Source organism: Streptomyces sp. NPDC002698, from assembly GCF_042888945.1.
Taxonomy (GTDB): domain Bacteria; phylum Actinomycetota; class Actinomycetes; order Streptomycetales; family Streptomycetaceae; genus Streptomyces.
In genome coordinates, this window is the sequence record NZ_JBIAQM010000016.1 from 110758 (window position 1) to 168428 (window position 57671).

General features: G+C 71.4%; 48 protein-coding genes and 1 pseudogene (2 of these 49 only partly in view). 29 read left to right on the forward strand and 20 right to left on the reverse strand.

The window, feature by feature from the left end:
* The 3 genes from ACFYW9_RS23085 to ACFYW9_RS23095 all read right to left on the reverse strand — a co-directional run.
* On the reverse strand, positions 1 to 17 hold the beginning of the coding sequence (locus ACFYW9_RS23085) for a PhzF family phenazine biosynthesis protein (protein WP_389153403.1). It extends 859 nt beyond the left edge of the window; the window shows 17 of its 876 coding nt (coding positions 1-17); its start codon is at positions 15 to 17; the stop codon falls past the left edge of the window.
* Positions 18 to 45: 28 nt separating this feature from the next.
* Positions 46 to 516 (reverse strand): GNAT family N-acetyltransferase, encoded by a 471-nt coding sequence (locus ACFYW9_RS23090; RefSeq protein WP_389153406.1) that lies wholly within the window; start codon positions 514 to 516, stop codon positions 46 to 48.
* A gap of 95 nt (positions 517 to 611) precedes the next feature.
* Positions 612 to 1202 (reverse strand): chloramphenicol phosphotransferase CPT family protein, encoded by a 591-nt coding sequence (locus ACFYW9_RS23095; RefSeq protein WP_389153409.1) that lies wholly within the window; start codon positions 1200 to 1202, stop codon positions 612 to 614.
* 240 nt (positions 1203 to 1442) lie between these two features.
* On the opposite strand from ACFYW9_RS23095, the gene ACFYW9_RS23100 reads away from it, so the two are divergent.
* The 5 genes from ACFYW9_RS23100 to ACFYW9_RS23120 all read left to right on the forward strand — a co-directional run bounded on the left by ACFYW9_RS23100 (position 1443) and on the right by ACFYW9_RS23120 (position 5166).
* A complete protein-coding gene (locus tag ACFYW9_RS23100; protein ID WP_389153412.1) occupies positions 1443 to 2093 on the forward strand; it encodes a TetR/AcrR family transcriptional regulator in 651 nt (216 codons plus the stop codon).
* 87 nt (positions 2094 to 2180) lie between these two features.
* Positions 2181 to 2789, forward strand: a complete 609-nt coding sequence (locus tag ACFYW9_RS23105) for a TIGR03086 family metal-binding protein (RefSeq protein ID WP_389153415.1) — start codon at positions 2181 to 2183, stop codon at positions 2787 to 2789.
* Positions 2790 to 3032: 243 nt separating this feature from the next.
* Positions 3033 to 3704, forward strand: a complete 672-nt coding sequence (locus ACFYW9_RS23110) for a HEAT repeat domain-containing protein (protein WP_389153418.1) — start codon at positions 3033 to 3035, stop codon at positions 3702 to 3704.
* 3 nt (positions 3705 to 3707) lie between these two features.
* Positions 3708 to 4712 carry a HEAT repeat domain-containing protein gene (locus tag ACFYW9_RS23115; RefSeq protein ID WP_389153421.1) on the forward strand — a complete coding sequence of 335 codons (1005 nt, stop codon included), beginning with the start codon at positions 3708 to 3710 and terminating at the stop codon, positions 4710 to 4712.
* 85 nt (positions 4713 to 4797) lie between these two features.
* A complete protein-coding gene (locus ACFYW9_RS23120; RefSeq protein WP_351874826.1) occupies positions 4798 to 5166 on the forward strand; it encodes a VOC family protein in 369 nt (122 codons plus the stop codon).
* Positions 5167 to 5415: 249 nt separating this feature from the next.
* Here ACFYW9_RS23120 and ACFYW9_RS23125 read toward each other — a convergent pair whose 3' ends face one another.
* Positions 5416 to 7872, reverse strand: a complete 2457-nt coding sequence (locus tag ACFYW9_RS23125; RefSeq protein WP_389153425.1) for a S8 family serine peptidase — start codon at positions 7870 to 7872, stop codon at positions 5416 to 5418.
* A 232-nt stretch (positions 7873 to 8104) separates the two neighbouring features.
* Positions 8105 to 9733 (reverse strand): phospholipase A2, encoded by a 1629-nt coding sequence (locus ACFYW9_RS23130; RefSeq protein WP_351874832.1) that lies wholly within the window; start codon positions 9731 to 9733, stop codon positions 8105 to 8107.
* Positions 9734 to 9971: 238 nt separating this feature from the next.
* Between ACFYW9_RS23130 and ACFYW9_RS23135 the strand changes: the two genes are divergently transcribed.
* The 6 genes from ACFYW9_RS23135 (at position 9972) to ACFYW9_RS23160 (ending at position 16427) form a co-directional block, all read left to right on the forward strand.
* Entirely contained in the window at positions 9972 to 10604 is a 633-nt protein-coding gene (locus ACFYW9_RS23135; RefSeq protein ID WP_389153429.1) for a hypothetical protein, read from the forward strand.
* Between the two features lie 135 nt (positions 10605 to 10739).
* Positions 10740 to 11657 carry an ADP-ribosylglycohydrolase family protein gene (locus ACFYW9_RS23140; protein WP_389153432.1) on the forward strand — a complete coding sequence of 306 codons (918 nt, stop codon included), beginning with the start codon at positions 10740 to 10742 and terminating at the stop codon, positions 11655 to 11657.
* A 149-nt stretch (positions 11658 to 11806) separates the two neighbouring features.
* On the forward strand, positions 11807 to 12514 hold the full coding sequence (locus ACFYW9_RS23145) for a DUF4232 domain-containing protein (RefSeq protein ID WP_389153435.1): 708 nt from the start codon (positions 11807 to 11809) through the stop codon (positions 12512 to 12514).
* Between the two features lie 147 nt (positions 12515 to 12661).
* The gene (locus ACFYW9_RS23150; protein WP_389153438.1) at positions 12662 to 13636 is read left to right on the forward strand and encodes an NAD(P)-dependent alcohol dehydrogenase; all 975 of its coding nucleotides are present in this window, start codon (positions 12662 to 12664) and stop codon (positions 13634 to 13636) included.
* A 233-nt stretch (positions 13637 to 13869) separates the two neighbouring features.
* Positions 13870 to 14625: a hypothetical protein gene (locus tag ACFYW9_RS23155; RefSeq protein WP_389153441.1), complete on the forward strand. Its 756-nt coding sequence runs from the start codon at positions 13870 to 13872 to the stop codon at positions 14623 to 14625.
* Positions 14626 to 14948: 323 nt separating this feature from the next.
* Positions 14949 to 16427, forward strand: a complete 1479-nt coding sequence (locus ACFYW9_RS23160; protein ID WP_389153444.1) for a glutamate--cysteine ligase — start codon at positions 14949 to 14951, stop codon at positions 16425 to 16427.
* Positions 16428 to 16501: 74 nt separating this feature from the next.
* Here the strand turns inward: ACFYW9_RS23160 and ltaE are convergent, their stop codons facing one another.
* Complete coding sequence (gene ltaE / locus ACFYW9_RS23165) at positions 16502 to 17629, reverse strand: low-specificity L-threonine aldolase (RefSeq protein ID WP_389153447.1); 1128 nt, start codon at positions 17627 to 17629, stop codon at positions 16502 to 16504.
* Positions 17630 to 18020: 391 nt separating this feature from the next.
* Here ltaE and ACFYW9_RS23170 point away from each other — a divergent pair, with 391 nt between their 5' ends.
* A complete protein-coding gene (locus ACFYW9_RS23170) occupies positions 18021 to 24632 on the forward strand; it encodes a glycoside hydrolase domain-containing protein (RefSeq protein WP_389153450.1) in 6612 nt (2203 codons plus the stop codon).
* 160 nt (positions 24633 to 24792) lie between these two features.
* On the opposite strand, the gene ACFYW9_RS23175 is transcribed toward ACFYW9_RS23170, so the two are convergent.
* Positions 24793 to 25449, reverse strand: a complete 657-nt coding sequence (locus ACFYW9_RS23175) for an LUD domain-containing protein (protein WP_389153453.1) — start codon at positions 25447 to 25449, stop codon at positions 24793 to 24795.
* A gap of 178 nt (positions 25450 to 25627) precedes the next feature.
* Between ACFYW9_RS23175 and sigJ the strand changes: the two genes are divergently transcribed.
* On the forward strand, positions 25628 to 26566 hold the full coding sequence (sigJ, locus tag ACFYW9_RS23180; RefSeq protein WP_389153456.1) for an RNA polymerase sigma factor SigJ: 939 nt from the start codon (positions 25628 to 25630) through the stop codon (positions 26564 to 26566).
* An 84-nt stretch (positions 26567 to 26650) separates the two neighbouring features.
* Here sigJ and ACFYW9_RS23185 read toward each other — a convergent pair whose 3' ends face one another.
* Complete coding sequence (locus ACFYW9_RS23185; protein ID WP_389153459.1) at positions 26651 to 29308, reverse strand: cellulase family glycosylhydrolase; 2658 nt, start codon at positions 29306 to 29308, stop codon at positions 26651 to 26653.
* A gap of 463 nt (positions 29309 to 29771) precedes the next feature.
* Positions 29772 to 30206 (reverse strand): VOC family protein, encoded by a 435-nt coding sequence (locus tag ACFYW9_RS23190; protein ID WP_351874859.1) that lies wholly within the window; start codon positions 30204 to 30206, stop codon positions 29772 to 29774.
* A 208-nt stretch (positions 30207 to 30414) separates the two neighbouring features.
* Here ACFYW9_RS23190 and ACFYW9_RS23195 point away from each other — a divergent pair, with 208 nt between their 5' ends.
* Positions 30415 to 31185, forward strand: a complete 771-nt coding sequence (locus tag ACFYW9_RS23195; protein ID WP_389153593.1) for a polysaccharide deacetylase family protein — start codon at positions 30415 to 30417, stop codon at positions 31183 to 31185.
* A 209-nt stretch (positions 31186 to 31394) separates the two neighbouring features.
* Here ACFYW9_RS23195 and ACFYW9_RS23200 read toward each other — a convergent pair whose 3' ends face one another.
* The 3 genes from ACFYW9_RS23200 to ACFYW9_RS23210 all read right to left on the reverse strand — a co-directional run bounded on the left by ACFYW9_RS23200 (position 31395) and on the right by ACFYW9_RS23210 (position 33414).
* Positions 31395 to 31634, reverse strand: coding sequence for a hypothetical protein (locus tag ACFYW9_RS23200; protein ID WP_389153464.1), 240 nt, complete (start codon positions 31632 to 31634; stop codon positions 31395 to 31397).
* A gap of 783 nt (positions 31635 to 32417) precedes the next feature.
* Entirely contained in the window at positions 32418 to 32654 is a 237-nt protein-coding gene (locus ACFYW9_RS23205) for a hypothetical protein (RefSeq protein WP_389153467.1), read from the reverse strand.
* Positions 32655 to 32901: 247 nt separating this feature from the next.
* Entirely contained in the window at positions 32902 to 33414 is a 513-nt protein-coding gene (locus tag ACFYW9_RS23210; RefSeq protein ID WP_389153470.1) for an SMI1/KNR4 family protein, read from the reverse strand.
* A gap of 171 nt (positions 33415 to 33585) precedes the next feature.
* Between ACFYW9_RS23210 and ACFYW9_RS23215 the strand changes: the two are divergent.
* Together ACFYW9_RS23215 and ACFYW9_RS23220 are read left to right on the forward strand one after the other, a co-directional pair.
* Positions 33586 to 33892: pseudogene (locus ACFYW9_RS23215) on the forward strand (hypothetical protein); the annotation flags it as partial.
* A 187-nt stretch (positions 33893 to 34079) separates the two neighbouring features.
* Positions 34080 to 35294: a glycoside hydrolase family 3 N-terminal domain-containing protein gene (locus ACFYW9_RS23220; protein ID WP_389153473.1), complete on the forward strand. Its 1215-nt coding sequence runs from the start codon at positions 34080 to 34082 to the stop codon at positions 35292 to 35294.
* Positions 35295 to 35481: 187 nt separating this feature from the next.
* On the opposite strand, the gene ACFYW9_RS23225 is transcribed toward ACFYW9_RS23220, so the two are convergent.
* Both ACFYW9_RS23225 and ACFYW9_RS23230 read right to left on the reverse strand, forming a co-directional pair.
* Positions 35482 to 37896 (reverse strand): ABC transporter permease, encoded by a 2415-nt coding sequence (locus ACFYW9_RS23225; RefSeq protein WP_389153476.1) that lies wholly within the window; start codon positions 37894 to 37896, stop codon positions 35482 to 35484.
* Positions 37893 to 38585: an ABC transporter ATP-binding protein gene (locus tag ACFYW9_RS23230; protein ID WP_389153479.1), complete on the reverse strand. Its 693-nt coding sequence runs from the start codon at positions 38583 to 38585 to the stop codon at positions 37893 to 37895. Before ACFYW9_RS23230 ends, ACFYW9_RS23225 begins: the two co-directional genes overlap by 4 nt.
* A 221-nt stretch (positions 38586 to 38806) precedes the next feature.
* On the opposite strand from ACFYW9_RS23230, the gene ACFYW9_RS23235 reads away from it, so the two are divergent.
* A complete protein-coding gene (locus ACFYW9_RS23235; protein ID WP_389153482.1) occupies positions 38807 to 40291 on the forward strand; it encodes a sensor histidine kinase in 1485 nt (494 codons plus the stop codon).
* Entirely contained in the window at positions 40288 to 40983 is a 696-nt protein-coding gene (locus ACFYW9_RS23240) for a response regulator transcription factor (RefSeq protein WP_326783388.1), read from the forward strand. The genes ACFYW9_RS23235 and ACFYW9_RS23240 overlap by 4 nt, the downstream gene beginning before the upstream one ends.
* A 428-nt stretch (positions 40984 to 41411) precedes the next feature.
* Here ACFYW9_RS23240 and ACFYW9_RS23245 read toward each other — a convergent pair whose 3' ends face one another.
* The 4 genes from ACFYW9_RS23245 to ACFYW9_RS23260 form a co-directional block, all read right to left on the reverse strand.
* Entirely contained in the window at positions 41412 to 42554 is a 1143-nt protein-coding gene (locus ACFYW9_RS23245; protein ID WP_389153486.1) for a winged helix DNA-binding domain-containing protein, read from the reverse strand.
* Positions 42555 to 42607: 53 nt separating this feature from the next.
* Complete coding sequence (locus tag ACFYW9_RS23250) at positions 42608 to 43042, reverse strand: hypothetical protein (protein ID WP_389153489.1); 435 nt, start codon at positions 43040 to 43042, stop codon at positions 42608 to 42610.
* A gap of 7 nt (positions 43043 to 43049) precedes the next feature.
* Entirely contained in the window at positions 43050 to 45278 is a 2229-nt protein-coding gene (locus ACFYW9_RS23255) for a hypothetical protein (protein WP_389153492.1), read from the reverse strand.
* Between the two features lie 72 nt (positions 45279 to 45350).
* Complete coding sequence (locus ACFYW9_RS23260) at positions 45351 to 46808, reverse strand: hypothetical protein (protein WP_389153495.1); 1458 nt, start codon at positions 46806 to 46808, stop codon at positions 45351 to 45353.
* Between the two features lie 182 nt (positions 46809 to 46990).
* Here ACFYW9_RS23260 and ACFYW9_RS23265 point away from each other — a divergent pair, with 182 nt between their 5' ends.
* The 5 genes from ACFYW9_RS23265 (at position 46991) to ACFYW9_RS23285 (ending at position 52263) form a co-directional block, all read left to right on the forward strand.
* Positions 46991 to 47749: a hypothetical protein gene (locus ACFYW9_RS23265; RefSeq protein WP_389153498.1), complete on the forward strand. Its 759-nt coding sequence runs from the start codon at positions 46991 to 46993 to the stop codon at positions 47747 to 47749.
* A 110-nt stretch (positions 47750 to 47859) separates the two neighbouring features.
* Positions 47860 to 48675 (forward strand): DUF4239 domain-containing protein, encoded by an 816-nt coding sequence (locus tag ACFYW9_RS23270; RefSeq protein WP_389153501.1) that lies wholly within the window; start codon positions 47860 to 47862, stop codon positions 48673 to 48675.
* Between the two features lie 249 nt (positions 48676 to 48924).
* Complete coding sequence (locus ACFYW9_RS23275; protein ID WP_389153504.1) at positions 48925 to 50127, forward strand: ATP-binding protein; 1203 nt, start codon at positions 48925 to 48927, stop codon at positions 50125 to 50127.
* A 142-nt stretch (positions 50128 to 50269) separates the two neighbouring features.
* A complete protein-coding gene (locus ACFYW9_RS23280; protein WP_389153507.1) occupies positions 50270 to 51187 on the forward strand; it encodes an aminoglycoside phosphotransferase family protein in 918 nt (305 codons plus the stop codon).
* Positions 51188 to 51540: 353 nt separating this feature from the next.
* Positions 51541 to 52263, forward strand: coding sequence for a VOC family protein (locus tag ACFYW9_RS23285; protein WP_389153510.1), 723 nt, complete (start codon positions 51541 to 51543; stop codon positions 52261 to 52263).
* Between the two features lie 42 nt (positions 52264 to 52305).
* On the opposite strand, the gene ACFYW9_RS23290 is transcribed toward ACFYW9_RS23285, so the two are convergent.
* Complete coding sequence (locus tag ACFYW9_RS23290) at positions 52306 to 53214, reverse strand: EamA family transporter (protein ID WP_389153513.1); 909 nt, start codon at positions 53212 to 53214, stop codon at positions 52306 to 52308.
* A 39-nt stretch (positions 53215 to 53253) separates the two neighbouring features.
* Between ACFYW9_RS23290 and ACFYW9_RS23295 the strand changes: the two genes are divergently transcribed.
* From ACFYW9_RS23295 to ACFYW9_RS23310, 4 genes are all read left to right on the forward strand, one after another.
* Positions 53254 to 53778, forward strand: a complete 525-nt coding sequence (locus tag ACFYW9_RS23295) for a MarR family winged helix-turn-helix transcriptional regulator (RefSeq protein WP_389153516.1) — start codon at positions 53254 to 53256, stop codon at positions 53776 to 53778.
* A gap of 198 nt (positions 53779 to 53976) precedes the next feature.
* Entirely contained in the window at positions 53977 to 54285 is a 309-nt protein-coding gene (locus ACFYW9_RS23300; protein ID WP_389153519.1) for a hypothetical protein, read from the forward strand.
* Between the two features lie 170 nt (positions 54286 to 54455).
* Complete coding sequence (locus tag ACFYW9_RS23305; RefSeq protein WP_351870217.1) at positions 54456 to 54707, forward strand: hypothetical protein; 252 nt, start codon at positions 54456 to 54458, stop codon at positions 54705 to 54707.
* Between the two features lie 5 nt (positions 54708 to 54712).
* Positions 54713 to 55090 (forward strand): toxin Doc, encoded by a 378-nt coding sequence (locus tag ACFYW9_RS23310; RefSeq protein ID WP_328673890.1) that lies wholly within the window; start codon positions 54713 to 54715, stop codon positions 55088 to 55090.
* A gap of 155 nt (positions 55091 to 55245) precedes the next feature.
* Here ACFYW9_RS23310 and ACFYW9_RS23315 read toward each other — a convergent pair whose 3' ends face one another.
* Entirely contained in the window at positions 55246 to 55683 is a 438-nt protein-coding gene (locus ACFYW9_RS23315) for a hypothetical protein (protein ID WP_389153524.1), read from the reverse strand.
* 187 nt (positions 55684 to 55870) lie between these two features.
* Between ACFYW9_RS23315 and ACFYW9_RS23320 the strand changes: the two genes are divergently transcribed.
* Together ACFYW9_RS23320 and rph are read left to right on the forward strand one after the other, a co-directional pair.
* Positions 55871 to 56998, forward strand: a complete 1128-nt coding sequence (locus ACFYW9_RS23320; RefSeq protein WP_389153527.1) for a MerR family transcriptional regulator — start codon at positions 55871 to 55873, stop codon at positions 56996 to 56998.
* Between the two features lie 303 nt (positions 56999 to 57301).
* Positions 57302 to 57671 carry the 5' end (the start) of a rifamycin-inactivating phosphotransferase gene (rph, locus tag ACFYW9_RS23325; RefSeq protein WP_389153530.1) on the forward strand. 2228 nt of this gene lie beyond the right edge of the window, so the window shows 370 of its 2598 coding nt (coding positions 1-370); its start codon is at positions 57302 to 57304; its stop codon lies off the right edge, out of view.

A 57671-nucleotide genomic window follows, 5' to 3' on the forward strand; every position in this document is an offset into this window, starting at 1 on the left:
GGCGCATTCGTCGTCATGATCGCCGGAACGCGGGACACCCGCCGGCTATTCCGGGTCCAGTTCCAGGGCGCCCACCGTCTGGTCGCCGCTGGTCTCCCCCGTGGGCCGGAATCCGAGCGTCAGATAGAACTGTCCGGGGCCGTCCTCACCGGGATGCCAGGTGGTGGTCAGGCGAGTGCCTCCCCGGCGCCGGATCTCGGCGGCCACGGACTGCACGGCGAAGCGCCCGTAGCCCCTGCCCTGCTTTCCGGCCGCGATGTTGAGGCGCCAGAGTCCGGAGCGGAGGTCGGTACCGTCGCCGGTCCAGTCGATGCCGAAGAAGGCCATGAGGAACCCGACGGCCTCGTCGCCGTCGCGGATGAGCCGGGGCCAGGCGATGCCGGGGTGAACGTACGCCTCGGCGAGCGACTTCACCACGGGTGCCACCGCGTGTTCCTGGTCGGGGCGGACCTTCAGACCGATGGCGGTCTCGAGGTTGTCAGGAGTGATCTCTTGCAGGTGCAGCGAAACGGGCATGCCCGAACTCTATGCAGGGACGGCAAGTCGCCCGTCCCCGAATGATCACTGCGTGATGGACTTCCTGGAGGGCTTCCTGGAAGACTTTCGGCGCCTCAGGTACAGGGCCACGGCGAGGCCGAGCGGCGGGACGACGACAAGTAGCGATCACGCAGGCGGGCGAAGGCGGTGGGGCTGGGACGAAGCGGAAGGAACTCTTTGATCCTTTCAGCGCATTCGCGCGGGCTCGACGTGCTGGTGTCGCACTCCAGGTCGTAGTCGCCATGCCGGTGGACGAGGTCGTACTGGTGCGCGGCCAGGCCCGACGGGCGGTCCCCGCGCGCCTGTTCCCGGCGCAGGAGTTCCTCCAACGGACAGTGGACGCCTACGAACAGCACGTCCTCGGCGCGAAGAACCGACAGGCAGTCGATCAACCGCCACGGCTCGCTGAGCACATGGTCCACGACGATGTCGTTGCCGACCTCGGCCATCGCCGCGATCGAGCGGTGAAAGCCCATCCTGGTCCGCCGCAACGCGCTTTCGAGTTCCTCCGCTCCGAGGGCTCGTTCGGTGCGCATCGCGCTGAAGCCGTCCACCGCCAGGTGGAAGAAGACACCGTCGTCGAGAACGTCGAGCAACTCGCGGGCGACACTCGACTTTCCCGAACTGGACGTACCGTTGAGGAAGATGATGCGGCCGGCTGCCATACGGTCATGATCACACAGGTGATCCTGGTGTGTTCATGGTGTCGGAGCCCTCCGCCAGAACCTTCTAGAGTGGTCTGCCGTGAGCCACGATTCGGCGTTCTCCGGTGGTAGCCCCGCGCCCCACGGACCCGGCACACTGCGCGACAGGTCCCGGTTCGCGCGGACCCCGGTCGCACGGATCATGCCCGGCGCCTGCACCGTGGCCGCCGGGTACTCGGCGCCAGGACAGGGAGGGCGTAGATGACCCGGCTCGACGGTCGGCTCGACGGACGGCTCGAACGGGGCAACCGCACACGGCAGTCGGTGCTTCACCGAACGGTCGCCATCGCCTCGGTCGAGGGGCTCGAGGCACTGTCCGCGGGACGGCTCGCGACCGAACTGGGCCTCAGCAAGAGCGGGGTGTTCGCGCTCTTCGGGTCCAAGCAGGAACTTCAACTCGCGACCGTGCGCGAAGCCGGGCGGATCTTCGGCGAGCGGGTGATCCGGCCCTCGGAACAAGTCCCTGCGGGCGTCGGACGGGTGGAGCGGCTGTGCGAGTTGTGGCTCGAGTACTCGCGCGGGCGCGTCTTCCCGGGCGGCTGCTTCTTCTACGGGGTCATCGCCGAGTTCGACGCCCGGTCGGGGCCCGTCCATGACGCGGTGGTGTCGGCCCACCGGGCCTGGACGGCGCTGGTGGAGCGCACGATCGACGAGGCCCGTACGGGCGGCGAGCTGCGACCGGACACCGATGTCCCCCAACTCGCCTTTGAAATCGTGGCGTTGATGGAAGCCGCCAACGCCGTCTCCGTACTGCACGCCGAGGAGACCGCCTATCACCGTGCCCGGTCGGGCATCGCGGACCGGTTGCGGAACGCCTCGGCGGAAGGGGCACCCGCGACCCGCGGGAGCTGATCCCACGGGTCGCCCCTCTCCGCCCGGGGAACTCCTTCGGCTGGAAAACAAATTGAACGATCGGTCGCACATTTTTACGGTCGGATCATGACTGTCACCGGAGCGGACATCGTGGAGCTCGACAGGATCGCCGTGGACGAGGCCCTGCGGGTGGTGGAACTGGCGGAGAACGCGGACTGGGACCGGGACACTCCCTGCGCGGGCTGGAACCTTCGACGGCTCGTGGCGCACATGACCGCGCAGCACCTCGGATTCGCGGCGGCGGCACGCGGAGCGGGCCTGGAGGCAACGCATTGGCAGGAGCAGCCGGACATGGGCGATCCGGCCCTCGTCCACCGGGTGGCCGCGACGGCCGTACTCGCGGCCTTCGCCGAACCCGGCGTGACAGAAAGGGAGTTCGCACTCCCGGAGCTGGGCGGGAGCTTTCCCGGACGGCAGGCCGTCCGCTTCCACTTCGTCGACTACGTGGTTCACGCCTGGGACGTCGCCGCAGCCCTGGGAGTGGGCCTAGAACTCTCCGACGCCGTCCTCGGCGCGGCACTCGCCACAGCCCGACGGGTACCGGCCGATCCGGCCCTCCGCGGCCCTGGAGCCGCCTTCGCGCCGGCACTGGACGTGCCCGGCGGGTCGGGACCCCTCGACGAGACGCTGCGCCTGTTGGGCCGGGAGCCGCACCGGTGGCCCGCAGCCGCCTGACACCACGGATCTCACCCACCACGGATCTCACCCACCCCGGCGTCGTCGCCGCCGGCCGCGGTGCCCGTCCGGTTCGTGGACCCCAGAGGCCGGTCGGATCTCGGTTCGGCCTGGAGACGAGCCGGAGACCGCGCGGTCCGGGCCGGTCCGCTCACGCAGGCGGTACGCGGCCCCCGCGCGCCGGTCCCGTTTGACCTTGACACGGTGGCAAGGCCTTCACTGCGTGCCAAGGAGGTGATCTCGATGACGATCACGAAACGGGACGCCGATGCGGTACGCGTGCTCCGGGCGCTGGAGGACGACAGCTCATCCGTGCGGCTGCGGGCCGCTCTGGCGGCCGGCACGACGCCCGAACCGCGCTTCGTCTCCGGCCTCGTCCGGCGATCCGCGGTCGAGGCGGAGTTCTTCGTCCGCGACATGCTGACCTGGGCGCTCACCCGTCACCCGGTGTCCATGACACTGCCCGCGCTGCTCCGCGAAGTCCGCTCGGACCACGCACAGGCACGAAGCCAGGCGCTGCACACGCTGTCCAAGATCGGGGACCGGCGGGCGTGGCCGGCGATCACACCGAGCCTGCTGTCCGACGCCGACGACGAGGTCGCGCGGAGTGCCTGGCGTGCCGCGGTCGTACTCGTGCCCGCGGGCGAGGAGGCTTCCCTGGCCGCGGAGTTGGCGACTCAGCTCGGGCGCGGCGAGCGGGAGACGCAGCTCAGTCTCAGCCAGGCCCTGACCGCGCTGGGAGAGGTGATCGTGCCGGTCCTGCTCGCCGCGACGACGGCGCCCGCCCCGCGCGTACGTACGCACGCGCTCGCCACCCAGCGACTGCTGCGCGATCCCGACGCCGGATTCGAGGGGGCGATCGAGGAGGCGAAGCGCGTCGCTGTTCTCGACGGGCCTGGTCAGGAGGGACGATAGAGCGTGTTGATCGGTGAGGTGGCGCGACGGTCCGGTGTCAGTGCCCGCATGCTGCGGCATTACGAGGCGCTCGGTCTGGTGCGTCCTTCGGGGCGTACCGGCTCCGGCTACCGGAAGTACTCCGGGGACGACATCAGGCGGATCTTCCATATCGAGAGCCTGCGGTCGCTGGGTCTGTCGCTGCGTGAGATCGGGCGCGCTCTCGACGATCCCGGTTTCGCACCCTCGTCGCTCGTCGAGGGCCTTGTCCGCCAGACGCGCGAACGCATCGCGGCCGAGACCGAGTTGCTCACGCGGCTGCGCAGGATCCACGCCGCGGAACCCGCCGACTGGGAAGACGTCCTCCAAGTGGTCGCGCTCCTCCAGGCGTTGGCCTCGAAGAGCGCCGACGCACGGCAGCGCGCCGCCCTGTCCTCGGCCGGCGAGGTTCCGGTGCCGGTGGAGGCCCTGGTCGAGGCAGTACTGAGCGAGACGGAGCCGAACGTCGCCGGGGCCCTTCGGTGGGCACTGGCGCGCTCCGGCGACCGCGGACCGGAGCTGCTCGCGGAAGGCCTGACCTCGCCGTCGGCCGCGGTACGGGAACGCGCCGTCCAGTCGCTCGCCGAGATGCCCGGCGACGAGGCCACCGCGTATCTGCGAGCCGCCCTCGCGCACCCCGACACCGTGGTCCGCGGCCATGCGGCTCTGGCGCTCGGGGCACGGGGCGTGACCGATGCGGTCCCGACGCTCGTCGACATGATCGTGGAGGGACGCAACGACACCGACGCGGCGGACGCGCTGAGCGTGCTGGCGAGCGACACCGCGACGACGGACGATCTCGCGAACCGGCTCCTCGACCGTCTCGCCCGCCCCACCACGGGAGCGCCCGCGCGCGGACGGCTGACCCAGGCGCTGGCCGGCATCCCGGGGACAAGAACGTACGACGCCCTCGTGGAACTGTCGAAGGACGCGGACCGTGCCGTCGCCCTGACCGCGGCGTATCTTCTGCACCTGCGCGACGCACGGTGACACAGGTCCCCGCGGCGTTGTCAGGGCGATGTCTCGGGTCTGTCCGCTCGGTCCGTCAGCTCGGTCCGTCCGTCAGAATCAGGGCATGCTGAAAGTAGGTTCCGTCGTCCTCGGTGTCTCGGATGTGCCGCGCGCGGCCGCGTTCTGGACGGAGGCCCTGGGCTACGTCCCCCGCGACGCGCCGGAGGACGACTGGGTGGTGCTGGTGCCGGCGGTCGGAACCGGAGTGCGGCTGTCACTCGGCCTCAGCGAGACGCCGGTGCAGGAGCATCCGCGGATTCACCTGGATCTGTACGCCGGGGACGCCGCCGACCAGGCTGCGGAGGTCGAGCGCCTGGTGTCTCTGGGCGCGCGGCGCGTCGACTGGGATCTCTATCCGGACGACGCCGACTTCGTCGTCCTCGCCGATCCCGACGGCAACCGCTTCTGCGTCATCGACACCGGTCACCATTGACGGGATTGCCCTCATGGGCGGATCGGCTACGTGCGGGACTCTCCAGGCCCAGGGGCGTTCCCCTCACCGCAACGGGCGCAAGATGAGCTGCTGTTGGGAGTCGCGGGGGGGCGGGGCGGTCTCGGAGGGGCCGATAGGCGCGCTGCTCGGCGTCACCACCGACTACGGGACGGAGCCCCGGGCGGCAGTGTGTTCCGCCACCCGGGGCTCCGTGTTCCGGTGTGCTCTGTCAGGTGATCGGGTCAGGGATCAGGTGGTTCTGGTCCGGTCCCAGGTCCAGGAGCCGGTGCCCGAGTCCCAGACCTTGACGGGGTTGTTGAAGCCGGCGCCGGTGGAGGTGAAGGTCCACAGGGCCGAATGGCCGCGCCCGTCGGAGGTGTTGGCGTACTTGTACAGAGCGCCGACGTCCGACTTGCCGTCGCCGTTGAAGTCACCCGCCACGAGCTTGCTGAAGTCCGCGGTCCAGGAACCGGTGCCCGAGTCCCACAGCTTGACGGGGCTTCTGAAGTCGGCGCCCGTGGAGGTGAAGGTCCACAGGGCCGAGTGACCCCGTCCGTCGGAGGTGTTGGCGTACTTGTACAGAGCGCCGACGTCCCACTTGCCGTCACCGTTGAAGTCACCGGACACCAGGTCGTTGTTCTCCCAGTGCCAGTCGCCGGTGCCCGAGTCCCACAGCTTGAGCGGCTTGTTGAAACCTGCGCCGGTGGAGGTGAAGGTCCACAGGGCCGAATGGCCGCGCCCGTCGGAGGTGTTGGCGTACTTGTACAGGACGCCGACGTCCCACTTGCCGTCACCGTTGAAGTCACCGGACACGAGCTTGCTGAAGTCCGCGGTCCAAGAACCGGTGTCGGAGTCCCACAGCTTGACAGGGCTCCTGAAGTCGGTGCCCGTCGAGGTGAAGGTCCACAGCGCCGAATGGCCGCGCCCGTCGGAGGTGTTGGCGTACTTGTACAGGACGCCGACGTCCCACTTGCCGTCACCGTTGAAGTCACCGGACACCAGGTCGCTGTTGTCCCAGTGCCAGTCACCGGTGCCCGAGTCCCACAGCTTGACGGGGGCGTTGAAGCCGCTGCCCGTCGAGGTGAAGGTCCACAGCGCCGAGTGACCGCGCCCGTCGGAGGTGTCGGCGTACTTGTACAGGACGCCGACGTCCCACTTGCCGTCACCGTTGAAGTCACCGGAGACGGTCTTGCTGAGGCTCCAGTTCCAGGACCCGGTTCCCGAGTCCCACTCCTTCACCGGGTTGTTGAAGCCGCTGCCGTTCGAGGTCTGCAGCCACAGGCCGGAGTGACTGGTGCCGTCGGAGTTGGCTCCGTAGTCGTACAGGTAGGCGGCGTCGGACTTGCCGTCACCGCTGAAGTCGCCGGGCTTGTCCGACTTGTAGGCGAGTGCCTTGCCGATGTCGATGCGGGTGGTGGTGGCGCCGGTGTAGGTGATGGGCTTTCCGGTGGACTTCAGCAGCTCTTCGAGGGCGGCGATGCTTTTGGTGGGGAACGCCTGGCGAAGGAGGGCGAGGGCGCCGGCCACGTGCGGGGCGGCCATGGAGGTGCCGGTCTTGGAGACGTATCCGCCGCCGGGGACGGAGGAGACGATGCTGGTGCCGGGAGCGAAGAAGTCGAGCAGCGGGCCGCGGTTGGTGAAGGCGGACACTTCGTCGTCGTCGGTCGTGGCACCGACCGTGAGGGCGGAGGAGACGCAGGCGGGCGCGCTGACCGCGTCGGTGTATCCGTTGTTCCCGGCCGCGACGACGGTGGCGACACCGGAGTCGAGCAGCTGGTCGATCACCGCCTGGCGGGGGTCGCTCTCGCAGGCACCGGCGTACCGGCCGCTGCCGAGGCTGAGGTTGGCCGCGACGATCGGTGTCCCGGACTGCTTGAGTTCCCACACCTTCTCGAGCCCCGCGAGCTGGGCGCTGGTGAAGCTCCCGACACAGGGTGCGGCGCCGGCGCCGCAGAAGTCCTCCGAGCTGAACTTGCTGAAGATCTGGATGGCGACGATGCCGGCCCCGGGAGCGACGCCGCGAGCGGGGGCTCCGGTGATGTCCTTGCCGTTGCCCGCGGCGATACCGGCCACGTGGGTTCCGTGGTCGCATTCGGCGACGGTCGCGCACGGCCCGGTCTCGGAGTCGGCCGAGCCGGTGCCCTCCTGCTCCTCGGCGCCGTTGGGGCACAGACTGGTGGCGGAGGAGTCGGCGTCGGCCGGCGAGAAGCACGCCTCGGCGACGACCCGTCCCTTCAGGAACGGGTGACTGGTGGCGACTCCCGTGTCCAGCACGGCGATCGCGGTGCCCGCACCGGTCTTGCCCGCTGCGGCGGGCGCGGTTCCGCCGATGAGGGGGATGCTCTGGTCCAGTGACGGCCGCGCCGGAATGTCCTCGGTGACGCTGACCACGTTGCTCTGGGCGGCCAGTTGCTCCAGGCCGGCCTGGTCCACCTTGACCGTGACCAGCGGCAGGGTCTGGAAGGTCTGCACCGTCCTGCCCGTGCCGGCCGCGGCGGGCAGGTCCGCGCGCTGCTTGGTGAGGACGTTGACGCGGACCTTCTTGCCGTTCGCGGTCTTGTCGTAGAGCGGCGGGTCGATGGGGTCGGAAGTGGCTTCAGCGGCTGTCGGGGGGCTCAGTGGCGCGGACGCCTGGGCCGGTATCGCAGCGGCGAGGGAGAGGGCCGTCATCGCGGTGACGACCGTCATCCAGCTCGTTCTCTTCATAGCGCCTCGGTGAACAGGGGGCTCGTCCTGGCCCGGCCGTGGGAGGCAGGCGTGACTCAGCCCGGAGCGACGTGTGGAGGACAGCGGTGTGGTGCCGGGAAGTGCTGCACGGGTCCGCCGGGGAGGGGAGCCGGGTGGCGAGAGGTCTGCGCCACCCGGCTCCGTCATGCCCGGCCGGCATGCTCGTGCGTGATGTTGCGCTACGCGCCGTCAGAAGACGCCGCGGTCTCGGTCAGGTCGCGTTGGCGCCGTTCCTCGGGTTGCCCGCCAGGCCCACGGCCCGGAAGTAGCTGTACGCGAGGGAGTAGCACTTCGGCCTCTTGGTGATGAAGTAGGCCTTGCAGCTGTACGTCTTCATCGTGGTGTAGAAGACGTTGTCGACGGCGCCCTTCTTGCTGCGGTCGAGGTAGTACCTGTAGCCCTTGTACGTGTTGCCGATCAGGCCGTAGCCGTAGTCGTGCGTGTCGCACGCGGTCCGGAAGTCGAAGCCGTAGGGCCTGCTGATGTTGGGGCCGGGAGTGCTGCAGCCGTCGTAGATGATGCCCGCGACGCGGAACCCGGTCGGCGTGTACCTCCAGTACGGCTTGTGCCAGCCGTAGTGCGCGGCCCATGCGGCGCAGCCGCTCTTGAGGTACCACATCCAGTCCATCGCGCGGTCGCAGTGACGGGGGTAGGCCTGCGGGTCGGTGATCTCTCCGTCGGAGAAGTCCGTCGCCGGCGGGGCGGTGGCGGCCTCGTCGGTGATGCCGGCCGCACCCTCGAGGGGCGCCTCCGAGCTCGGGCGTGCGGGGCCGACCGGCTCGACGTCCGGGGCGGCCGAACTGCCCGGGAAACTCAGGTCCCAGTCGCCGTTGGACGGCGAGGTGACGTCGGAGACACGTCCGATGGAGTCGTAGGCGTACGAGGAGACCGGCTCGGTGCCCTCGGCCGGGTTGGCCACCGAACGCAGCAGGCCCGAAGCGTCGTAGGAGTAGCGCGCGAGCGTCTGCGTCGTCGCGCCGGTGGTGACGCTGATCTCCTTGGCGCGCCCGGTGAACTCGCCGGGGGTCGTGCCACCGGCCGTCGTGGCGGTCGAGTAGCTGACCTTCAGCGACTGCGCCGGGGTGTCCCCGACGGGGGCCTCCGTGACGGTGGAGACCCGGCCCTTGGTGTCGTAGCCGACGGTGGAGAGACTGCCGTCGGCCACGGTGCCCACGCCGGTGACGCGCCAGGCGTCGGTACCCGGGGCGGCCTGCTTCCAGGTGTAGGTGGGGGTCAGCTTGTCGATATTGACGGGAGCGTCGGCATCGGTGTCGGCGGACTGGTCCGCGTCCGCGGCTGATCCGGCCACGCTGACGACCTCGGCGATGGTGGACACCAGGGTGCCTGACGTCTCGTCGAACCTGGCGGTCTCGGTGAGCTTGTCGCCCTCGGTGGTCGCGTACTTCTTGACGCCGCCGCCGCTCGGATAGTCGACGCTGCTCTTGAGAGCGTAGGTGATCGGGGTGTTCGTGGTGAGGTCGGTGACGACGACGGAGTCGGTCTTCCGCTCCAGCTTGCGGTCGAGCTGGCCCCCCACGAACTCGGCTTTCCAGCCCGGACCGAAGACGCCCATGTCCGCGCGGGACGCGGGTGCGGACTCCGGCTCGGCGACACCGCCCGCCTGGGCGCTGACGGTGTGGCTGCGGCTCATGAGGCCTTCTGCCACGTCCGTCTCGTAGATCTCGAAGGACTGCTCCGCGGTCGAGTACTGACCGGGGCCGACCTGCTGGATCTCGCCGTCCGCCAGCGGCTGATCGACGACTGCGGCCGCCGCGGCGGGCGGTGCGCCCGAAGGCGCCGCACCCGCCACCCCCTGCGGGAGCAGCAGGGATAAGGACATTGCGGCAAATACGGGCAGCGCAATTCTGCGCACGAGTTCCCCCCTCGTGTTGAAAATGTGAATGACTCTTCAAGGAACGGTGCGGACAGTAGATCAGGTCTGTTCGCTCGCACAACCCCCTTAAAAACAAAGGGAGTTGGCCGTTCTTCGGGCAGAAGAACAAACCTGCCCGGCTACTCATCCCGCCTGAGTACGCGTACTCAGGCGGGATATGGAGCGCAGGCCGGAGACTGTGCGGATGACACGTAGCCCCGTCTCCATCGGCGCTTCGGCTCGCACGGGGCGCATCCTCGTGACTGCCGCTCTGGGCGCTCTGGCGCTGTCCGGCTGCGGCGGTGACGAGCCGAGTGGCGATGGATCACGGAGCGGCCCGCCCGAGAACGCCGGCTCCGAGGTGAATGCCGCGTCGTCGGCCGAGCAGGCGGCGTTCGCGGCCATGCTCGACAAGGTTGCGCAGCCGTGTTCTTCGACCGACGGGGCCGCTTCGGGACCGACTGACAAGAAGCCGACCGGTCCGGACGGGCAACAGAGCCTCGCCCCTGGGGAGACTCCACCGCCCGGCCCGATCGAGCCGGGCGCCCCGACAGGGCCCGAGACGGAGTTGAGCGACCGCGATCGGTGCGCGAGCGTCCAGCACGAACAGCGCATCATCCAGGCATTGCAGGCGGTCCCGGAACCCACCCCCACCAAGGTCCGCAAGACCCTCAACAGCCTCGGGTACATCGACGAACGCATCCACGGCCTCAAGCAGGACGGCGAGGCCACGCGCTTCCGCCTCGACCTGCGCGAGAGCGGCGGCCGACTCTGCGAAGCGGGTCTGGCAGCGGGCGAGGAGACCGATGTGACCGTATGCGCGGCCCCTGCCACCTGAGGGTGTGCCGTTGCTCGAGGGGACAAGCCCCTGTCCTGGTGGTGACCGTGGTCGCCCGGCGGCATGCCCGAACCAGAAGCGTGCCCGCGCCGATAACGGAGTGCCGGAGTGCCGTCGCGCTGTGATACTGCTCCGATGATCAACGTGCCTGCCGCCGCTCTGGACTCGCTGAACGGGCTTGCCTTCGGTGACGCTTTCGGTGACCGTTGGTTCGGCATCCTGCGCCGGAACGGTCCCGCGGCCCTCGAGGCGCGGACGCTGCCCCCGGAGCCGCTGTGGCGGTGGAGCGACGACACGGCCCAGGCCCTCGTCCTCGTGCGCGAACTCGCCGAGGGCGGCGGCACCATCGACCAGGACCGCCTCGCCCTGCGCTTCGCGGCCGCCTACACCGAGGACACGCACCGCGGTTACGGAGCCTCGATGCATGACGTGCTCCGTCGGATCGGCACGGGCGAACCCTGGCGGGAGGTGGTCGCCGGACAGTTCGGCGGCCTGGGTTCCTGGGGCAACGGCGCGGCCATGCGCGCCGCCCCGCTCGGCGCCTGGCACGCCGCCGACCTCGACACGGTCGCCGAGGAGGCCGCCCGTCAGGGCGCGGTCTCGCACCACCACCCGGAGGCGGTGACCGGGGCGGTGGCGGTCGCCCTCGCCGCGGCGCTGGCAACGCGCAGCCGGGGCGGAAGCGCTCCGGCACGACCGGACTTCCTCCAGGCCGTCGCCGAACGACTCCCCGACAGCGACGTCCGGTCGGGGGTGCGGATCGCGGCCCGGATGCCGGAGCGCACCTCGGTGCGGCACGCCGCGGAGGTCCTCGGCTCCGGCTACAGGATGTCCGGGCCCGACACCGTGCCCTTCGCGCTGTGGTGCGCGGCGGGGTACCTCGACGACCTGCACGAGGGCCTGTGGTTCACGGTCGCCGGGCGCGGTGACATCGACACCACCTGCGCCGTCGCGGGCGGGGTGATCGCCGCTCGCACGGGAGTCGCCGCTCTTCCCCCGGCCTGGCACACGGCCCGGGAACCGCTGCCCCCGGTCGTGTCGGAGCCGGCGTAGGAAAGGGTGTCCGGTGCCTCGCGTGTAACAGGCCTGTATTACCCGGTGGTCGGGCGGAACGCGTGCCGGGTCGGACCGGCTCTTGGGGTTCGGAAACGCTCGCTCGTACCGAGCGGCCGGCACTACCGACCGATACCGAGGATGAAACGATGCGCGTTCACAGGCTCACCTTCGCCGCCCTGGCCGTCGCCGCGGGTCTCTCGCTCACGGCCTGCCAGAACGGGGACGACGGTACGGGGCAGAGCGCACCGTCCGCCACGTCCCATGGGTCCGCCCCGGGCGGCGGTTCGAGCTCGAACGGTGCGGATCAGGGAGGGGGTTCGGACTCGGGCGGTTCGGACTCGGGTGGTTCGGATCAGAGCGGCGGGGCGGGTACCGGGAAGGGCTCGACCGGGAAGGGCTCGACCGCCGGTACCGGCTCCGGCGCGAGCGGCAAGGTCGACCGGTGCCACACCGACGAGCTGGAGGTCACCGCGAAGGACAACACCATCGACGGCGACCCCGACGGCACCGTCGCGGTGGAATTCAAGAACGGCGGCGGCCGGGACTGCGCGATTTCCGGGTACGCGGGCGTCGACCTGAAGACGAGTTCGGGAACGGTGTCCGCGAAGCGCACCGGTGCGTCGGCCGGCCAGAGCATCCTCAAGAACGGGCAGTCGATCGCCTTCGGCATCACCTACCCGCTCAACAAGTCGGGCGGCTCCGGCGTCCGCGTCACCGGCCTGCTGGTGACCCCGCCGAACGAGACGAAGACGGTCACCCTCGCCTGGCCGGGCGGCCCCACGCTGCCCGTGACGGACGGCGCCGGCGCCCCGGTGAAGGTCGGCCCGGTCGGAAGCGCCGGTCAGGGCGGCTGACCCCCGCGCCCGGGAACCGCCTCCGCGCGTCACCTAGGGATTCGCCCCGATACCCATGCCGTCGTCGCTTGCCTACCATCGTGAGTGGTGCTGAACATCCGGTCAGCCGTTCCATCCCGCACCGAACTCGTGCGTCACGGAGGCCCGATGAAGGCGATCGCCCAGGACCGGTACGGCTCACCCGACGTCCTGGAACTCAGAGAGGTCGACACGCCGGCCGTCGCCGACGAAGAGGTACTGGTCCGCGTCCACGCGGCCTCGGTCAACGCCCGCGACTGGCACCTCATGCGGGGCGACCCGTACCTGGCGCGCCTGGGACTCGGGGTGAGCGGTCCGAAGACGAAGATCAGGGGCACGGACTTCGCGGGCCGGGTGGAGGCGGTGGGCAGAGCCGTGAAGCGGTTCCGTCCCGGCGACGAGGTGTTCGGCGAGACCGAGAGCGCGTTCGCCGAGTTCGTGTGCGCCTCGGACGACGTGGTGGAGCCGAAGCCGGCCGCGCTGTCCTTCGAGCAGGCGGCCGCGTTGCCGCTGGCGGGGAACACCGCGCTGATGGGCCTGCGGGACCTGGCCCAGGTACAGCCGGGGCAGGAGGTACTGATCAATGGCGCGTCAGGAGGTGTGGGCACCTTCGCGGTGCAGATCGCCAAGGCGTTCGGCGCGGAAGTGACGGGCGTGTGCAGTGCGCGAAACGGCGAACTGGTTCGGTCACTGGGCGCGGATCACCTCATCGACTACGCCCAGGAGGACTTCACCCGGAACGGACAGCGGTACGACGTCGTCTTCGACCTGGTGGGGAACCACTCGTTGACCGGGTTCCGCCGCGCCCTGAAACCCACGGGGACGATCGTTCTCTCCGGTGGGGGCGTATTCGAAGGCGGGAGTGTCATCGGGCCGATGGGGCTCCTCATCAGGGGGCAGGTGATGTCACGCTTCGCCCGCCACCGGCTGCTCGTCCTCGTGGCGACACCGAGCAAGGAGAACCTGGCGGCCCTGCGGGAACTCGCCGACTCCGGGAAACTCACTCCTGTCATCGACCGCACCTACCCCCTGAGCGAAGCTGCCGAGGCCGTCCGGTACCTCGAAGGGGAACACGCGCGCTCGAAGGTGGTCATCACCGTCTGACGACGAGCTCTGTCCGTCCGGTCCGGGTCCAGGACGCCGTCCCCCACCAGGAGCGCGGCCACCGGGTGCACCGCGGCGATCCTACTGCCTCGCGACCGGCCGGGCGGTAGAGTCCGTCCGTGCGTTGATCTTCCAGGTGGCCGCCCCGCGCGGCCGCGGACGGTACGGGGCGCCTCGTAACGCGGTAGCCCCCGGCAGGCACACCCGTCGTCACCTCACCGGAGATCCGTACCATGCGTGCTCAACAGCCTCTCGGCTACGACGCGTTCGTCGAACTCGCCACCGCCGACCCGGCCGTCGTCGGCCTCGTCCTCAAAGGGTCCCGAGCCCATGACGGCATGACCACCCCGTACTCCGACCACGATCTCTACGTCGTCGTCGCCGACGGCACCAGTGCCGATCCGACCCGGTTCGCGAGCCATCGCGGGACCGGACTCGACCTCGTCGTCGTCACGCTCACCGAGTTCCGTGGAGCCGGGATCCCGGGGTGGGAACGCTATGCCCTCGCCCGTGCCCGGATCGTGCTCGACCGGCTCGACGGAGGCATCGCCCGTGTCCTCGGCCGCTGGGCACGGCTGGATGCCGACGAGGCGTTCCGGAGCTCCGGCGAATGGCTCGACGCCTACGCCAACTCCCTCTACCGCTCCGTCAAGAACCACCGCGACGGCCTGGCTCTCGCCGCTCGTCTCGACGCCGCCGACAGCATGCGGCTCCTGCTCGAGCTGCTCTTCGCTCTGGACCGCCGCCCCCGCCCGTACAACAAGTACCTGGAGTGGGAGCTCGCCCGGTACCCGCTGCCGGGCTGGGACACCGACGCGCTGCTGCGTGCCGTGGACCGCGTCTCGGCCACGGGTGACACAGCCCTGCAACGGCACCTGTTCGCCCGTGTCGAGAAAGCTGCCAGGGCGGCCGGACACGGCGACGTGCTGGACGCCTGGGGCGACGACCTCGGCCTCATGCGCCCCTCTGTCGAAGGCGACGGCAGGTGACGGGAGCCCGAGTGAGGGCGCGGCCGTCCGTAGGGCCTGTCTGACAATTCCCGTCTGCCCGGCCCTAGGGGGATCCCTCCCTGGAAAGGGCTGGACCACCACGCGGGATCCATCGCCGGACGGGCCAAACCACTGCGGGGGATCCGCTCCCGGAAAGGGCCGGACCACCGCGGCCCCGGCCACCTTCCGAAACGGACCGGACACCACAGGTGACCGCCGTCCCCGGCTCCGGCCCGGGGTGCGGGAGCGTCCCGCATGGTCAGACCCGCCCCATGGTGCGACGCTGGAGGGGAGAGGTATCCGTGGGGCCACCGGGAGGACCGATGGGACGCGACGTTCCGGCGCTGGTCTTCACCCGCGAGGACCGTCGCCGGTACCGGATCAAGATGCAGGAATGTCTCGACGCCTTCTCGCAGATGCTGCGGGAGTCACGGTTCGACGTGGAGCGCCCCCGGGTGGGCCTGGAGATCGAGCTGAACCTGACCGACATCGAGGGCGAGCCGACGATGCGGAACGCCGACGTGCTCGACGCCATCGCGGACCCCGCCTGGGACACCGAGCTGGGCCGGTTCAACCTGGAGATCAACGTTCCGCCCCGGCGGCTGATCGCGGGCGGCCCCGACGCCTGGGAGGAAGAGATCCGCGCCGCCCTGAACCACGCGGACGAGCGCGCCAGGACGATCGGCGTCCATCTGATCATGATCGGCATCCTGCCCACCCTGCGGGAGACGGACGTCGGACCGGACGCCCTGTCGGAGAACGCCCGCTATCAACTGATCAACGAGCAGGTCTTCGCGGCGCGCGGCGAGGATCTGCTCATCGAGGTGGACGGCGTCGACCATCTGCGGACCTACGCGGACACCATCACGCCGGAGGCCGCGTGCACGAGCACGCAGTTCCATCTCCAGGTGTCGCCGGAGGAGTTCGCCGACTACTGGAACGCGGCGCAGGCGATCGCCGGGGTCCAGGTCGCGCTGGCGGCCAACTCGCCCTTCCTGTTCGGCAAGGAGCTGGCGCACGAGACCCGTATCCCGCTGTTCGAGCAGGCGACGGACACCCGCCCGCAGGAGATCAAGGCGCAGGGCGTACGGCCCCGGGTCTGGTTCGGGGAACGGTGGATCACCAGCGTCTTCGACCTCTTCGAGGAGAACCTGCGCTACTTTCCCGCGCTGCTGCCCCTGTGCGAGGACCAGGACCCCACGCAGACGCTGGACCACGGGGACACACCGGAGCTGCCCGAACTCACCCTGCACAACGGGACGATCTACCGGTGGAACCGTCCGGTCTACGCCGTCGCCGAGGGCAGGCCGCACCTGAGAGTCGAGAACCGCGTGCTGCCCGCGGGCCCGACGGTCGCCGACACCCTCGCCAACGGCGCGTTCTACTACGGTCTCACCCGCGCCCTGGTGGAGGAGGACCGGCCGGTGTGGTCGCGGATGTCCTTCTCGGCCGCCGAGGACAACCTGCACGCCGCGGCCCGGAACGGTATCGACGCCCGGCTCTACTGGCCGGGAACGGGTGAGGTGCCGGTGCCCGAACTCGTCCTGCGGCGGCTGCTGCCGCTGGCGCACCGGGGCCTGGAGCTCTCGGGCATGGACGAGGCCTGGCGGGAGCCGCTGCTCGGCATCATCGAGCAGCGGTGCGTCACCGTGCGCAACGGAGCGGTCTGGCAGAAGGAGATGCTGCACCGCTTCGAATCGTCGGACCACTGCGGCCGTCACGAGGCCCTGCGACGCATGACCCGGCAGTACATCGACTACATGCACCTCAACGCACCGGTCCACACCTGGCCGGTGGACTGACGCCCGCCGGGAGCACGTGTGCCGGGGACCGGCTTCGGCCCTCCCCCGACGCCCGGGCCGACGGCCCCGTGGGATCAGCCTGTCGCCGTCTCGGCCAGCACCTCGCGCACGATCCGCACCGCGCGTTCCGTGTCGGCGCGCGTCACGTCCAGGTGGAACACGAAGCGCAACTGGCCCGGGTATCCCGCGCACAGCAGCCCCCGACGCTCCAGCCGGTCGCGCACCTCGTCGGTCTCGAGGCCGGGGGCGGAACTCGCGAAGACCATGTTGGTCCCGCTGGGTTCCATGGTCAGACCCGGCACGTCCTTCAGGCTCTCCGCGAACAGCGCGGCGTGCGCATGGTCGTCGGCGAGCCGCGTCACGTGGTGGTCGAGCGCGTGGAGTGCCGCGGCCGCCAGCACGCCGGCCTGCCGCATCCCGCCGCCCAGGACCTTGCGCCAGCGCCGTGCCTCGGCCACGAACTCCCGCGATCCCACGAGCGCCGAGCCGACCGGCGCGCCCAGACCCTTGCTGAAGCAGACCGACACGCTGTCGAAGTGGCCGGCGATCAGCCGTGCCCGCTCGTACGGGTCGCCCCCGCCGGCCACCGCCGCGTTGAACAGCCGTGCCCCGTCCAGGTGCGTGGCGAGTCCGTGGTCGCGGGCCACGTGCGTGGCGGTCTTCAGGTAGTCCATCGACACGGCCCGGCCGCCGATGGTGTTCTCCAGGCAGAGCAACCGCGTGCGCGCGAAGTGCGAGTCGTCCGGTTTCACGGCCGCCGCGATGTCCAGCGGGTCCAGCGTCCCGTCCGCCCGGTGCGGCAGCGGCTGGGGCTGAATGCCTCCGAGCACGGCGGCGCCACCGCCCTCCCACCGGTACATGTGGGCCATCTGCCCGGCGATGTACTCGTCCCCTCGGCCGCAGTGGGTCAGCAGAGCGCACAGGTTGCTCTGCGTCCCCGAGGAGACGAACAGCGCGGACTCGAATCCGAGCAGCCCGGCGATCCGCTCCTGGAGCGCGTTGACGGTGGGATCGTCACCGAATACGTCGTCACCGACCTCGGCCTCGGCCATCGCCCGGCGCATCGCCTCGCCGGGCCGGGTGACGGTGTCGCTGCGCAGATCGATGGGGCGTCCGGACCCGCCGAGGGCGGCATCGGCCGCGTTCACGGCGCGGGAGACATCGGCGGCGTCGGTGGCACGGGCGGAATCAGTGGTGGGCACACGCACACTCTGCCACGCCGGAAGCGGCCCCTCGTGCCGGGGTTCCCGGCGAGCCTCGTGGGGCCTGTCCGACCATTCGCGTCGTCGCCCGAAGGGCCCCGGGCAGACGGGAATCGCCGGACAGGCCCTGAGCCTCGTACCTCGTCGCCTCGTACGTCGTCGCGGCGTCCGGTACGCGCCCGTCGTACGCATGTCGTTCGCCCGCTGTACGCCTTCTCCCTGTCTCATTGCGGACGGTCGTGAACACGGAGGGGTGCAATCCGGTATACGGATGGCATCCTGTGTGTCGCTTCCGTCCACCCCGAGTTGCACGTCTGGCGCCCCGGGCCGACAACGTTGTCTTCCGATGAGCCGGACCGTGCGTGCGTACGAGCGACGCTGGAGAGGTCACGTGCCCATCAGATCCCGTCCCCCCGTGTTCCGCGCCATGCCTCCCGGGTCGGCCGGGCGCGGTCGCCGGCCGCTGCGCGCGGCGGCCGTCGCGCTGCTCACCGGAGCGCTCGCCCTGGCCGCACCGGCCGGCGTCGGCACGGCCGCGGCAGTGCCCTTCCCCACCATGTCCGCGGCGTCCGTCGGGACATCGGGCGGCACATTAGGCGCGACGTCCGACGGGACCCCCGACGGGACCGACTACACGAAGCTCGTCGACCCGTTCGTATCGACCGCGGGCGACGACGGCAACGACCTGCCGGGCGCCCAGGCGCCGCACGGTCTGGCCAAGGTCAACCCGATGACCACGCCGGGCCGCAACCACACCGGGTACGACTACGACGAGGACCACATAGCCGGGTTCACCGCCACGAACCTCGACGGCGTCGGCGGCTCGGGAGGCGGCGGCGACCTGCTCGTCGTCCCGACCTCCGTCCGGTACGACAAGCGCCCCTCCCCCAGCACCTACGCCCACGCGTACGGCCACGACGACGAGACCGCGACACCCGGCTACTACCAGGTGGGACTGGGAGCCGTCTCCGGCACCGCCTCGTCGGTGACGCGGGACTCCGGCACCGTCGAGGCCGAGGTGACCGCGACGACGCGCACGGCGCTGGAGCGGTACGGCTTCCCCGCCGGGTCGGACCCCGAACTCGTCCTCGACCTGGCGAACAACTTCACCAGCCGCACCCGCTCGACGCTGAAGGCGACGACGCTCCCGGACGGGACCACCTCGATCGGCGGGCTCATCGCCGGGTCGTTCAACGGCGCCTCGTACAAGCTGTATTACGCCGCCACCACGAACGTCCCCGTGACTTCGCTGAAGAGCTGGGGCAACGACGGCAGGCTGAGCGACGCGACCACACAGGACGGGTCCGACACCGGCGTCGTCCTCGGGTTCGACCGGTCCGCCGGGGACGACATCGAACTGCGCGTCACGCTGTCGCCGGTCAGCGCCGAACAGGCCGCGACCGACCAGCGGAACGAGGTGGGCGACCTCACCTTCGACCAGGCCCGCGAGCGGACCCGGGCGGACTGGAACCGCGCGCTCGGCGCCGTCGACGTACGCGCCTCCGCGACGTCCGACCCCGGGTCGACGCTCACCCGGGAGTTCTACACGCACCTGTACCGCATGTACGCGCTGCCGGTGAACGCCACCAGCACCAGCGGGACGTACCGCGGCGTGGACGGAGCGGTGCACAAGACGAACGGCTATACGTACTACGACGGTTGGTCCACCTGGGACGACTTCCGCAAGTACTCCGTCGAGGCGTACATCGACCCGGCCACCTACCGGGACATGGTGCAGTCGCTCATCGAGCTCTTCGCCGACGCGCACACCGCGGGCAAGAGCCTCGGCGGCCTCACCCACTCGGTCCCGACCGTGCGTTGGGAGCGCTCGGCCGTCCTGGTCGCCGACGCGCTGTCCAAGGGCTACAAGAACTTCGACCGACTCGACGAGGCCTACCCCGCGCTGATGTCGTACTCCGGGTACTACACGGGGGCGCAGCTGCGGCAGGGTTACGTCACCGGGGATCCCGGTACGACCGTCCAGCGCGGCTACGACCAGTGGGCGCTCTCCGTCATCGCCGGCGCGCTCGGCAAGAAGGCGGACGCGCGGAAGCTGCGTACGCAGTCGACCATGGCGATCGACAACCTCGTGAAGTCCGGCGCCTGGACGGCCGGCGACGGCACCGAGGTCGGACTGCTCACCCCGCGCGCCGCGAGCGGTGACTGGCAGAGCGCGGACCACGAGAAGTTCGAGGCGGCCGGCCTCTACCAGGGCACGCTCTGGCAGTACCACTGGTACGACGCGTACGACATGGGCGGCCTCATCGAGGCCATGGGCGGCGCGAGAGCGGGCAGGGCCGCCGTGGAGCACATGTTCGGCGAGGACTCCGGCGCCGACGACGGCTCGGCCATGCTGCACTCCAACGCCAACGAGATCGACCTCCAGGCCCCGTACCTCTTCAACTACGTCGGCGAGCCGAGCCTGACGCAGAAGTGGGTGCGGGCCATCTACACGGGCACGACCTGGAACCGCTACATCGCGACGGGTTCCTCGAACGAAGTCCCCAGTTCCGGCGGCGAGTTCCGCCCGCCGGTCAAGACCCAGGTCTACAAGCTCTCCCCCCGGGGCTTCCTGCCGACCATGGACAATGACGCCGGCACCATGTCGACGATGTTCGTCGGCGCGGCCCTGGGCCTGTTCCCGGTGACCGCCGGTTCCAGCCAGTTCCAGATCGGCAGTCCGTTCTTCGACTCCACGACGATCCGCTACGCGAACGGCGCCCGGTTCACGGTGAAGGCCGAGGGTGTGTCGCCGAGCGACTACTACGTGCAGAGCGCGACCCTCAACGGTTCGCGTTTCGACAACACGTGGCTCGACTACTCGCAGATCGTCGCGGGCGGGACCCTGGACTTCACGATGGGCTCCAAGCCCTCCCGGTGGGGCGCCCGCACCGAGCCCGCGTACTCGCTCGACACCGACTCGGGCGACACCGGTGGCGGCGGTACGGGAACGGACCGGGGCGACACCGTCGTCTCCGCGGCCCCGGGCACGGTCGGCACCGGGTCGGACGGCAGCGTCGACGGCGCCCTGAAGCTCACCCTGTCCGGGCCGGCGGAGTTCGCCGCCCGCAAGGGCACCAGCCTGACCAGGTCGGGGGCGGCGACCGTGACCGGACTGCCGGGCGGGGTCACGGCGGACCTCCGCGTCAGCGGCTCGCGCACGGCGACGCTGTCGCTCACCGGCAGCGCGCGGGCCGACGCTCGCTTCGGCGTCACCTTCCAGGACGCGGCCTTCGCCCACGGGGTACGCGCCTCGACGCTGCACGGCACCGGGGTGTCCCCGACCGACCCGCTCGTCCTGTCCGCCGCCGCGGTGCACCGCGAGGCGCTCGGCGCACTCGTCGGCCAGGCCGTGCTGGTGCGCGAAGGCAACTACTCCGACGGCTCGTGGAACGTGTTCCGGTCGGCGCTCGACCGCGCTCGGACCGTCCTCGCGGACACCACTTCCGCGACGGGCACGATCATGGCCGCGGACGACGCGCTGCGGTCCGCCGTCGACGCCCTCACCATCGACGAGGGCGGCTTCGCCGTCCTCCAGGCCGAGGACCCCGACCAGAAGGAGGGCCCCAGCCTGGTGAGCGAGGCGTACTACTCGGACGGCGACCTCGGCGGCGTCACGGAGGGATCCTGGGAGCGGTTCACGAGGCTGGACTTCGGCGGGGTCGCTCCGCGCAGCGTCTCGGTCCGCTACGCCAACTCGCAGGCGAGCGCGAGACCGAGCAGCGTCGACATCCACGCCGGGGCGGCCGACGGTCCGCTCGTCGCCACCGTCCAGCTCCCCGGAACCGGCGGATGGCAGTACTACAGCACGGTGCGGGCGGCCGTCACCGACCCGGACGCCCTGATGGGCGCGTCGAGCGCGACGTTCGTCTTCCACGCCCCGTCCGGGCAGCAGTGGGTGTCGAACTTCGACCGGTACCAGTTCTCTCCGTACGAGGTGTCCTCGGAAGCCGGCGCCTCCGTGGCGTTCGACGCCACGGCGTTCCGCTCGCACAGCGGCGGCGGGCTCAAGAGCGAGCCGGTCGGCTGGAGCGGTTCGGGGTCCACCACCGACCTCGGCGGCACCTACGACGGGGCCTGGATCGACTACGGGGACATCGGCTTCGGCGGCTCCCCGAAGAGCACCGTCACGATCACCTACGTCAACAACTCCGCCCGCTGCGGCACCGGTTCCGCCGTCCGGCTCTACCTGGACTCCTTCGACGCGGGCAGCCCCGGGACGCCGTACGCGACCATGCCGTTGCCCGTCACGGGGGCCGCGTGGTCCTCGGGAGGGACGACGAGCCTGACGCTGCCCGAGGCGATCACCGGCACGCACCGTGTCCACCTGCGGCTGGTGACGACCCCGGACTCCTCGCACCCGTACGTCGCGAACCTGGGCCGGATCACCTTCGCCCACGTCGAGACGCCCGCCGTCACGGACAGGTCCGCCCTGCGCAAGGCGATCGACCGGTACGCGGGGCTCTCCGGCGACGCGGAGCGCTACGACACGATCGACTTCGGTGTGTACCGGCGCGAACTCGCCGCCGCGCGCGCCCTCGCCGACGCCGACGCCGTGACGCAGCTCGAGGTCGACACCCAAACCCGCGGCCTCACCCTCGCCGCCAAGCAGCTGATCCCGCTCCCGAGGCTGAGGCTGGAGGACCTGGTCGCGACCGCGTCGGCCCTCGACGACGCCCGCTACACGGACACGTCGTGGACGGCGTTCACCGAGGCGCTCGCCGAGGCGAGGACCGCGGTCGCGGACACCGCGGCCACGGACGAGACGCTGACCGCGCGGTACGGCGCGCTCGGCCACGCCCGGGACGCGCTCACCACCAGGCCCAGGGCGGTACCGGCCGCGCCCGACGCCGTGTCGGCGATCTCGTCCGGCACGAGCGTGACCGTCGCCTGGTCCGCGCCCGGGGACACCGGCGGCTCACCGGTCACCGGCTACGAGGTCACCCTCGACGACGGCCACCAGGTCCGGATCCACGATCCGGACAGCCGGCGCACGACGTTCACCCGGCTGCGGGCGGGCAGGTCGTACACGGCGCGCGTCCGCGCGGTGAACGCGGTCGGCACCTCGCACCCGAGTCCGGCCACGGCACCCGTGGTGACCGGTGGCGGCAAGCCGCGGACGCCGGCCGTGACGGGAGTGATCACCGACGGCCGGCAGGTCCGCGTGACCTGGCGGGCCGCCGCCGACGGCGGATTCCCGGTCATCGGCTACACCGTGGCTCTCGACGACGGCACCACCGCACACGTTCCCGCCTCCACGGCCACCACGCTCCTCACGGCCTCCGACAGGGCGAAGGCACACACGGCGACCGTCACCGCGGTCACCCCGGCCGGAACCTCCGCCGACAGTGCCGCGCCCGCCTCGGGAACCACGGCGGCCGCGTCGGACGCCTCCGGCCCGGCCTATGTGCCGTCCCCCTTCCCGGACGACACACTGAACGCGGCCTACCCGTCTGACAGTTGGCCGACGAACGGCGACGGGAGCGACTACTTCGACGGCCTGCTCAGTGGTGCCGACGACCTGCGCACCGACATCCTCGGCGCCAACACCAAGGTGCCGAACGGCACTTCACCCACCGCGGAGAACGACAGGACCGCCGTGGCCATCAACAACGCGGCCACGCAGAAGGAGGTGGACCGCGCCGAGGTCGACGCGACGCACAGCGCCACCGTCACGCTGGCCGACGGACTCGGCTCCCGGCTCGGCCGGATCTACGGCGACGCCCTGAGCGGCGGCCGACTGCCCAAGACGAGCGCTCTGTTCTCCCGGGTCACGAAGGGCCTCGACAAGGTCGACGCGGCGAAGAACCACTACGGCTACCGACGCCCGTACGTGCGGCTCGGGTTCGTCGGCGACGGCGGTGCGATCTACGAGTCGCAGGACGGCTCCTACAACAGCCTCACCACCAGCGGCTCGTACCCGAGCGGCCACACGTACGGCGGCTACGAAGCCGGGACCGTCCTCGCCACCCTCCTGCCGGAACTGGCGCCGTCGATCCTCGCGCGCACCTCGGAGTACGGGGACAACCGCGTCGTCCTCGGGTTCCACTACCCGCTGGACGTCATGGGCGGCCGGATCACCGGACAGGCCACCGTGGCACACCGGTGGGCGGACCCCGAATTCCGGAAGCTGCTGATGCAGGCCCACACCGAGATCGAGAACGTGCTGCTCGCGCGGTGCGAGACGGAAGGGTACGGGGACACGCTCGCGGCCTGCGCGGGCGACCCCTACTCCGGCCTGAGCACCGCGCAGGACGTCGACCTGTACACGCGGCGCCTCACCTACGGGTTCTCCCAGGTGGCGAAGGCGGGGCAGACGCTCAGGACACCGGCCGACGCGGCGGCCCTGCTCGTCACGGCCTTCCCGGACCTGACCACCGAGCAGCGCACTCAGGTCCTGGAACAGACCGCGACGGACTCCGGGTACCCGCTCGACCTCACCGCGGACGGCGGAGCGAGCTGGCAGCGGATCAATCTGGCGGCCGCGATGGCGGCGCACGTGGTCGTGGGCGCCGACGGTTCGGTCACGGTGACGAACCACTCCGACGCCACCGGGGCGAGCGTCGCCGACGCCGGCTCGATCACGGTGGGGGGCATCGCGATCGACGGCTTCGACGCGGAGGTGTCCACGTACGTCGTCGACTGGCCGAGGAACAAGAGGATCCCGGCCGTCTCCGCCGTACCGGCCCGGTCCGGCGCCCGGGTGAGGGTCACCGAGGGCGGTTCGGTCCTCTCCTCGGCCGGATCCCGGTTCACCACCCGCACCATCCGGGTGACCTCGGCCAACGGTTCGGTCACCCGCACCTACACGCTCGGGTTCCGGCTCACCGCCCGGGACGACCGGCCGGTCGCGGCCGGCGGCGGTGACCGCGAGACCGGAGGACCCGGATCGTGGTCCACCGGAGACGGCGGGGCAGGATCCGCCGACGGCGCCCGGCTCTGGTCGCCGTCGGCGGAGTGGGCGGAGCGCGTGGGCGTCCCCGGGGCGAACGGCACGTCGTGACCGCCCGCCGAACCGTGCCCGGCACTGCCACGGCGGAACCCCGCTGACGCCCGCCGGGCGACACCGGGCACGGCCGGCCCCTCCGGAAGAACCGCCGCTGTTCTTCCGGAGGGGCTGGCCGCATGCCTGCGCGGTCACGGCACGGGCGGCCCCCGGCGGTTCAGAACCCGATGGCCTCGCGGAGCAGCAGGACGGTGCAACGCCCCGGGTGCGGTTCCGCGTTGAGGACGAGAAGACGGTTGAGAGCGCTGGGCACCCCGTACACCTTCCGGGCCCGCTCGTCCTCCAGCGGGACGCAGTACTCGTCGACGCGGCGCAGCGCGGTGTCCAGGTCGGGCACCACCTTCTGCGCACCGACCACCAGGATCACACGGGGCGCGGCACCCGCGTAGGCGGGCAGTTGGCTTCCGCTGGCCGAGGCGGCCACGAGGGAGCCGGTCTCGGTGACGGCGGCGACACTGCCCACCACGACGTCGGGGCAGGCGAGCATCCGCCAGATCTCCGCCATCCGCGTGGCGCGGTCCATGGCCGTTCCGCGTTCCTTGACGGAGTCGTACCGTCCGCTGCTGTTGATGTCCTCGTCGATGCCGGACAGGCGGAGGGTCTCGCTGGCCACGGTGAACACCGCGGCACCCTCGGGAACCAGGTCCTTGACGCGGGCGCGCGCCGCGGCTGCGTCGTCGAGGATCTCGACGTCGAAGTGCTTCTCCTTCAGCGCGGCGGCCACCCGCTCCAGTCGCTCGTCGGTCACCGGGGCGGTGAACGGGGTCTCCGGGGTCGCCGGTGTCGCCGGTGTCGCCGGGTTCGAGGCAGTCATGATGTCTCCGGCCTTCCTGTCCGCTGGATGATGTGTCGGTCCCACCGCTTCGACAAGACAGCCCCGCGGAATGTGAGGCGCCACTCCGGCCTCACATTCCGGCGCGCTGTTCTGTCGTACAGGTGAGGGCGGATGCGACCCGGTGAAAGCGGATGCGACCGAGGGAGTTGTCGACACCATGACCACGCGATCCGAGCCAGGACACGGCCGGCCCGATCCGGGCCTGGACGCGGTCATGAGCGAGCGGCGTCACCTGATCAATCTCGCCTACCGGCTGCTGGGCTCCCTGACCGAGGCCGAGGACGCCGTCCAGGAGACGTACACCCGCTGGTACGCCATGTCCCGGCAGGAGCGGGACGCCATCGAGTCCCCCGGTGCCTGGCTGACGACGGTGGCCGGTCGCGTCTGCCTGAACGTGCTCGGCTCGGCACGGGCCCGGCGGGAGACGTACGTGGGCGAATGGATCCCCGAGCCGCTGCCCGGGCGCGCGGAGTGGATCAGCGGGCGGCCGGGCGGTGCGGCCGTCGACCCGGCGGACCGGGTCACCCTGGACGAGTCGGTCGGCCTGGCGTTCCTGGTCGTTCTCGAATCGATGACCCCGGCCGAGCGCGTGGCGTTCATCCTGCACGACGTCTTCTGCCACTCCTTCGCCGAAGTGGCCGAGATCGTCGGCCGTACGCCGGCCGCCTGCCGCCAGCTGGCCTCCTCGGCCCGCCGCCGTGTCCGGGCCGCGCGGCCTTCCGCGACGGCGGCGCCCCGACGAACCGGCGTGGTCAGCGCCTTCAAGGAGGCGTGGGAGGCCAAGGACATCGACGCCCTCATCGGCCTGCTCGACCCGGACGCCGTCGCGACCGCCGACGGCGGCGGTCTCGCCCGGAGCTTCCTGGACCCCATCGAGGGCGGCGAGCGGATCGCGCACGCCTGGGCCGGACTCGCCCACCGGAGGCCGGACGGCATGACGCTCCTGGAACGTACCGTCAACGGTCAGCCGGGCCTGGTGGCCCAGCAGGACGGCGTCGTCGTGACGGTGCTCGCGTTCGAGGTCGTGGGCGACCGGATCACCCATATCTGGGTCGTACGCAACCCCGAGAAGCTGCGTCGCTGGACCACGGGCTGACTCGCCTCCCGCCCGCGACGCACGCGCGTCACCCCGGTGCCGTCGGCCGGCCCGCCCCCGAGGCGGACCGGCCGGCGGCCGCCGCTACGCCACGTGGAGGGTGTAGCGACCGGAGGTGTGCGCGGTGAGCCGCCAGCCGCCGGGCCGTTCCGCCAGCCGGATGCCGGTGAGACCGCTGCCCTTGACCTCGGGGCGGCCCCGGCCGGGAACCCACACGTCCAGCGTGCCTTCCCCGGAGCCGGTCAGCCGCAGATCCCGCTCGGTGAGCGAGGAGCGCAGGGAGCTCAGACGACCGGGAGCGCTGCGCGGGTACGCCTGGGACAGCGCCGTGGTCTCGAAGGCCGGACTCGGCAGCGGCTTGCCGTCGGGGCAGGTGTACAACACGACGCCGCCGCCCGAGGTGGTGGCCTCGGGGTCGTTCTGCGGATCGCCGCAGGCCTTCTTCCACACCCAGATCGCCGAGCCCAGCATCTCGGTGTTCTGCCGTTCCAGGAAGCGTTCGAACCGGGAGCGGAAGTCGCCGGGTTCCCCGAACCATCCCCACTCGCCCGACCACAGCGGCACCCCGTACGCCCGGGCGGTGCGCTGGGCGGTGGCGTAGCCCTGCTCGATCGAGGTCAGGGTGACGCCCAGGCCCTGGTCCATGGTGATCGACTCGCTGTACAGGTGGGGCGAGAAGACGAGCTGCGGGTCGTCGGCGAACCCGACCGGCGGGGTGGTGTCGAAGCCGAGCCCCGACCACAGGATCGAGGGCTCGAAGAACACCAGGTGGTGGAAGCCGCCGGCCACCTTCGACTCCGCGGCCCGGATCGAGGTGATCGCCTGCTGGTAGAAGCGTCCGAGCAGGATCGAGGAGGTCACGCCCGGGGCGTCACCGGGACCCGGCTCGTTGAGGAGGTCGTAGCCGGCGACCGCGGGGTCGTCCGCGAAGGTCTTGGCGAGGCGGCCCCACATACGGGCGAACTCGGCGCCGATGCCGTCGGTGTCGTTGTAGAGGTTGGTGAACGCCTGCTGCACGTTGGGCGCCAGGTCGCGTCCGAGGAAGCCGCAGGCCTTGGCGCCGTCGGTGAGGGTCGCCCACTTCGGGGCGCCGTCGTTGCCGAACTCCGGTGAGGCGTTGGCCCTGCACCGAGTTCCCGGCGCCGCGCTGACGTACTTCGAGAAGGTGTCCTGGTGGATGTCGAGGACGGTGTGGATGCCGTGGTCGGCGGCCTGGTCGACCGCGGTGCGCACCCGCGCCAGATACGCCTCGTCGAAGACGCCCCGCTCCGGCTCCAGGGCCGACCAGGACAGGGCCAGACGCTGGACGTCGAACCCGTACCGTTCCATCCGGGCGTAGTCGGAGTCCTCCAGCGGCCACACGGTGGCCTTGGCCGGGTCGGGCTGTCCGTAGTCGATGAGCTGATTGACGTTCACACCGCGGAGCAGCACCTGCCGCCCCACGCTGTCTCCGATGACCGGGGCCTGTCCGTCGCGGCGCAGCACGCTCAGCGGCAGCAGCTCGTTCCGGTCGCGGCCGGCGGCCTGCGTCTGCGCGCCGACAGGGGCCACCGCCGGTCCCGGGGCCAGGGTGCCCGCGGCGAGCGCCAGTACGGCGGCCACCGCGACGGGTGGCGCCCACCGGACGGCCCAGGCGAGGCTTCCGCGCTCGGCCGAGGGCTCCGTCCGGCGCCGCCACGCCAGCTCCGCGACCCAGGGCACGCACACGACACCCGCGCACACGCCCGCGGTCACACCCTCCGCGACCCGTACGAGCACGGACGCGACCGGGAACAGCGCCCCGCCGAAACCGTTCAGGCACCCGTCGAGAAGCCACAGGGGCGCGAACCCGAGAACGCCCGCCGCGGTGAGGGTCGTCGCGAGCGACCAGAGCGTCACGCCGGTACGGGCACGGGTCAGCCCGGGCGCCACCACACGGCGCCAGAGCGCGACACCGGCGAACACCGCCGCGACGCCGGCGACCAGCGTCGCCACCACGCGGCCGCCGGGTACCGGTCCTGCGGCCCAGGCGAACGCGCCGGTCCCCGCCTGGAGCGCGACGGCGGCACCGGCCGGCAGCCAGGCGAACCCGGCGACCGAGTCGAGAGGGGCGCGCGATGCCCCTGGGGCACGCTCGGTGCGCCGCCCGGACTCACCGGCCTCGACGGCCTTGCCGGCCTCTTCGGCCTTGCGAGCCTCGGCGCCCTCGCCGACCTCGTTGACCTCGTTGACCTTGTCACCCTCGCCGGCCTTGCGGCGCAGGCGCCACACGCCGATCCGGTACGCCGACGCCGCCGGGCCCGCGACCAGCGGCCCGAACACGGCGTACTTCGCGCCGGTCAGACCGCACTCGGCGAGCAGTGCCCCGACCGTCGGGAAGATGTGCAGCCCGGCCGGTCCCGCGATCGCCAGCAGCAGCACGCTGTAGGCCAGCTTGGCCAGGAACGCCACCAGGACCAGACTCGACCAGACGGCACCGAAGACCCATCGTGCCTTCACCGCGGGAGCCCCGGCGCGCACCAACCGGTGGACGGCCGCCGCGCCGCCGCCGATCAGCAGGGGCAGGAACACCACGGTGGCCCAGGCAGGGCTCGTGGCGTTGCCGGGTACGAAACCCGCGTCCAGCCAGTTCTCCGGAGCGAACAGTCCGGTCCCGTCGGCATAGCCGAGAACGGCACAGAGCACCACGAGTACGACCGCGGTGGTGAGGGACGCGACGTGGGCAAGCCGACGGCCGCCGCGCTGATCATCGGCAAGGAGCATGGATGGAGAACATAGGGCAGTCCGAAGGTCGCGCGGAAGGCCTGTGAGCAGGAATTTCTCCGGAACCGCGGGGCTCGGACGGGTCCGGACGGCGCGGTGGCGCCGGGCTGCTCGACCGAGGTGTTCCGCCGGGAGGGATACGAAGATCCGAACTCCCGCCCCGGGCTTGGGAGTCATCGGACCGGGGCTCGTCCTTTCCCGGAGCCGATGCCCCGTGGACGGCCCGCGCCGTCCGTCCGAACGTCACATCACCACGCCACCGCCGCGGGTCACGATTCGGCTGCGACGCCCGACGGGCGGGCCCAGAGCGCCGTCCGCCGGTTCTCGGCGTCCCCGCCCGGTCACGGGCGGGGACGCCGCCTGGCCACCTGCCCCGAACCGTCGCGGCGTCCAGGTCAGGGACAGCGGGCGGGAAGTCCCCCGCCTCCCCGTCCCGGTGGGTGTTTCAGTCGCGGTGGGTGTTTCAGTCGAGACAGAACTCGTTGCCCTCGACGTCCTGCATCCCGATGCACGACTCGTTCTTGTCATCGGCAAGGAGCGTTCGCACGTGTACGGCGCCGAGCGCGATCAGACGTGCGCATTCGGCCTCGAGGACGGCCAGGCGCTCATCACCCACGAGGCCGGTGCCGACCCGCACGTCGAGATGCACGCGGTTCTTGACGACCCTGCCCTCGGGAACGCGCTGGAAGTACAGTCGCGGGCCGACGCCCGTGGGATCGGCGCACGCGAACCATGAGCCCTGATCCTCGGGCGGCAGCGAGCGACCGTAGTCGTCCCACGTGGCGAACCCCGTCGGCGGGGGCGGTACGACGTAGCCCAGCACCTCGCACCAGAAACGGGCGACGCGCTCGGGCTGCTCACAGTCGAAGGTGACCTGGAACTGCTTGACGGATGACATCGGGACACCGTAACAGGGCGAATCGACGGCTCAAGTCTCGCCAGGAACCGACACGTTGACACGACGACAGGGCCAACTCACGAGGTTGTGTCCCCATTCCCTCCCGGAATTGTCCGTGATCCGTAACAGACGCATCCCCCGGCCCTCGCCGCTCGTCCTGCCAGGTGGTCGGAAGGCGGCCGAGGAACTGCGGGAGAGCGGGGCGGACATGGCACGGCACGGCAGCAGGCGGGGCTGGTACGGCAAGGTGGCCGGGGCGGCACTCGGGGTGACGTTGCTGGCCGCCGGTGCCTCGGTGTGGACCGCGCAGGCAGGTGCCGTGCGCGACGCGTCGCCCCGCCCGGCCGCGTCGGCCGGGCAGGGCGCGGTCAAGCCGGTGGCGGTGACCATCGCGCACGCCTCGGACAAGGGCGCGCGCGGGGTCAACATCACCATCGACGACGGTCCCGACCCGGTGTGGACCCCTCAAGTACTGGACGTGCTGCGCGAGTACGGGGTGAAGGCCACCTTCTGCATGGTGGGGACCCAGGCGCAGGCCCATCCGGACCTCGTGAAGAAGGTGGTCGCGGCCGGACACCGGCTGTGCGACCACTCGGTGTCGCACGACACCACCATGGACAAGAAGTCCCAGGCCTACCAGTCGCAGCAGATACTCGACGCCGAACGCATGATCACCAAGGCGTCCGGGGGCGTACGGCCGATGTACTACCGGGCGCCCGGCGGCGCCTTCACCCCGTACAGCCGCAAGCTGGCCGCCTCCCGGGGCATGCGGCCGCTGGGCTGGAACGTGGACTCCAAGGACTTCGAACGGCCGGGCACGGACGCCGTCGTCGCCACCGTCGAGCAGCAGCTGCCCAACGGGCCGACGGTCCTCTTCCACGACGCGGGCGGCGACCGCTCCCAGACCGTCGAGGCCCTGCGCCGGATCCTCCCCCGGCTCAAGGAGCAGGGCCACACCTTCGGCTTCCCGGTGCGCTGACCCGGGGCCGCGGAGGGTCACACGGCGTCCAGTTCGCCCGGAAAGCCCCTTTCCCCCTCACCGCTCAGGGCCCGGGGCCAAAGCCGGCCGTCATGGTCCGACCGGCCGCGGCCGGTCACCCACCCCGGCCGTCACAGCAGCCGCCCGGAAGCCGTCGGCTTCCGGGCGGTCGAGTCGGTCAGGCGCGCGGCCGAGCCGTGCACGGCGGATCAGCCCCGCTGCGTCCCCGGCGGGAGGGCCAGGCCGGCGGGTGCGCCGGACCAGACGTGCTCGGCCGCGGCGGGAGCGCCGGGCCAGGCGTGCTCTGCCGCGGCGGGCGCCGAGGCCTTGAGGGGCGGCATCACCCGCTGCAGGTCGCTGCGAATCCGCTCGGCCTCACCTCGGACCTGCGCGGGGACGTCACCGCGCTCCGCGACGAGCTGGCGGTAGATCGGGGCTTCCTGGAACACGGACAACGCGTCCTTCCTCTCGGGGCCTCGCGCCGGACACGGAGGCGGTTGCCGAGTGTACGGGCCTCGCGGACCCCTCCTGGCCGACACGGGACGCCTACGGTCCCGCCGCATGCCCGGCGGAGCGTGCCCGAACGGTCCCGGGGGTGTTCCTCGCACCCCTCTCGGCTTCAACAGGCCGCATCCGAGCGCCCCTTCGGCCCCGACCGAGTTCTCCTCCGGAGGCGAATGTGCATCCGGCCACACCAGCACCCGCACGAGCCGGTTCCGGACCTTCACCGCGGCGGCGACGGTCCGGGTCCCGGAGCGCTGTCGCGCGGATCACAGAACGTGTCAGCCCCGGTTCCAGGCTGCCGCCGACGGTGACCCGGAACCCACCGTCAACGCTTCGACGAGGTGTGCGGCGCCCCCTGGTGGCGCGAGTACTTCGCCGGTGCGCCGATGGCCTCCGCCAGGAGCGGCGCCGCCGAGGACGCCATCGAGGCCGCGGCAGCCGAGTACGCCGGGCGCCTGGCCCGACGTACCGGCCGATATACGGTCAAACTGGTCAGCCACACGGTGGAGATCTTCGGAGACTTCCACGGTCAGGCAACCGAGCCGGTGGTCCGCCCGGCTGCGCACCTCCCGCACCAGCAGGGCAAGACCCCCGGCGACGGCGTAGGCGTCCGCAGGGCACGGGGGCCACTGTTCATCCCGAACGGCTCGCGGCCTGAAGCACCCCTGGCACGCACGCCTACGCCGAAGTCGGCCGACGGGCTCGTGGGTTCAGAGTGCCACGGACGGTCACACGTGGTTCAGCACGTTGCCGTTCGCGCAGTGGTTGAGGGTGTCACCCACCGATGCCCCGCCCACCGGCACCACCGCGAGTTCCTGGAGGCACACGGAAGCGGCACTGAAGTTCCAGTTGTTCGCGGCGTTCACACCGCTGCCGAAGTTCGAGTCGTTGTCGGCGTGCGCGACGGGAGCGGCCAGCGCCAGGGCGGCAACGGGCAGCACGGCCAGCATCATGATGTTTTTCATGTACCGGCAACGACGGCCGGCGCCGCCAGGTACCGCCCCATCACCTGTCCGGGCTCATCCGGATGCCGTCACGCCGGCCGACAGCGGCATCTGGCCCCAGGTGCGGCCGTGCGGTTCACGGCCGCCGCCCTTCGGCGTACGACCGCCCCACTGCCCAGGAAAGAAGGACACCCCGGACCCCCGCCCGCGCGCCCTCTCCTCGACACCGACGGGTGGCCCGCGCCGACGGCTTCCTCGTCCTCGACGCCTACACCTGACCGCTCTCGAACTCGTCGGCGGAGGTGAGACCTTCGAGGAAGGACCGGAAGTCCGGGGCGAGAGCCAGCTCCGACGCGTCGTCCGCGTCGAACCAGGCGACGGACGGTTCCCCGTACCGGCCACACGTCCGGTAATCGAGCCCGATCCAGTAGTGCCCGTCACCCGAGACCACCACCACGCCTGTGGGCAGGCCCCATTCGGCGACCAGGTACGGGCTGTCGAGCAACGACAGCGTCCCCTCGCGACGGCCGAGGCCCATCACGCTGTCGAAGGGGACGTGGTCGGCACTCCATGATGTCGGCCGAGTCGTGGGAAAGGCGTTCCGGCTGTCGGCGATCTGGCCGCCGTTCTGAATGCGGAGCAGGTCCAGCAGCGCCCCGGGGAGGTGGACGTCCAACGACTGTTCCGCCTCGCTCACGGCCAGGTCGGTCAGGGGCGGCTGCACCCCGTGGTCGATGCCGGTGTCCCAGAAGGAGTGCAGAAGATCTGCGAAGCGTTCCATGCCCGGCATCCTAGGAGCCGGGGCTCCCTCGGTCCGGTCCCGTACCCGGTCTGCCGCCGAACTCGGGGTCTGGCTGCGCGCGTTGGGCTACGGGACAGGTCTCGCCGGACATTCGCGCACGTTTCCGGTCCGGTCGGGGGCCGGGCGACGGACTGCCGGTGCGTCGACGCGAAGGCGGACGCCGGGCGGGCCCTGGCCCGGGTGCGGTTCCAGGGCCTGCCGGAAGGTCTCGGCGCCGCGGAGCTGGAGGCCTTCCGGGGATCGGTGGAAGTCCCTCGCCGCCCCTACTACGCTTATGAGGAGTACCTCGCCGTCTTCGGCGACGCCCCGGGTATCGGCGCTCGCTCCTGAGACGGCCTTCGAGCGGCTCACCGCCGTGATCTCGGACGGAGAGGTGCCGGTGCTGCCGCCCGTACCCGAGCCCGTGCGGCCGCTGTGCGTCGACGCGTGCACACGCAGGCGCCCCTGGGCCATGCCGCACGGTGGCGGTCCGGACGAGGACGGAGCGGGCTTCGCGTAGGCGCGCGAGCAGGCGCCGAGACCTCGGAAAGGCAGCGTCACACGCTCGGACCCGGCCCAAGGGCTCGGAGGTACGCTGGACACGGCAACTGACTTCCCGCTCAAGATACAAGCGGGCCCGCAGCAGGCACCCTCGGAGTATCTTCATGGCATCACACCAGTCGCCCACCCATCGCTCCGCCGTCAGCCGACGTGTCCTGCTCGCCTCAGCGCTGGCGGTGTCTCTCGCGGCGGCGGGTGTGGGAGGGGTACAGGTCTCGCGGGCCGCCACGATCGACCCGTCCGCGGGAACCTCGAAGCTCGCGGCGTCCACCTGCGCCGACAGGACCTATTCGGCGATGACGGCTTCGCAGCGGGTCGGCCAGCTCTTCATGGGATCGGTCACGCCGTCCGCTCCTGACAGCAAGCGCATAGATGTCATGCGTCAGTACCACGTCGGCTCGGTGTTCCTCGCCGGGCGCAGCACCGCCGGGACGACGGCGACCAAGTCCCTCGTCGACGGCCTCCAGGCGAAGGCGGACACGGTGGCCGGGCATCGTGTGGGCCTCCTGGTCTCGACCGACCAGGAGGGCGGACAGGTGCAGGTGCTGAGGGGCCCCGGCTTCTCGACCATCCCGAGCGCTCTGACCCAGGGAACCTGGACCACGACGAAACTGCGGAGCGAGGCGGCCGTGTGGGCCAAGGAGCTCAAGACGGCCGGTGTGAACCTGAACCTCGCGCCCGTCGCGGATGTCGTACCGGCGAGCCTCGGCACGGCCAACCCTCCGATCGGCCGGTACGACCGCGAGTTCGGTCACACGGCCGCGACGGTGGCCCCGCACAGCAACGCGTTCCTCGCGGGCTCCACCCAGTCCGGTGTGCTGGCCACGCTCAAGCACTTCCCCGGACTCGGCTACGTCCGTGGCAACACCGACACCACGGCCAACGTCGTGGACACCGTGACGACGAGCACGAGCCCGAGCGTCACCACCTTCAAGTCCGGCATCGACGCCGGGGCGCCGTTCGTCATGATCTCCTCCGCGACGTACAGCAAGATCGACCCGAACAACCGGGCCGCGTTCTCCTCGACGGTGATCCAGACCATGCTCCGCAAGAACATGGGGTTCAAGGGCGTGGTCATCTCGGACGACCTCGGGAACGCGGTGGCGGTGAAGTCCGTGGCCCCCGGAGACCGCGCGGTCAAGTTCCTCTCGGCCGGCGGTGACCTGGTCCTGACCGTCGAACCGAATCTGATCCCGGCCATGACCAAGGCGGTGCAGAGCCGGATGGCGCAGAGCGCGACCTTCCGCACGCAGGTGAGCCAGAGCGTCCATCGCGTCCTGGACGCCAAGCAGAAGGCGGGCCTCCTCTCCTGCGGCTGACGGGGTCTCACCGAGGCCGCGCACGGCAGACCCGGCATCGGTCCGCGGGTCCCCGGCCGCCGGGATCGACGGCCGGGGAGTGTCCCGGGGTGGTCCTGGTGTCCGGCCCAGGACGGCTACTTCTCGTGGCTGGAGGTCCGCTCCTGGAGTGACGGCATCGCGGTGACGCCGACCGCCGCGCGGCGGGTCACTCGGTGCGCAGCGCCGTGGCCGTACGCACCTTGGCCGCCCATCCCGCGGGGACCATCGCGCCGGACAGGGCGACGAGCACCCCGGCCAGGCCCAGCAGCACCAGTTGCGAGCCGTCGTACACATCGAGGACCGAGGGCGGAAGGCGGGTGCCCGCGGCCTCTCCCATGACCGGCAGGACATAGCCGTGCAGCGCGAACCCGGCCGGAACCCCGATCAGCCCGCCGGCCACGCCGATCCCGGCCACCGAGGCGAGTACGAGACTCACGGTCTGCCGCGGGGACATGCCGAGCGCCTTGCACACTCCCAGGTCATGGACGCGCTCGCGGGTGTCGAGGACGACGGAGTTGAGGACGCCGAGGCCCGCCACGGAGACCAGCATCAGGGTGAGGAGCGCCGCCATCGCCTCCAGCAGGACGATCATGCCCTCGCCCTCCGGGGCGGATTCGGCGAAGGCGTCGCCGCCCAGCGGCTTGAGCACCGCACCGAGCTTCTGCGCGTAATCGGCCGGGGAAACCCCCGACTTGACCTCGATGTGGAAGGCCTCCGGCTCCGCCTCGGCGAAGCTGTCGAGATCCGCGTGGACCCGCATACCGTCGTCCGACGTGTCGAAGGCCTCGCCGACGATGCGCAGGCTCACCGTCTCCTTCTGGAACGTCACCCGCACGGAGTCGCCGATCCCGGTTCCCGTCCGCTCCAGGAAGCCGGTGGGCACCACGACCTGGCCCCGTCCGGAGATCCAGTGCCCTGCGATCATCTCGTAGCTGCCGGGGCGGGAATCGCCCTGGTAGAGAGTGGCCCGGACGGTGCGGGAGATCCCGGACACCGTGGCGTCGCCCGTCGCGATGCCGTAGTACGAGGCGGTGCCGGACTGCTTCGCGATCGCGGCACGCACCGCGTCCGGATCGGCCGACGGCTGCTGCTGGTTCGACCCCGAAGCGGCCGGAGCACGTCCGGAACCGGCCGCGGGTCCCTTCTCCACCCGGCCGGCGCCGGGGCCCGAGCCGGCTGCCCCGCTGACGGCGGTGACATCGGCGCTGTTCTCGGGGTCCTGCGCGCTCGCCACCGCGTTGAGGGACTGCGTCAGCCCCACCGCGAACGTCGCGGCGACCGTCCCGAAGGTCACCGCCAGCACCATCGCGATCGCCCGCACGGGGTGCGCGAAGGGACTCGCGAGGCCGTACGTCACCGGGCGTGGCAGCGGGAGCCGTCCTGCGGCCCGGTGCGCCCACTGTCCGCGTGTGGTGCGCGGTGCCCTGCCGACGGCGATGGCCTCGACCGTACGCAGCCTGCCTGCCCGCAGCGCGGGCACCAGCGCCGCGATCGTCACCACGAGCAGCGCACCGGCCGGCACCACGACGTCCACCCACCAGGCCACCGAGAGCGACACGGTGCCGTACACGGACTCGGTGTCCGCCAGCAGCGGCACCGCCAGCAGATTCCCCAGGACGACCCCGAGCGCGATGCCGGCCGCCGCGGGGATCAACGCCTGGGCCACATAGGCCCGTACGACCTCGCGCGGGGTGAATCCGATGGCCTTGAGGATGCCGATCCTGCGCAGCCCCGTGCCCACGGCGCCGCTGATCACACTGCCGACGATGATCACCGACATGACGATGCCGAGCACGCCGAACGCGAACAGGAACGGGATCGTGGCCGCCGCGCCCTGATCGGCGGCGTGTTTGGTGTCCAGCCACGACTGGGTGCCGACGAGCGCCCCGGAGGGAAGGGCGGCGGCGAGCTTCTTCCGGTCGGCCGCGATCTGCGACTTCGTCGCCGCGGAGTCGAAACGGTAGAGCATCTGGTTCGCGAGGCCGCCGTCCCCGGTCGCGAGCGACCTGACCTGGGCGGGGGTCGCCCAGACGTCGGCGCTCCCGCTCGTGGACAGCGCGAAGCCGACGACGGTCAGCGTCTGCGCGTCCCCCTCCTCGGAACTCTTCAGGGTCGCGCCGAGCACGAGATCCGGGCCCTGGAACGAGGCGGACAGCACGATCTCACCCGCCGTGCGCGGCCAACGGCCCGACTTCAGGTCGAGTGCGTCCACGTCCTTGCCGGGACCGGACCGTCCGACGAGCGTCAGCGCGGGCAGGTGTCCGCCGCTCTGGCCGATCGGGTTGATCGTCGTGGACGGGAACGGTCCCGCGCTCGCCGTGACGCCCTCCAGGCCCCGGGTGCCCGCCAGTTGGGTCGCGCTCGCCCGGTGCGGGTCGAGCTCCGCGATGAGGTGCGCCCCGTGCTGCCGCGCGAAGGCGTGGTCGAAGGGCGCGTTCGTGGCGACCATGAGGGACCCGGCGACCACGGCCGAGGCCACGGCCATCATGGTGGCCACGGCGATCACCAGCGTCTGGACACGCCGTCTGCCGACCCCGGAGCGCACGACCCGGCCGAGGGCACCTCCGCCGAACCGGATCATCGGACGGCCTCCGCGCGCGTGTCGACGGCGACCTTTCCGTCGACCAGATGGATCGTGCGCTGGGCGCAGGCCCGGGCCAGTTCCAGGTCGTGCGTGACCAGGACGACGGTCTGCCCGCCGCGGTGCAGATCCACGAGCAGCTCGCGGACCTCCTGCCCCGACACGGTGTCCAGCGCGCCGGTCGGCTCGTCGGCGAGCAGCAGCGCGGGCCTGTTCACCAAGGCCCTTGCCACCGCGACGCGTTGGCGTTCGCCGCCGGACAACCGCCCGGGGTAGGCGCGGGCGTGCTTCTGGATCCCCAGCACCTCCATCAACTCCCCGGCACGGGTCGCCGCCGCCCGCCGGGCGGTCCCGGTCAGCTGGGCGGGCAGCTGGATGTTGTCGGCGACGGTGAGGTCGTCGAGCAGGTTGAAGAACTGGAAGACCATGCCGATCCGTTCGCGGCGGAACCGGGCCAGCGCGTGCTCGCTCAGCCGGTCGATGCGCTGCCCGGCCACGGTCACGGTGCCCTCGCTGGGCCGGTCCAGACCGGCGATGAGATGGAGCAGCGTGGACTTTCCGCTGCCGGACGGCCCCGTCACGGCCAGGGCCTCGCCCTGGGCCACGCCGAGATCGACCGGTCCGAGCGCCGGGGCGTCGGCGCCGCCGTACCGCTTGGCGACGCCCTCCAGTTCGATCACGTGATTCATGGGTGTGTCCGTCCTTCATGGTCGATGAGCCGATGTCCTGTGCAAGTCCGGTGAACGTACGGGCGGAGGCGGCGGCGGCGCGTCGGCCGGGGCACCGACATACGGCCCTCCCCGCGGAGGACCCGGCGGCGGGGTCATCCTCGAGGAGTACTCCTGGCGGACAGGTGCGCCGGTCACGCAGGTGGACGTGGACCCGTGCCGCCGGGCCGCACAATGTGCGGATGAAGAAGGAGGACCCGCACGGGCGGCCGCACGACGCGTCGTGGTCAGGCACAGAGCGAGAACGGGCCGGCCCTGCGCGGGAACGGGTCACCGACCGGCGGGAGCGCACCGGTGACCGGTGGGAGCAGGCAGGCGACGTGCGGGAACGGACGGGCGACCGGCGGGCGCGGGCCGGCGACGTGCTGCGGCCCGGGACATGGTGGGCGCACCTCCGCGAGGCGATGCGGCCGGAGGGTGAGCCCGCCACGCTGTCCCGGCGGGCGGTACGCCTGGACGTGGTGCTGGCGGTCGTACTGACCGTCGTCGCGCTCGTCGTGGCGGCGCGCTACCCCGGGGACGGGCCGGTACGGATCAGTTCCCGGGCCGTGACCGCGAACCGGCCCGAGTTCCCGTACCCGGTACCGCCTCCGGCCCCGCCCCCCGGGGCCGTGTACCCGTCGGAGTCCCCCGCGCCCTGGGTCCTGGTGGTGCTCTCGGCGCTGCCGCTCGCGGCCCGGCGCAGGTATCCGCTGCTCGCGTTCGGGGTGGTCACCGCCGCGGCGCTGGCCATAGCGGATCGCGTCTCCTGGATCAATGTTCTGACCTGCAGCATCGGCGCCTACGGAGCTGTCGCGCACAGCCGCTACCGAGCACGGGCCATGGTCGCGCTGATCGTCGCCGCCGTGCTGGCGGGTGTCGCGTTCCGGGATGCGGACCCCATGCTTCCCGGCTGGTCCAGTCCCGCCGTAGTACTCCTGGTGGTCGGAGTGCTGGCGAGCCTCGTCCGGTTCGGGCGCCTGCGGCTGGAAGCGAGCCGCAAGCGGTTCACGGACCTTCAGCAGACTCAGGAGAAGGCCATGCGCCGGGCCGTCGAGGAGGAACGGGCCCGGATAGCCGCCGAGTTGCACGACGTCGTCACCCACAATGTGAGCGTGATGGTCATTCAGGCGGGCGCGGCGCGCAAGGTGATGGACGCAGCCCCGGAGCGGTCCAAGGAGGCACTGCTGGCGGTGGAGGCCGGGGGCCGCGCCGCCATGGCCGAACTCCGCCATGTGATGGGCCTGCTGGCGGGCCCGGACGCGAGCGCCGACACCCCCGCCGACGGCCTGGAACCGCAGCCCGGCCTCGGACAGCTCGACGCCCTCACCGAAAGGGTGCGGGCCGCCGGGACATCGGTGGACCTGACCGTCTCGCCGCCTCCCGGACCGCTGCCGCCCGGGGTGGAGCTCACGGCGTACCGCGTCGTCCAGGAGGCGCTCACCAACACCATCAAGCACGCGGCGGGCGCCCGCGCGACGGTGGAGATCGGCTTCTCCGGCCCCTGGCTGGAGATAGCGGTCACCGACACGGGAGCCGTCCGCGACTCGATCCCGGTGGACGGCAACGGCCGCGGGCTGATCGGGCTGCGCGAACGGCTCGCGGTCTACGGCGGCAGGCTCACCACCGGGCCCACGCTCACCGGCGGATACCGCGTCACGGCCCGGATCCCGTGGGAGGCGGTGTGAACGGGCCCGCTCTGCGCGCCGTCATCGCGGACGACCAGGCCCTGGTGCGTACCGGCTTCGGGATGATCCTCGCCGCCGACGGCATCGAGGTGACGGCCGAGGCGGCGGACGGCGCCGAAGCCGTCGACGCCGTCAGACGTACCCGGCCCGACGTCGTCCTCATGGACATCCGGATGCCGCGGATGGACGGCATCGAGGCCACCCGGCGCATTCTCGGCGGTGGCCCCGACGGCTCCGAGGACACCCGGGTCATCATCCTCACGACGTACGACCTCGACCACTACGTGTACGCGGCGCTCACCGCCGGAGCGAGCGGCTTCCTGCTCAAGGACGTCACCCCCGAGCACCTCGTGGCAGCCGTGCGCCTCGTACGCTCCGGCGACGCGCTGCTCGCCCCCACGATCACCCGTCGGCTGATCGAGCGCTTCGCGCACCGCCAGGAGTCCCCGCAGACCGGTCTCCACCGTGATCTGTCCGGGCTGACCCCACGCGAACTGGAGGTGCTCCGCCTGCTGGCGACCGGCCTCAGCAACGCCGAACTCGCGGACCGCCTGTTCCTCAGCCCGACCACGGTCAAGACGCACGTGGGCCGCATCCTGTCGAAGCTCGATCTGAGGGACCGGGTACAGGCCGTGGTCCTCGCCTACGAGAGCGGTCTGATCTCCCCACAAGGCCCGCCCGGCACCGGCTGACGTCCTACGGCCGGGGGCGGGGCGCTGGGGACCGGAGGCCGACGTCGGGAACGGGAAGCCGGGCCCGGGACCCGGCCGGGGACCTGACCGGGGACCAGGGCCATGGGACGCCTCGGCGGCTGGAGGCAGACCGGTCCGCTCGGTGCTCAGGTCGCCCGCCAGACCGTCATGTCCGCGGTCAGGAAGCTGGATTTTGGGTTCGCCAGCGCGGTCGACTTCACCTGGATGACGAGGAGCGCGATGTCTCCGCACACCGGTGGTCGGCAACTGGCGCCCGGCTCACGCGCTCACAGCCGGCCCGCAGAAGTTGAGCGACACCCGCCGCCTCGGAACCAGTCGGGCAACACCCGCCATCTCGGACCCGGTTGAGCAACGCCCCCCACCTCGGCCCCGGTTGAGCAACGCCCGCTCTCCCTCGGGGGACCGGTTCAGCATCCCTTGACCGTCCTGGTCTCGACTGCCGGGATTCCCTTGTCCCACCAGTGGTTGTAGCGGCGGTACGGGGCCGGGTCCCGGTCGGCGAGCAGCGCCGCCAGCTTCTCCGCCTCCTCGGTCAGTCCGCGCCAAGCCGCCTTGTCGAGCTTGCGGAACGTGGTGAGTTCCAGGCCCGCGTTCGTCGTGCGCCACACCCCGGCGACCTGGCCGTCGACGAGCAGGGTGGGCAGGATGTCGCCGTTGCGCCGGACGACGAGCGGCCGATGGTCCTGGGGCATGACCCGCCCGGGGAGGGCGTGGGCGAGCAGCGTGCTGTCCCACATCGGCAGCAGCCTCGGCGGCACGGGGGTGTCCTCCGCGGGCACGGTGGCTCCCGGCAGGTCGTACAGGGTGGCGCGGGCCGGTCCGGGAACCCGCACCACCTGGTCACCGAGCTCACTCAGCGCCTGGGTGATCACGGGGCGGCCCAGCAGGGTGAACCGCGCGAAGTCCTGGGCCGACGCCGGTCCGAACGCCCGGAGGTAGGAGAGCAGGAGCCGTCGTGCTCCCGCCGCCGCGTCCTGTGTCGCGGCCCCCGGGGCGACGGGCGAGGCGAGGTAGGTGTTCGGCAGCCTGAAGGACCACGGACCGCCGGTCGGCGCGTGATGGATCGGCGCGTACGTCCTCAAGGCCCACCACAAGTGGTGCGCGTGTTCGCCGAAGTGGGCGGTGAACTCCCCCTCCACGTCGGCTCCGGTGTGAGGGTGCGCCAGGAACTCGGCGAGCCGCGGGAGCAGCGCGTCGGCGTCGTCGTCGGCCAGTTCGGTCGAGGTGAAGCGGCGGTCGTACAGGCGCGACGCCCGCAGACTCCGGGCCATGGCGGCGTGGTACGGCGCGTAGTCGTCGGCGTGGACGGCGTGCAGGGTGACCCGCATGAGGGTCGCCTTCACGATCCTCCGCTCCGTGAACGCCGCGTCGAGGTCCTCGGGCACGAAGCCCTCCACGCGGTTCCACAGGGCCACGTACGGCGACGCGGGTGCCTGTGCCTGAACGGCGCAGACCTGGCGGACCGCCTCCGCCACGTCGAGGCGTCTGCGCTCCAGGAGGAGTTGACGGTCCAGGGTCGCCAGGGTGAGCTGCCGCGCGGTGAGGGTCACGCCCGGATTATCCCGGCCGGCACCGGCGGGCACCATCCGCACATCGTGAACCGCTACGCGACCCGGCAGTAGACGGCTTGGCCCTGGAGCCGGGCGCTTCTTACGAGAGCGGCCAGGTCACCCAGGATCACGGACGCGATGTCCGTGTCGATGACCTCGCCGTCCGCCGCGCGCCGGGCGGCCCACGAGACAGCGGCGTCTTCCAGCTCGGACCGCTCGGCCCCGGCGAGTGCCGCGAACAGCCGAGGGGAGAACGCGAAGACGACGCACCCGTCGTCGTCCTGGCCGGCGACGAGACGAGGCTCGCCTGCTTCGACGAGATCCTCGAAGCTGCCACCGGCAAGAAGGCACTCCCACTCGACCGCGGCTTCTTCGGGATCGAAGTTACCGAAGGAAAGCGACTCGAACGGGTGTCGCGGCCCGGTCTGAAGAACCAGAGCCGCCGCCACGTCGTCCGGAGCGGCGAAGAACTCGACGATGGTGCTCACCCGAACATCATGCCGAACCGCCCCCGAGCACACGTCGAGCGACAGCGCGGAGTTCCATGTCGTCGTGAATGATCTCGGTATGGCTGCCCGACCCCACGACGCGGCGATCCCCGTCGGCGAGCAGCCGGACACGATCGAGTTGGGCCGGGGTGAACGCCGCGGGGCCGATGGCGGCGAGGGCGTGGAGCGCGGCCAGCGCCGAGCGCAGATGCCCGCCGGGCACGACTGCCGTGAGGACCCGATCGACGAGGTCGGTGAGCGGGACACCGGCGGGCCGGTCGGTGCCCGGGTGTACGGCCACCAGCGCTCGCGCGGCCGCCGCTGCCGTGTCCGGTCGGTCCAGCATCGCCAGCAGGTGGGGAACGGTGGACCGCGCGTCGGGGCCGAGGAGGGCGGCGACCTCGGCCGCGCTGTTGGCCGCCTGGTGGGCCCAGGGACCGGAGGCCCAGGTCAGGCCCTCCAGGACCATGGGAAGCACGCTCTCCTGATCCCCGGTCAGTTCCCACACCGCTCCGGCCGCCGCCAGCCCCGCCCGGACCGCGGCGGCGCTCGTCCGGGTCTCCGCCGGCTCGGCCACCATGGCCGAGAGCTGGGGCAGCAGCGAGCGGGCCTGTCCGCCGAGCGAGACGGCCGCCCGGACCCACTGGTCGCGCGGTTCGCTCCGCTCGCCGAGCGCCGGTCCGAGGACGGTGACCAAGGCACTGGCGTCGCCCGTCAGCGCGTGGAGCGCGGTCGCGGACGCCACACGGCCCGGCCGGGGGCCTCCGGCTGCGGAGGACCGCAGTGCGGTGATCACGTGGGGGTCGAGCCGCGGGTCGGCGACGGCGGCGAGCGCCCCGCCGGCCGCGGAGGGGCGATGCGGCAGCGCGTCCAGCAATTCGGGTATCGCGGCGCGGGCGGAGTGCCCCCAACCGGCCAGCAGTCCCGTCAGGTAGACCGGCTCGTTCACGGCCGCGAGCCCGTCCGTCAGCAGCGACCCGCGCCTGCCCCCTCTCATGCCCGCGGCCGTCACCGCGGCCAGGCGCACGCGGACCGCGTCGAGCAACGGTGTGGTGCACGGCAGCGGCGCCGGGGGACGGCGCGTGGTCGTGCGCGCCCAGGCGGCTTCCAGGGCGAGTGGCCGCTGTGCCAGATGACGGGCGAGGAGATCCGACGCCTCGGGCGCGCCCAGCGACACCAGTACCGCCAGGGCGAAGTCGGCCACCTCGCTCGTCCCTTCGGCGAGGGCGACCAGTGCCGGAACCGCGCGCGGAGCGGGCTCGCCCCACTGGCTCACCGCCTCGAGAACGTCTCCGGCGGTGGCCGCGGTGTCCAAGAGGGGCAGCATCGCCGGCAGCAGCCGGCTCGGCGCGCTTCTGGAGCGCAGGGCGAGCGACTCGGCCGCCCAGGTCGCCTCGGCGACAGCCGGCCGGGGATCCACGTCGGCGCGCGTGGCCTCCACCGCACGTTCCAGCGCCGCGACGACGACCTCGATCGCCTCGTCCACGCTGCCGCGCTCGTACAGGCCGGCGGCCAGAGCCCACAACGGCGCCCGTTCCGAGATGCTGCCCGCGGTGTGCGGTCGCAGCGGCGCCAACGCCGCCACGACCGCCGCCAGTTCGCCGTCCCAGGGACGGCCCGTGTCCACGGCGGCCAGGAGCCCCGCCACGCGCACCGGCGAAGACTCCGACGCGTCCAGAGCGGCCGCGCACAGGTGTTCCGCCGCGGCCGGGTCGATCCGGACGCACGCGCTCACCACGTCGGCCCGCACCACCGGATCGGCTTCGGTCTCCCAGCGCCGACGCAACGCCTCGGAGGCGGCCGGGGCCGCCGCCTGCCCGCATCGGGCCACCGCCCATGCCCCCCACTGGCGAACTGCGGGAACGGCGTCGGACAGCAGAGGCACCATCAGCGGCAACTGCTCCACGACAGCCGCGCGCGCCGCGCCGGGCGTGCCCGGACCACGTTCGTCCGTACTCTCCGCGATGGCACCCAGCATGCCGAGCAACTCCGCACGACGCACGCCCGCAGCCGCGAGACGCGCCAGAAAGGGAACAGCCACCACTGTGGCCTCGTACACCGAACCCTGGTGCACGATGCTGCTCCACAGCTCCTGCTCGGCCTCCGCCACGATCTCCTGGTCCTCGCCGGTCAGCGCGCGCAGCAGACCGGGGACGTCATCGGCGGGGCCGTAGGCATGGTGCACCTTCGGCCAGGCAACCCGGTCGAGGTCCGCGAACACGTCGGCAAGATCCATGCGCCGGATCCTGTCAGACGGGTCTGACAACGCTGCACGCCCGCCCGATGTGCGACCGACGGCGCCGCGTCGTCACAGTCCTGCCCGGTCGAGGATCCGATGCATCACGGTCACCGGAAGCGACCGGTTCGCGGCGGCTCCAGCCGCGACGAACCGGTCTGCGGCCCCGAGCAGTTCGGTCAGCCGGGGGGCCGGAACAGCGGGGTTGGTCGCGGCCCGACGCCGTACGGCGTCGTTCTCGTCGGTGAGCAGAGCCTCGATCGTATCGGCCGGCAATCCGGGATGTGCCGCGGCGACCGCGCGGTCCTGGGCATCATCGGAGCGGGCCAGACGAGTGGCGGCATCGGCGGGGAAGTTCTTGTGGCCGAGCATGTCCCACCGGCTGTAGCTGGTCCACTTCTCGGCGATCCGCGCCAGCAGCCGGCCGGGGGCGTTCGGCTGTCGTTCGCATACGAAGAGTCGTACCGCGAAGCTCTCGTCGTCGGCGAGGATCCCGACGACGTCGTCCGGCAGGTCGGGGCGCAGCGCCAGGGTCTTGCGGAATATCTGGTGACGGCTTCGGGCGAACGCCATCCGATCCGCCGCGGACAGGTCCTCGGTCAGCAGCCAGCCGACGACGCTGCTGCTCCGGTCGTCGTAGTCCACCGGGATCGACTCGCGCAGCACCGGGTCGAGGCCGCGCCGGGCGGCGACAGCCGCGCGGACCTGGTTGTCCGGATCGCGGGCCAGGTCCGCGAGGTGCTCGGGCGGCAGGGTCGGGTTGGCCGCGACCCCCGCGCGCAGGTCAGGAGTCGCCAGGAACCGGTCGGTCAGACCGGTGTCCAGGTCGGCGACTTCGGCGACCTGCCGCAGCAGACCTTCGCTGCGCGAAGTCCCGTCCACCGCGGAGTCGATCTCGGCGACCAGGGCGCATGCCGCCTCGACGGGAAGCGGGCCGTCCAGGCGAAGCAGAAGCATCTGCCGGCCGAAGTGGCCGGTCACCCGTGACAGGAGTTCCTGGATCCGGCCGACCGGCGCCGAGGGCCATTCGGAGGCTGCGATCGCGGCCGTCCGCGCGTCCGGGTCATCGAGCATCCTGACCCGCAGATCCTCCGGCAGCCGGCAGTTGAAGGCCAGCGCGCGACGGACTTTCGGTTCCGGGTCGCACGTCAGCAGCTCGTAGACCTCGCGCGCCAGCGGGTCCGGGAGGAGGCGCCCGTGTACACCGACTGTCGTGAAGTACTCCGCCCCTTCGGCCAGTCGGCCCCGCACCCCCGGGTCGGCGTCGCCGGCGAGAGCGAGCTGAACCGCCGGCGGGAGATGCGGATGGGCGGCGAGATCCGATCGCACCGCCGCGTCAGGGTCGGTGGCGAGCACCGCCGCGGCTTCCGGGGGCAGGTCCCGGCGCCGGGCCAGACCGGACCGGTCGATGCTCGCGGCAGTCAGGCGGATCAGGACCTCCGGCGGTGCGGAGGGATTGCCGGCCAGGCCAGGCAGCAGCACGTCGAGGTCCGGTTGTGCGGCGACGGGAGGTTCGGTGGAAGAGGACACCGTGCCATCGTGCCAGGCCTGCCAGGCCTGCCGCTGAGGGTGCCGTGCCCCCTACAGGCGCCCTCGGGAACCCCGCAGACAGGACACCACACCACCCCTGACGGATCATCAGGGTCGGCTCAGGGTCGAGGCGGGGACGTCACGGATAGCCGTTGCCCGGTCACGGCCCGCACGCTGTGGTCATGTTGAACACGACTCCCGATGACCGCCGCCCGTCACTCGCCCGCCGCGCCGCGCTCGCGTTCGCCGGCGCCGCCGCCCTGACAGGGCTCGTGGGGGCGTACACGCCGAGCCTCGCGCACGCGGAACCGAGTTCCACCCCGCAGTACTCAAGCGACTTCAGCGACTGCCCCGCCCTTCCGGCCGGGTCCGACCCGGCCCGCTGGCGCTGCGAAGTCCACACAGCGGCACCCCTGTTGACCATAGGGAAGGTCGATGTGACTCTCGCGCCGATCATCATGACGCACGCCGAGGGGCGGATGCCCGACGGCACCCTGGGACAGGTATGGGGGGCGATGCACAGCACGTCCACCACCGTTCCCGGCGGGCTCACCGGCACCGCGGCGGGTGAGCGCGCACGGCAGCTTCGACTGGCGATCAAGCCGGAGTACGGTGGCCGCTCCGACTTCTACACCGGGCGGCTCAGCCTGCGCTTCCGGCTGTCGAGTCCGCTGCTGCCGCACGGATGCACCATCGGAGCGAGCGCGCCGGTCGATTTCCAGGTGAAGCGGTCGGGCCCCTCGAAGTGGGTGTCACAGGATCCACCGGTCATCGAGTTCTCGGCCTACGACGACACCTTCACCGCCCCCGCGGCCGAGCACTGCGGGCCCCTGACAAGGCCGCTCAACCGGCGACTGGGACTGCCCGCGCCGAGCGGAAATCTGATGACCTACGACGCGACCTACACGTTCCGGATGTACGACCAACTGCCCTCCGCGTAAGGGCGGCGGCCGGCCCCTCGCCCCGCCGGGCCACCGGGATCTCTCACTCGGTGGTGTGAACTGCCGGCCCCACCCGTAGCGGCTCATGAACACCGTGCGTTTGGGCAGTCGTGTCCCCCCTCGACTCCGCACATCTCTCGCTCTGGCTGCTCAACCACTTCAGCACGTCGACCCTGGCCGTCGTCATCGTCGGAGGAACCGTCCTCCTCGCTGTCGGCGGCAGTGTCCTGCTGCGCCGCCGGTATCCCTCGGTGGCCCGCGGTGAACACAACGAGATGGTCGGGGTGACCCTCGGCATGTTCGGCGCCATCTACGGGATCATCCTCGCCTTCGTCATCGTCACCCTCTGGACCCAACTGGAGGACACCCAGACCATCGTCGCTTCCGAGGCCACCGACGCGGCGCTCATCACCCGGGACGCCGCCGCGTTCCCGGAGCCGGTACGCGCACGTCTCGACGCCTCACTGAGCGGCTACGTCCACGCGGTCGTCGAGGACCAGTGGCCCCGGATGCGTGCGGGAGACCCCAGCTACGGGGCCACGGAATCCCATCTCCGAGACGCGTTCCGGGCACTCCAGGAGTACGACCCGAAGAGCCGGAGCGAGCAGGTCTTCTACGAGGCGGCCGTCACCCATCTCGACGACGTGGCCACCCAGCGCCGCGCCCGCATCACCATGGCACGCCAGGAACTCCCCCCGCTGCTGCAGGTGTTGGCCTTCGGCGGCGCACTCGTCCTCATCCCTCTCACGTTCCTCTACGGCATGCGCAAACTGAGGGTCCAGATCCTCTTCGTCGCCTCGGTCGCCGGGCTCGTCGGCTTCAGCCTGCTCCTGGTCTTCGTCCTGGACCGCCCGTTCGCCGGCGAACTCAGCGTCAGCCCCGCCCCGTACAGAGAAGGGGCCCTCGCCCAGTACTGGCCCCGGTGAGCCGAGGACGTGGGCAGAGTCCTGAGTCCTGAAAATAGAGGCCTCGGCGTCATCTGAAACGGTGTCGTCCGAGGCCTCGCCGGGACCGCCGACGCGATCCGACGACTCTCCGCACCCCTGGGGCCACCCACCAGCGCGCAGGTCCTCACCCGCCGACCTGAAGCCTCGCCAAAGGGCCTATCACCTGGTACTTTACGGATTTCCGCGTACTGTGACGAGCTCTGCCGGGCACCATCACAGGGGGTCTACATGAGTCGCGAAACCACGGGGGCCGACGCAGCCCTTCGGGTGCCGGAAGGACCGGAAGTCATTCGGAAGCGGCCGGGAATGTTCGTCGGCTCGGCCGGCGAACGCGGCCTGCGTCAAGTGGTGTTCGACGTCGTTGTGCGGGCGGTCAACGAGGCACTGGCCGGCCGGGGTGGGCGCATCGATGTCACCCTCACGGCCGACGGCGGTGTCCGGGTGACCGACGACGGGCCAGGCATCCCCGTGGAAGCCGCCGGTCACACCGGCGGTCCCGGACTCGAAGACCTGCTGACCCGCCTGCAGACCGGACCCCGCAGCCCCCGCGGCCGTCACAGCGTGGCCATGAGCGCCCTGGACACCGAACCAGCCGTGGCCAACGCCCTGTCGAGCCGCCTGACGGTCGAGGTGCGACGCGAGGGGGGCCACTGGGTCCAGGAGTACGTGCGCGGCGTCGCGGTCACCCCGCCCACAGCCGTAGGAACGACGACCGGAAGCGGGACCACCATCACCTTCTGGCCCGACGCCGAGATCTTCGAGACCACGCAACCCTCGTTCGCAGACCTGGCGAACCGCTTCAGGGAAGTGGCCGTCCTGAATAGGGGCTTGAGCCTGTCGCTGACAGACGAACGCAGCCGAGGCGAGGCCCGGTCCATCCGGTTCCGGTCTCCGGACCAGGCGCGGGACCTGATCGCCGGCCTCGACATGGAAACAGGGGCACGTGTGCACCCGGACGTCATCGCCTTCGAGGAGGAGGACTCCCGGATGGCGGGGACGGTGGAAGTGTCCCTGCGGTGGTACGACTCCCACGAGGAGACCGTCCGGAGTTTCGCCAACAGCCTGCGCACCTACGAGGGCGGCACACACGAAACGGGCCTCCGCGACGGGGTGACGGCCGCTGTCAACGAGTACGCCCGCAAGCACCTGCTGTTGACGGCCACCGATTCCCGGCTGAGCTTCGACCTGATCGGCGAGGGCCTGACGGCAGTCGTGTCGGTCACGTTGGACACCCCCGCGTTCTTCGGGGCCACGCGCACCCGTCTGGGCGGCGACGGCGACGCCGCACACCCTGGCGTCCAGGACACCGGCGCCGTGCACGCCTGCGTCCGGGACGTCGTCCGAGCACACCTCGGCACATGGCTGGAGCAGCACCCGGAGCAGGCCGCTGCCGTCATCGGCCGGATCGTCGAGAGAACCCGCCAGGGCTGAGTGGCAGCGAACACCGGCCGTCGGGAGAGCCCCGCCTGTCACGTTCGAGGTGCCGTCCCGTCGACGCCGTGGGCCCCGACACGGTCCGACAAGATCAGATCGGAACCCCTCGCGGCCTACGGCCCAACTACCGTTGTTCCCCATGACCATCACCGAGTCGGACATCACAGGGGACTTGATCCAGGACCTGCTGCGCGAGCAGTGCCCCGACCTGGCGGATCTCCCCCTGAAGCTCGGAGCACTCGGCTGGGACAATCAGGTGTGGCGGCTCGGCGACGACCTAGCCGTCCGCTTGCCCTGGGCCACACAGTCCGCGGACGCTCTGCTCCGCAAAGAGCACACCTGGGTGCCGCACCTCGCCCCGCACCTTCCGCTGCGGATTCCCGTCCCGCAACGCCTCGTTGAGCCCAGTGAGCGCTTCCCTCGGCCCTGGCTCGTCACCACCTGGGTGCCGGGCGAGCCCGCCGACCGCTCCCCCGCGACACGGCCCGCGGAGGCGGCCGACACCCTGGCCGCCTTCCTGACCGCCCTTCACCGACCCGCCCCCGACGGGGCACCGACGGGCCGAGACCGCGGGGGCCGACTCGCCGACACCGCCGAATACCTCACCAGGGCCCTCGCCTCGGCCACCGACCTGGGGCTGATTCACGACCCGGCCGCCGTCCGCGCGGTCTGGGAGGACGCGGCCGCCGCGCCCGACCGGACCGACCCGCGGCTCTGGCTCCACGGCGACCTGCATCCGGCCAACATCCTGACCACGAACGGCACCTTCTCCGGCGTGATCGACTTCGGCGACCTCTTCGCCGGCGACCCGGCCTTCGACCTCGCCGCCGCGTGGATCCTGCTGCCGGACGGCGCCGTCGACCGCTTCCACGAGGCCTACCGGCCGAGCCCGGACCCCGCGACCCTTCGCCGCGCCCGCGGCTGGGCGGTGCTGCGAGCTCTGAGCTGCCTCCGCATCGGGGACGCCGGCGTACACGGCCGCCGCGGAGGCAAGCCCAGTTGGGGCCCACCCGCCCGAGCTTCACTGCACCGCCTCACCGCATCAGCCGACCAGTGATCAAACCTCATGTGGGAACCGCCCCCTCCGCCTCCGAGCGTGAACCGCGGCGGACCTACGACGCTGCACCGCCGGGAGTGAGCCTCCCGGCCTGGTCGACCCGCAGGAAACCCTCCGGGGTGTCACACCGCTCCGGCCGGCTCGCTCCGACCAGGACATGCCGGGATCGGCTGCGCACGGGGCCGGGTTGCACCGGGTGGCTCCGGGGTGGGGGCGTACGTCCTGGCGAAGGCGATCAGGGCTCCCGCACGGCGAAAACTCGGATGCGGTTCCCGCGCATTCCTCCCTAGGCTGCACGCGCGCGGAAGGCACGGCATCGAATTGACCGTCAGTGGATCGGAGCTGCACAGGGTATGACCAGTCAATTGTTCGCGATCTGCTTCAATGCCACCCGGCCGTCGGACCTGGCGCGGTTCTGGTCCGGTGTCCTGGGCTGGGAACGGGCCGACGGCCCGAAGGACGACGTCGCGATCCTGCCCCGGGACACGGCCGGGTTCCGCATCCGTTTCCTGCCGAGCCAGGAACCGAGGACCGGCCGGAACCGGGCACACTTCGACCTGACGAGCGCCTCCCCGGAGGACCAACGGGAGACGGTCGCCAGGGCCCTGGAACTCGGCGGCGAGCACATCGACGTGGGCCAGCTCCCGGAAGAGGGACATGTGGTGCTCGCCGATCCGGACGGCAACGAGTTCTGCGTCATCGAGGCGGGCAACAAGTTCCTCGCCGACACCGGAGTCATCGGAGCGCTCGCCTGCGACGGTACGCAGGAGGTCGGCTACTTCTGGAGCAAGGCGCTGGGGTGGCCGCTGGTCTGGGACCAGGACCAGGAGACCGCGATCCAGTCGCCGAACGGCGGTACGAAGATCACCTGGGGCGGTCCCCCGGTGGCACCGAAGACGGGAACGAACAGGCTGTATCTGGAGCTGGCACTCCCCGCCGACGCCGACCGGGAGGCCGAGGTGGACCGCCTGGTCTCGCTCGGCGCGACGCGTACGTCCACCGGCGAGGACCGCGGCGACCGCGTCCTGCTGCTCGACCCCGACGGCAACGAGTTCTCCGTACAGAAGCATCCATAGCGGCCCGGCCCCCAGCGTCCGCACACGCCTGCCCCGCGAAGATCACTCGTTACGGACACTCGCCGGATGTCCGCGGTGGACTGTCCGACCGGTGTCGCGCCGGCCCGCGCGCCCGGGCCGGCCGAGGACGACTCCGGCCAGGACCAGGACCAGGCCGCCCAGTTGCTGAAGGGTCAGCACCTCCTTCGCGACCACGGTGCCGAGCAGTACGCCGGTCACGGGATTGAGCAGTCCGATCAGTCCGACGGTCCCGGTGGGCAGATGCCGCAGCCCGGTGAACCAGGCGGCGAAGGCCAGCGCGGTGGCGATCAGGGTGACGAAGCCGAACGCGAGGAGCGTCTGCCCGGAGAGCGCGGGCGGGCGGCCTTCCACGGCCGCGGCGACCGGAAGCAGGAACAGACCTCCGGCGGTGAGCTGCCAGGCGGTCGAGGCGAGCACGTCGGCACCGGCGTTCCACCGTTTGGCCAGGATGTACCCGAAGGACGACACCAGCATCGCGGCGGCCGAGGCGAGGATTCCCGGGACGCTCACCGTCCCCGCTCCGGAGAGCAGCATGAGGCAGACCCCGCCGAGTCCGATCGCGGCGCCGGCCAGATGGGCGGGACGGGGCCGCTCGGACACCAGGGGCCAGGCGATGAGCATCATCGTCAGCGGCGCCACCGCCATCACGGTCGAGGCCACGCTCGTCGGAAGCAGCTGGGAAGCGGCGTAGACGAGAACGAAGAACACGCTCATGTTGAGCAGCCCGAGCACCGCGGACCGCCACCACCACGCGCCGCGCGGCAGCTGTCTGCACAGGGCGAGCAGGACAAGGCCCGCGGGCAGTGCCCGCAGGGCGGCCCCGTAGAGCGGCCGGTCGGCCGGCAGGAACTCGTGGGTCACGAAGTAGTTGGTGCCCCAGGCCACCGGCGCGACCCCGGTCAGGGCCACCCAGCGCAAATTAGCTTCCATGGAAGCTACTATAGCTTCCCGGGAAGCTACCATGGAGTCATGGAGCACGACGAATCCCTGGACCGTGTGGCCCGCATCCAGGCGGAGTGGCGCCGCGAGCGCCCCGACGTCGACACGAGCCCGCAAGGAGTGATCGGCCGATTGCACCGCCTGGCCGACCGGCTCAGCGAGGAACTGTGCCTCGTGTACGGCCGCTACGGCCTGAGCGAGGGCGAGTTCGACGTCCTGTGCGCACTGCGCCGCGCCGGTGAGCCCTACGAACGGGCTCCCGGCGAACTCGCCGCCCACACCATGGTCACCACCGGTGCGATGACGAAGCGGATCGACCGTCTGGAGCGGGCCGGGCTCGTCACCCGCCGCCGTTCCGACGACGACCAACGCGGCCGGATCGTCGCGCTCACCGGGCCCGGACGCGAACTGATCGACCAGGCGTTCACCGACCACATGCGCAACGAACGCCACCTGCTGGATCTGCTTCCGCCGGCCGAGGCCGCGTCGCTGGAGACACTGCTGGCCACCTGGCTCTCCCGCATGGAGCATCCGCGCGCCACCGGCGAAGAGTGACCCGCGGCCCGGCACCGGCACGACTCCCGCCCCGAAGTGCCCTGGCCGCCCGGTGAACGACGCCGACACCCCGTCGGACCGGGGACCGGCCGGCCCCGGGGCGACGAGGCCCGCGTCGGCGCGGCCGGTCCCCCGAAGCCGGTCGCCGAGCACCGGTAGGCTCGCGCGAACGGACCTGGAGCGAAGGCGGGCGAAGCGGTGACACGAGATCTGTACAACGTACGGACGCGGCCCGCGAAGGACGCGCCCGAACCGCTCTCCGCCGAGGAAGAGGCACGCTTCCGGGCCCTGCTGTTCACCGAGCTCGGCAACAGGATCGCCGACGAGGGATGGGCCCGGTTCCCCGCGTACACCCGGGAGGACCGCCGACGGCTGGTCGACATCGCGCACCGCCTCTCCGCCCACTGGGGACGGCAGGTGGGCGTCGAGGCGGAGGACGAGTGCCGTCTCAGGCTCTTCCTCGTCGGCGACGAGACGCCCGGTGCCACGCTGCCGGCCCGTTCCTGACACGCCTCCACCGCGCCCACCCGCCCCCCGGACAGGTCCCGGCCGGGCAGGTCGCGCCCCAGCGGGTCCGGCCGGGACCGAGGTCGGCCGGGTACCTCTGGAGGTACCGGACACACAGACTCTGACCTGCGATGATTGAGCTCGGGGTACCTCAGCGGTACCCTGCCGTCATGGCAGCACTCAACGTGGAATTCTCCGACGCGGAGCTCGCGGACCTGCGGGCGATCGCCCAGGAGCAGAACATGCCGATGAAAGCCTTCGTGAGGGCGTCCACCGCCGGCGCGATCGCCCACCACCGGGCGCTCCAGGAGGGCGCGGCGGTCTTCCAGAGCGTCTTCCACGATCCCGCGCTGGCCGATGCCATCGCCGCCGCGGGCATCGACGACGGTCCGGTGACCCGCACGACAGGCAGGGCCGCCTGAAACCCATGGCTCCCGTCGTACACATCGACGTGCGCTGGCTCCTGCGGCAGCACGAAGCGGCCCTCCCCGACCAGCCCCACATCAGCGACTTCTCCGCGCTGGTCGCGGCGGTGGCGCGGCACCGCGTGGATCCGCCTCGCCTGGGCATCGACCCCGACGCGTCATGGCGCGCGGCGGCCCTGCTGCACACGCTGCTCCTGCTGCGGCCGCTTCCCTCGCTGAACGTCCGCTTCGCGTGCGCCGTGGCCATCGCCTACATGCACGCCAGCGGCGAAGGGCTCGACAGCCCGTACGGGGAACTCGTCGAGCTGTGCAAGGACCTCATAGCGGGCAAGAACGACGTGTTCGGCGCCGCCGACGTGATCCGGTCCCGGCGCATCTGACGAACGCGCGTATCCGACGGACGCGCGTATCCGACGGACGCGCGTATCCGACGGACGCGCGTATCCGACCGGACGCGCGTATCCGACCGGACGCGCGTATCCGACCGGACCTCAGGACGGGAAGAGGAACGGGCGCCGGCACGCGGACGACGGGCTCATCGCTCCGGGCGCAGCCCTCCCGACTCCGACGCCCGCTGCAGGGCCGGCACGAACTCCGGTTTCGCCTGCAGGACAAGGATCGCCACGGTCCTGGCGTCGCGCCGCTCCAGCTCGAACCGGTGAAAGGTGAGCAGGGGCGACAGGTTCGACATGTGCCTCAGTTCGGTGATCGTGTCCCACGGAATGGAGTGCTTCACCTGGCCGAACAGTCCGGTGACGGCGAGACCGCCGGTGTGGATGTGACACAGGCGCGCCCCGACCCGCACGGACACCCAGCCCCACGCGGCCCGCAGCCCGACCAGGCCGAGGATCACGGCCACCGAGACCAGGCACTTGAAGAGCGCGCCGTGGGGCCTCTTGATGATCATGAATCCCAGCGTGAAGAGACAGAAGAGCACGGCGAAGCGCCGGAACATCTGGAGAACGCCACCCATGGCGCCCGCTATCGGGTAACTCCCGCGTCTCTCACCGAGCTCCGCCTCACTCCCGGTACGCCGCACCATCGCCCCCCAAGTCATCGGCCCTCGGCCCATCGAACGGGACAACTATCAAGGCTGCCTTCCGTGTTGACAAGGCCTCACCTGTGGCGCGCGCCTTGACCCTCACGCGGCGTCATGCCGCATGGTCGGTGGCGTGGAGGAACACCTGACCGTGGGACGCGTGGCAGAGCTGGCCGGCGTGAGCGTCCGCACGCTGCATCACTACGACGAGATCGGCCTCGTACGGCCGTCCGCGCGGACCAGAGCCGGATACCGGGCCTACTCGGCCGGCGACGTGGAGCGGCTACGAGGGGTGCTCGCCTATCGGCGACTGGGTTTCGGACTACGGGAGATCGCGCGTCTGGTCGACGACCCGGCCACCGACGCGGTCGCGCACCTGCACCGGCTGCGCGGCCTGCTGCTGGAGCAGCGCGACCGCGCGGCGGCCATGGTGACGTCGATAGACAGGGAACTGGAGGCACGGGCCATGGGGATCAGGACGACACCCGAGGAGCAACTGACCATGTTCGGAGCGAAGTTGTACGACGCCATCGGGTCCGCCTACCCGGCGACACGGCGGACCGAGCCACGGATCGCCGCACGCGTCTGGGATGCGCTCGGGGACGCCCGCACGGTCCTCAACGTCGGCGCGGGCACCGGCTCCTACGAGCCCCCGGACCGCGACGTGACCGCGGTGGAGCCGTCGGCCGTCATGCGGGCACAGCGTCCCACGGGCGCGGCGCCCTGCGTGGCCGCGCATGCCGAGAGCCTTCCGTTCGAGGACGGGTCCTTCGACGCGGCGATGGCTTTCAGCACCGTTCATCACTGGCGGGACCCGATCGCCGGGCTGCGCGAGATGCGGCGCGTGGCCCGGCGCGTGGTCGTGGTCACGTACGACGCCAGTGACCCCGCCTGGCGTGAGCGGTTCTGGCTCATCCGCGACTACCTGCCCGAGTTCGCCGGCCTTCTCGCCGGCTGGCCTTCACTGGCCGACCTGACCCGGGCGATCGGGGGCCGGGCGGAACCGGTGCTCATTCCGTGGGACTGCGCCGACGGCTTCTTCGAGGCGTACTGGCGCCGGCCCGAGGCGTACCTGGACGAACCCGTGCGCCGCGCGGTGTCGGTGTGGACCAGGGTCGGACCGGAGGCCGAACTGCGGGCGGTGACCCGGCTCCGCGACGATCTGTCCTCGGGCCGGTGGGCCGAGCGCAACCGCGACCTCGTCGCCCTCGACGCGGCGGAACTCGGGCTCCGCCTGCTCGTGGCCTGAAAATCACTCGTGGCCTGAGAACACGAAAGGCAAGGAGAGTCCTCTCCTTGCCTCTCTCAACTTATAGCGCACCGGGGGGCTTGCCGCAAGGCCCCGGTCACGGCGCACAATCGTCGGTCTGTGCCCCGGCCCGCGGCGGTGCGGGGTTGCGCGCCGCCCGATCGGCGGAGCGGCCGGACGACGCGTCAGCGGGAAGGCGACCAGGCACGAGGACGTGCTCGACAAGAAGGTTCGACAGAGTGGGAGGCGCCGGTGATCGGACATCGCGGTACGACGGAACACGGCCGCCTCGGAGGCATCGCAATGACTGAGCAGTACGTGCTGGATCTTCAAGAGGTCGATCGGACGCAGGTCGCGGTCGTCGGCGGCAAGGGCGCGCATCTGGGCGGGCTGTCGCGGATCGAGGGCGTCCGTGTGCCGGCGGGCTTCTGTGTGACGACGGACGCCTTCCGGCGGATCATGGCGGAGGTGCCGTCGGTCGACGGCCTGATCGACGAGCTGTCGCGCGTGAACCCGGACGACCGGGACGCGATCCGCACGCTCAGCGCGCGGATCCGCCGGACCGTCGAAGGGATCACCGTCCCGGACGATCTCGCGGCGGCGGTCACGCGCGCGCTCGCCCGGCTCGGCGAGGAAGCCGCCTACGCCGTCCGGTCCAGCGCGACGGCGGAGG

Bases quoted from the DNA above. Each gene is read 5' to 3' on its own strand.
- ACFYW9_RS23090 (WP_389153406.1), bottom strand. From the start codon at position 516: ATGCCCGTTTCGCTGCACCTGCAAGAGATCACTCCTGACAACCTCGAG.
- ACFYW9_RS23095 (WP_389153409.1), bottom strand. From the start codon at position 1,202: ATGGCAGCCGGCCGCATCATCTTCCTCAACGGTACGTCCAGTTCGGGA.
- ACFYW9_RS23100 (WP_389153412.1), top strand. From the start codon at position 1,443: ATGACCCGGCTCGACGGTCGGCTCGACGGACGGCTCGAACGGGGCAAC.
- ACFYW9_RS23105 (WP_389153415.1), top strand. From the start codon at position 2,181: ATGACTGTCACCGGAGCGGACATCGTGGAGCTCGACAGGATCGCCGTG.
- ACFYW9_RS23110 (WP_389153418.1), top strand. From the start codon at position 3,033: ATGACGATCACGAAACGGGACGCCGATGCGGTACGCGTGCTCCGGGCG.
- ACFYW9_RS23120 (WP_351874826.1), top strand. From the start codon at position 4,798: ATGCTGAAAGTAGGTTCCGTCGTCCTCGGTGTCTCGGATGTGCCGCGC.
- ACFYW9_RS23125 (WP_389153425.1), bottom strand. From the start codon at position 7,872: ATGAAGAGAACGAGCTGGATGACGGTCGTCACCGCGATGACGGCCCTC.
- ACFYW9_RS23130 (WP_351874832.1), bottom strand. From the start codon at position 9,733: ATGTCCTTATCCCTGCTGCTCCCGCAGGGGGTGGCGGGTGCGGCGCCT.
- ACFYW9_RS23135 (WP_389153429.1), top strand. From the start codon at position 9,972: ATGACACGTAGCCCCGTCTCCATCGGCGCTTCGGCTCGCACGGGGCGC.
- ACFYW9_RS23140 (WP_389153432.1), top strand. From the start codon at position 10,740: ATGATCAACGTGCCTGCCGCCGCTCTGGACTCGCTGAACGGGCTTGCC.
- ACFYW9_RS23145 (WP_389153435.1), top strand. From the start codon at position 11,807: ATGCGCGTTCACAGGCTCACCTTCGCCGCCCTGGCCGTCGCCGCGGGT.
- ACFYW9_RS23150 (WP_389153438.1), top strand. From the start codon at position 12,662: ATGAAGGCGATCGCCCAGGACCGGTACGGCTCACCCGACGTCCTGGAA.
- ACFYW9_RS23155 (WP_389153441.1), top strand. From the start codon at position 13,870: ATGCGTGCTCAACAGCCTCTCGGCTACGACGCGTTCGTCGAACTCGCC.
- ACFYW9_RS23160 (WP_389153444.1), top strand. From the start codon at position 14,949: ATGGGACGCGACGTTCCGGCGCTGGTCTTCACCCGCGAGGACCGTCGC.
- ACFYW9_RS23175 (WP_389153453.1), bottom strand. From the start codon at position 25,449: ATGACTGCCTCGAACCCGGCGACACCGGCGACACCGGCGACCCCGGAG.
- sigJ (WP_389153456.1), top strand. From the start codon at position 25,628: ATGACCACGCGATCCGAGCCAGGACACGGCCGGCCCGATCCGGGCCTG.
- ACFYW9_RS23185 (WP_389153459.1), bottom strand. From the start codon at position 29,308: ATGCTCCTTGCCGATGATCAGCGCGGCGGCCGTCGGCTTGCCCACGTC.
- ACFYW9_RS23190 (WP_351874859.1), bottom strand. From the start codon at position 30,206: ATGTCATCCGTCAAGCAGTTCCAGGTCACCTTCGACTGTGAGCAGCCC.
- ACFYW9_RS23195 (WP_389153593.1), top strand. From the start codon at position 30,415: ATGGCACGGCACGGCAGCAGGCGGGGCTGGTACGGCAAGGTGGCCGGG.
- ACFYW9_RS23205 (WP_389153467.1), bottom strand. From the start codon at position 32,654: ATGAAAAACATCATGATGCTGGCCGTGCTGCCCGTTGCCGCCCTGGCG.
- ACFYW9_RS23210 (WP_389153470.1), bottom strand. From the start codon at position 33,414: ATGGAACGCTTCGCAGATCTTCTGCACTCCTTCTGGGACACCGGCATC.
- ACFYW9_RS23220 (WP_389153473.1), top strand. From the start codon at position 34,080: ATGGCATCACACCAGTCGCCCACCCATCGCTCCGCCGTCAGCCGACGT.
- ACFYW9_RS23225 (WP_389153476.1), bottom strand. From the start codon at position 37,896: ATGATCCGGTTCGGCGGAGGTGCCCTCGGCCGGGTCGTGCGCTCCGGG.
- ACFYW9_RS23230 (WP_389153479.1), bottom strand. From the start codon at position 38,585: ATGAATCACGTGATCGAACTGGAGGGCGTCGCCAAGCGGTACGGCGGC.
- ACFYW9_RS23235 (WP_389153482.1), top strand. From the start codon at position 38,807: ATGAAGAAGGAGGACCCGCACGGGCGGCCGCACGACGCGTCGTGGTCA.
- ACFYW9_RS23255 (WP_389153492.1), bottom strand. From the start codon at position 45,278: ATGGATCTTGCCGACGTGTTCGCGGACCTCGACCGGGTTGCCTGGCCG.
- ACFYW9_RS23265 (WP_389153498.1), top strand. From the start codon at position 46,991: ATGTTGAACACGACTCCCGATGACCGCCGCCCGTCACTCGCCCGCCGC.
- ACFYW9_RS23275 (WP_389153504.1), top strand. From the start codon at position 48,925: ATGAGTCGCGAAACCACGGGGGCCGACGCAGCCCTTCGGGTGCCGGAA.
- ACFYW9_RS23280 (WP_389153507.1), top strand. From the start codon at position 50,270: ATGACCATCACCGAGTCGGACATCACAGGGGACTTGATCCAGGACCTG.
- ACFYW9_RS23285 (WP_389153510.1), top strand. From the start codon at position 51,541: ATGACCAGTCAATTGTTCGCGATCTGCTTCAATGCCACCCGGCCGTCG.
- ACFYW9_RS23290 (WP_389153513.1), bottom strand. From the start codon at position 53,214: ATGGAAGCTAATTTGCGCTGGGTGGCCCTGACCGGGGTCGCGCCGGTG.
- ACFYW9_RS23295 (WP_389153516.1), top strand. From the start codon at position 53,254: ATGGAGCACGACGAATCCCTGGACCGTGTGGCCCGCATCCAGGCGGAG.
- ACFYW9_RS23305 (WP_351870217.1), top strand. From the start codon at position 54,456: ATGGCAGCACTCAACGTGGAATTCTCCGACGCGGAGCTCGCGGACCTG.
- ACFYW9_RS23310 (WP_328673890.1), top strand. From the start codon at position 54,713: ATGGCTCCCGTCGTACACATCGACGTGCGCTGGCTCCTGCGGCAGCAC.
- ACFYW9_RS23315 (WP_389153524.1), bottom strand. From the start codon at position 55,683: ATGGGTGGCGTTCTCCAGATGTTCCGGCGCTTCGCCGTGCTCTTCTGT.
- ACFYW9_RS23320 (WP_389153527.1), top strand. From the start codon at position 55,871: ATGGTCGGTGGCGTGGAGGAACACCTGACCGTGGGACGCGTGGCAGAG.